The following is a 42,070-nucleotide window of genomic DNA, read 5'->3' on the forward strand; positions in this document are numbered from 1 at the left end:
TACGAGTACGACGCGCTGGAACCGCACATCTCCGAGCAGGTGCTGACGTGGCATCACGACACCCACCATCAGGGCTACGTCAACGGCTGGAACAGCGCCGAGGAGACGCTCGAACAGAACCGCGAGAGCGGCGAGTTCGGCTCCTCGCCTGGTGCGATCCGTAACGTCACCCACAACGGCTGTGGCCACATCCTCCACGACCTGTTCTGGCAGAACATGTCGCCGGAGGGTGGCGACGAGCCTTCGGGTGACCTCGCAGACCGCATCGAGGAGGACTTCGGCTCCTACGACGCCTGGAAGGGCGAGTTCGAGGCCGCCGCGGGCAACGCCAGCGGCTGGGCGCTGTTGGTCTACGACAGCTTCTCGAACCAACTGCGCAACGTCGTCGTCGACAAGCACGACCAGGGCGCGCTGTGGGGCAGCCATCCGGTGCTCGCCCTCGACGTCTGGGAACACTCGTACTACTACGACTACGGCCCGGACCGCGGCGAGTTCGTCGACGCGTTCTTCAACGTCGTCGACTGGGAGGAACCCTCCAGCCGCTACCAGCAGGCTCTCGAACTCTTCGAGTAAGTCGAGAACCGGTCGCCTCGGCGACCGAAATCCAGCGATTTTTTGAGAACTGCGCTACCGAGCGTCGCCGTCGGGAGCGTCGTCTGGGACGAACTCCGCGACCGAGTGGTCCTCGAAGGCCGTCTGTAACTCCCCGGAAAGCGTCGCGAAGTCGTAACCGCTCTCCCGGTGGTCGAAGCTCGCGATGACGCCGACGCGGCCGTCGTCATCGGCGAAGAACGTCCGGAACAGTTCGAACGAGGAGAACCCTCGTACCGTGTACTTGTAGTCGGCGTAATAGAGCGACTCGTAGGTGTCACGCGTGATGTAGCCGTAGCGTTCGTTGTCGATGAACCCGGCGACGTCACAGTTGTCGAGGCGGTCCTCGACGTCGTCTCGACTGTAGAGTTTCTGGTGTGTCCACTGGTCGAACACCCAGACATCGCGCAGTGCCCCTTCGCCGAACGACCGGAAAGTCGCGACGAGAGCCTCCGTCGCGTCGCACATACAACACCCTCAGAGCCACAAGTGATAACGGTTGTTGTGCGAACCTAAATTATTTATATAGATAGATTGCGGCGCGGGACGACACACGAACAGTAGGCCTTTCCCGAGGTCTGCCGTAGCGGGGCGTATGCCGAGGCCGAAAGACGACTTCGAGGAGCTATACCCGTGTGACTTCTACACCGCCGAGGAGCTGCTCGAGGAGGAGCTGATGTACAGCGTGTACGAGATCGCACGGTTACTGCAGGGGCTCGACGCCGACGCCGAACTCGACGTGAGTACCGAAGAGATCCTCCTCGACTGGGCGATCCCGTGGATCATGCGGAACGCCGACGACCTCGTCGTCGCCGAACCGCCGAGCGACGAGGAACCGGGCTACTACGGGCTGAAGTCCGACGACTGAGTCCGTCCGGAACCGAAGACGGGCGCTCAGTAGAGTCGCGCCGCCTGCGCCGCGAGTTCCATATCTCGGTAGGGGTTGTCGACGACGCTCGGACCGTGACCGGTGTGTAACTCTTGGAGCGTCTCGTCGGCCGCCGCGAGCACGCGTTCGATACTCTGAACGAGGAGATCGCGGTCACCCTCCTCCAGATCGGTGCGACCGAACCCGCCGTTCTCGAAGACGAGATCGCCCGCGAACAGCACTTCCCCGTCGGTCGAGAGGAAACAGAGATGGTCGTCCTTGTGACCGGGGGTGTGGAGCGCGCGGAAGGTGCGAGAACCCATCGCCAACTCCTCCTCGTCTGCGATCGAGTGGTCGACGAGCGGGTGGTCGGGGTCGAACCCCCAGACGTCGACGTCGAACGCCGCGCGGACGGTATCGACGTTGCCGACGTGGTCCGGATGCGTGTGGGTGAGCACGACCGCGTCGAGGACGTCGACGTCTTTCCGAAGGTGGGAGACGGCGTCGAAGTTGGCTCCGGTGTCGACGAGGACGGTCCGTTCGCCGGCGACGAGGAAGGCGTTGCTCGTGAACGCCTGAACGCCCCGTGCGATGTTGTGGATCATACCCATCGATACACGGTGGGCCTATTTCGCTCTTGTCCGAGTGGTCGGGCGAGGTCGCCGTCGCAAGCAGACAGAGTTTTGCGGCCATGGGCGGCTTGCCTTCGTATGGATGTCCGTCTACTCGAAGCTACGCCGAACCCGGAGGAACTCATCTGCCGGGGCGCCCGCAACGACTACATGAGCGATTTCAACCCCGACCTGTCGTTCGAGGAGACGATGGCATCGGTCGAGGGCGACACGCTCGAAGAGAAGAAGCGGACGCTCATCGATCATCTGATGACACACGGTCACTTCGGTCCGTTCGAGCATCCGAGCGTCACGTTCGCGGTGAAGGGCGTCTCTCGCGCCTGTATGGCGCAGCTCACGCGTCACCGACACGTCAGTTTCGACGTCCAGTCGATGCGCTACGTCTCCTTCAACGACGTCGACCCCGAACGCGTCGCCGAGGGGGAGATGGTCGTCACGCCGCCCTCCGCGACTGACCCCGACTGGGTCGGCCGCAACCAGAAGGGCGGCGCCGTCGACGAGGAGACCGTCGAGAAGCGCGAGGAGGTGTTCCGGCAGTCGGTGAAACGCTCCGTCGAGGACTATCAGGAACTGCTCGGCCTCGGGATGCCGCCGGAGGACGCCCGGTTCGTCCTCCCCATCGGCTCGAAGGTGAACATCGTCATGTCGATGAACGTCCGGATGCTGATGCACGTCGCCGACATGCGGGCGGCCGCCGACGCCCAGTGGGAGATCCGCGAGATGACGGAACAGCTGCTCGACCTCGCCGCGGAGTGGTGTCCGGTGACGTTCGACTACTACGACGAGGAGATGCGGAACCGGAAGAACCGACTGGCTCCCTGAGTCGGGTCTCACGGAGACTCGAGGCGGAAACCAAGGAGTTTACTCTCGGTCGACGTACCAGGTGGCGAGTTCGACGCAGGCGAGACCGAGCGCGACGCCGACGACGACGTCGGTCGCCCAATGGATGCCGAGGTACATCGTCGCGAGTGTGATACTCACCGCAAAGAGCGTCGCGACGGCGAGCCAGATGGGGTACTCCTCTCGCGTCTGCCACGCGAGGGCCGCCGCCGTGACGGACAGCGAGGTGTGCAGCGAGGGGAAGACGTTCGTGTTCGTGTTGACCTTGCTCGTCAGGATCTGTGTCTGCGGATACGTCGAGTAGAGCAGCGGATCGACGAGGTCCGGGATAAGGTTCCGCGGCCCGTACGAGATGAACAGCGCGTACAGTAGCAGACCGATCGAGTAGTTGAGCGCGTAGGCCAGCGCGGTCCGTTTCAGCGGTCTCAGATCTTGGAGCGCGAGATACGCCAGAAACGGGAAGATCAGGAGGAAGACGTAGCCGACGACGTAGACGAAGGAGAAGTACGCCGTGAGCCCCGGCATCGTCACTGACTGGATGTCGGCGACGGTCGCCCCCTCGAGCGAGTAGATGTACGAGGTGACGTTCAACCCGATGAGCCACGAGACCTCGGGGACGACGTCTCTGATGAACTTGTTGACGACGAGCACGCTGACGAGGAGCGCGAGATATGGCAGCGCCTCGCGGAGGCGAGACCGCTTCTCTCGCCAGAGCGTCCGGAGCCGGGTCGGTCCGATGACGACGGCGCTCGTCAGCCCCAGCAGGACCGAGACGCTGAGGAGGACCTGCACCAACAACACCGCGAGCGTCGACAGCGAATCCAGCTCAACCACTCAGCAGTCTCCCGTTCTTCGTGTACCGATAACCGATTTGCTCGAACTCGCTGCGGGCCGCCTCGACCTCGAGTTCGCCTTCGGAGCCGTGGAACGGGAGTTCCGGGTCCTGCCCCTTCCAGCGCAACCCTGCGGGGACGACGCCGTCGTTGCCGAGCGGCGACGACGCAGGCGACGCGTATCCGCGGAACACGTCGTCGACGAGGAAGGGTTTGTCGATGAGACGGGCGACCGCTCTCCGGAACCGCGGGTTGCTGAGCGGTGCCTGCCGGACGTTGTAGCCGACGTGGTAGAACCCGGAGGACTGCGAGACGTGCAGCGAGAGTTTGTCGTTCCGTCCGATGGCGGAGACGTCCTCGGGGAGGAGCGTCGACGCCGTCGCGTCCGCCTCCCCGCGCTGCAGGAGTTCGACCGCGGCGCCGCTCGACGGAACGAGCGCGAACTCCAGTCGGTCGAAAGTGGGGAGATGGAACCCCCCGGCCGGACTGGCGACGTCGTCGCGAGCGAGGAAGTGGTCCTCGTACGGTTCCAGCACGACCGACTGTTTGACGCTCGAGGAGACGAACCGGAACGGGCCGCTCCCGACGGGGTTCGGGTTGTTCCAGACGAGCGCCTTGGTGACGGCGCTGTCGGTGTTCAGACTCGAGGCCATCGCCCGCCCCGTCTGCTGCTCCCAGACGTGTTCGGGGAGCACGGGGACGGTGAAGACGCGTCTGGCGACCGGCTCGGCGACCGAGCCGAACTCGATGCGGACGTCCCGCTCGGAGGTCGCTTCGACGGACTCGACGAGCGACGTCAACCCGCGGAACCGCGGGGAGGGAACGGCCGTCGAGAGGTTGCCCATCGACGTGTCCTGCAGGAACTCGAAGGTGAAGGCCACGTCGTCGGCCGTCAGCGGCGTGTCGTCGTGCCACCGGAGGTCCTCGCGGAGTCGGAGACGACTGACGAGCCTGTCGCTCCCCTCGGTCGTCATCTCGAACGACTCCGCCAGCCACGGGACGATGTCGCCGTCGACGTATCGTCCCGGTGAGTCGTACATGAGCGACGTGATCCGCTCCGGACCCCGGAACTCGATGGCCAGCGGGTTCAGGTTCTCCGTCGGGCGAGCGTCCGTGAGCGTCGTCCGGAACGTCGTCGGTTCCGACGCCGTCTCGGTGTCGGTCGTCCGCGTCTCGTTCGCCGCCGACGTCGTCTGCGGAGTGGCGGTCTCGTCCGACGTGGCGTCCGTCGTCCCGACGCCCTCCTGTTCGGAGAGCGAGAGATACCACGGGAGCGAGTTGACCGGTAGGTCGTCGCGTCCCGCGTATCGATCGTCGCGAGTCGCTCGGATCGACTCGGGGAAACCGACGACGGAGAACGGCTGATTTCGGACCAGCGTTCGCTGGATTCTCTTCAGCTTCTTGGTCCGGGCGGCGCCAGTCTGTCTCGTCTGCCGTTCGAGCCGGTCGTCCAGTTCGAGGTTGGCGTAGCCGAACGGGTTCTGCCACCCGAGTTCGACGCCAAACATCGAGTGTGTGAGCGGCCGGAGGAAGTCGGGGTCACGGTAGCCCGGATGCTGGGCGACGTAGATGTCGAACGAGTGGTTGAGGAGGACGTCGCGGAGCAGTTCCTCGCGGCTCATGGGGACGACCTTGGCGTCGATCCCCACCTGCTGGAGGTTCGTCACGAGGAACCGCGCGATGCGGGTCGCACGAGGGTCGTCGTCGGCCGGGACCGTCTTGACCGACAGCGAGATCTGGTCGGGGGTGTCGCGTCCGGCCGTCGACTGGATCGACCGGAGACAGCCGCTCGTCGCACCGACGCCGAGCGTGGCGAGCACTGCACGGCGAGTCAGGCGAGGAGTGTCGTTGTCGTCTTCACGTGTCATTTGGAGATGAGTACCGTTGCAGGTTCGTATGTCGTACCGACGCTTCTCTTCCACATTATTACCTGGCGTCTAAAGAGTTGTTCATAGAGACTATAGCCCCACGAACAGTGGCCACGCGAGGAGACAGAGCCACGTCACGAGGCCGATCTTCGCCGAACTGTTCCACGTCGTCTCCGCTGTCGGGCGGGACGCACCTGCCGCGAGGAAGCCTACGGCGGCGAGTACCGTCAACCGATGCAGGACGACTGCGATCGGCAACACGTCGATACCGATCGACTGGTAGTCGAGGACGAAGCCGACCCCGAGTCCGAGGATCGCGATCCCCGCCCAGTCGAACGGTTCGCCCTCACGCGGGAGCGCCAGCGCGACCGCGGGGACGCCGACGGCGAGGACGAGATACAGCGTCCCGGCGACGAGCTTCACCGGGAGGACGCCGACGGCCGTCTCGGCGAACACGGCGGCGCTCCGGACGAAGAGCGGTAACGACAGCAGAGCGGCGAACAGGAGCGCGCTGCGCTGGCCCGTCTCGTCAGAGAGCACCGTCGTCACGTGATCGACCATCGACCGCCACGTGGCGCTGGCTCGCCCCACGACGGAACCGAACAGGAGGAGACCGACCGAGAGCACGCTGGCGGCCGAGAGCGGTCGTAACTCCGTGACCGAGAGCGGTCGCAGGTCGACGGTCGACACCCACCCGTCGGCGTCGGAGATGCCGCCGTTGGCGAACCGTTCACGGCCGACGTCGGCCGTGTAGGCGGCGCCGAAATATTCCGTTTCGAACTGCTGTTGGGCCACCGAGAGCGATCCGACGGTGTGTCGGAGTCGGAACCAGTCCCAGTGTTCGTGGTGCGCCTGGATCGCCGTCCACCGGTCGCCTCCGGTGCCGCCCTCGTAGAGTCGGAGGTGGTACCGAGAGCCGAAGTACGTCCCGTCGTGGAGCTGTGCCGTCTCGGCGGTCCACCCGCCCGCGGAACCGGGTGCTGCGACGTAGGTGTAGCGCGTCGCCCCCGTCGTCTCGTCCCACGTGACGTCCGTCCCTTCGACGACGACGGGTTCGGCCTCGTCACCGACGCCCTGCCACTCGTCGTCCGCCAACTCCCAATCGCTGCCGGAACGACGCAGTTGGGAGACGACGCGCGAGTTCTCCGCACGGACGACGGCGTTGATCGGGAGCGTGAGCGACTCGAACGACCGCTGTCGACTCGTGAACGGCCAGAGTCTCGCGTCGCTCTCTTCGGAGACGGTGACGAGCTTCACGTCGTCCGGCCCCTTACGGGGCACCTCCTCTGCGGCGTGCGGTGCGACGAGACCGGGGCTGACGACGAGGAGAGCGAGGAGGACGACGACGGTGATGGCCGTCGCCAGTCGGCGGCGGGAGCGGGGACGCGACCCGTGCATCTGTGCGGTGCGTTACTCGTTCGATCGAAATGAGTGTAGCGGTCGTCTCGTAGGCGGTATCGTCGATTTTTGTCGGAGAGAGCTAGAGGCTGCTTCGACGATCCGCTCACTCGGCCGCGCCGGTGACCCGGAAGACGGCCGCTCCCTCGTTTTCGTAGACGGGTTCGTACCCCTGTGCGTCGATGAGCGACCGGCGGAGCCTCCCGTCGGCGGTGAACTCCTCGCCGCGGACGGTGTACTCACCCTTCGGGACGTAGAGGTAGTCGGGGGAGACGTCATTCTCGTCGAGCGTCTCTGTGACGCAGTTCGCGTCCTCGCAGGCGGAGAGACCGGTGTACAGGTCCAACTGCCGGTCGTACTGCTCCGGCGAGGTCCACTCGACCCCCCACGGACCGACCAGGATGCCCCGGTCGGTGAAGAGCGGGAACCACTCCGCCGCGTCGCCGAGGACGACGAACTGTGCCCCGGATTCCGTGTTGGCGGCGACCCACTGCATCGCCTCGTGGTCCGCGCCATCCATGAACGCCGGTTGGGTCGAGCTCTGCTCGTACGCGGAGTTGAGCGCCCCGGCGGCGAACAGGCCGCCGACGGTCGCCGCGAGGACGACGACCGCCAGTGCGACCGCGGTCCCCGCCCGTCGACTCTCCGGGAGGGAAGCGTGTCGACGGAACCAGGGGACGACGACCTCGACGAGCAGGGCCGCGGCCATCATCGAGCCGGCGACGAACAGATACCGGTCTTTCCCGATGACGTACCCGCTCGCGAGGAGCCACGTCGGCAGGAAGTACCGACGACTCTTGAGGAACCACACCGCTCCCGCGAACGACAACAGGAAGAACGGCAGCAGCATGTCGATGTCCTTGTAGACGAAGATGTCGAGGAACCGCCCGAGCCCTCCCGCGAGGCCGCTGTGGGTGCCGGCGGCGGCGAAGAAGATGTCCGGCCCGTGGATCTGGACGACCTGGAACCACCACGGCGAGGCGACGAGGATGCCGCCGCCCGCGACGAACGCGCCGGCGACGAGCCCGACGATCGTCCGGTCGAAGAACAGGTAGACCAGCAGCCAACTCATCCCGAAGAACACCGTGTAGACGGGATGCGTCAGTATCGTGAGCCCGAACAGGACGGTGCCGACGGCGACCAGTTTCAGTTCACCCCGCTTGTGGACGCGGAGCCCCGTATAGACGCCGAGGAGGACGAACAGGAACGCTGGCGCTCGGACGAGGCCGCCGGCGGAGAGATGCCATTGAAGCACGTCGGGCGTCACGGCAAGCAGCATCGCCGCCAGTCCCGCCTGCCGTCGCGACGGGAGTAGTTCGCGGGCGACGAAGTAGTAGACGACGGGGTGGACCGCCGTCACCACCGCCGGAACCGCGAGACTGATCGTGATCGGGTCGAGTCCCAGATCGAGCAGCACCGCCGCGACGCCGAACATCAGCGGCGGGTAGGCGAAGGGGACGCCGTCCGCGGTGTAGAGGGGGATCGACTCGGGGAGTCCGTAGCCGTGAGCGATGATCTCCTCGGCGATCTGCAGATACAGCCCCGCCCCGTACGCCGGGTACGGATGTGTGACCAGGTACGTCAGCACGATCGCGACGCTGACACAGGGGACGAGCGCGGGCCAGACCCACTCCGGCACCGCGTCCGCCGTTCGTCGTACCGTCGATTCGCCGTACTGGGACGACCCACCGATGTTCGTCTGTGCACCGCCGTCGGAAGGTGAGCTACTGTTTGCCATCGTTGTCAGTTCTGATTCGTCTCTGTCGCATCAGATGCCGCCGTGTACTCGGATACGAGAGCCAGTCGTCGGGAGGGTAGCGACGAACGTGACCCCGACCGTACGAACCGACGGGTATCCATTACTCGTACTCACGTTCACCGGGGGGATTATTATAAGCCTGTTAAGCGCCGCGAACGACCCGAACAGTCGACGAGACCGGACCGTTCACGATAAACGGGATGTTTCGTCGAGAGACGGGGTGAGACGTCCGTTATGCAGGGGCTGAACGAACTGTTACGGTCCGAAACGTCCCGAAACCGAACGGAACGCCGAGTGGTTCCCCGCCGAAACCGTGCAGTGCGGAAACGGACGACACAGTATCCGTAACGGTCGCACACGACGATCAGACGGCGAGGGTACGTCGACGGCGACTGGGCCACGTCGACAGGGGTCGGTGGGAGGGGTTCGACGAGGCGTAACGCCGGACCGTGAGATCGCACACTGACCGACGAGGCGTGACGCAACCGTAAGAGGGACTCGACGGGTCGTCTTTACGAGGATTTTTCCGCGATGGGGGCGTATCCGGGTGTGATGACTGACAGCGTTGCGTCACCGACGACACGGGAGGACGAGCGATGAACCGGAACGACCAGCAGGCGTACGACCGGGGTACGTCGCTGTACTCCCCCGACGGTCGCATCTATCAGGTCGAGTACGCGCGTGAGGCGGTCAAGCGCGGGGCGCCGAGCGTCGGCGTCCGGACCGAGAACGGCGTCGTCCTCGCCGCCCAGAGCCGTGCCGGGTCGTCGCTGATGGTCCAAGAGAGCATCGAGAAGCTCCACAAGATCGACGACCACGTCGGCGCTGCGAGCGCCGGTCACGTCGCCGACGCCCGCAAGCTCGTCGACTTCGCCCGCCGCGAGGCGCAGACGAACCGACTGCGCTACGACGAACCCATCGGGATCGAGACGCTGACCAAGGAGGTAACCGATCTCATCCAGGAGAACACCCAGCGCGGCGGCACGCGTCCGTACGGGGCGGCGCTCCTCGTCGGCGGCATCGACAGCACCGGCCCGCGTCTGTTCGGGACCGACCCCTCCGGCACGCCCCACGAGTGGAAGGCGGTCGCCATCGGCGGCGGACGCGAGACGATCCAGGGCCACCTCGAAGAGGAGTACCGCGGAGATCTCGACCTCGACGCCGGCGTCGATCTCGCCGTCAACGCCCTGTTGAGCGAACTCGAGGACGTCGACGCCACCGGTCTCAGCGTCGCCGTCGTCTCCGAGGACGGCTATCACGACTACACCGTCGACGAGATCGATGCGCACCTCGACACGCAGACGGACGCGACCGAAGACGAGTAACGTGTCCAGGGAGGGCGCGACCGCGACGCTTCGGCGGATCACCACGTTTCCGGTGAAGTCGCTCGACCCCCAGAGCCTCGCGTCCGTCGACGTCGTCGAGAACGGCGGTCTCGCCGGCGACCGCGAGTTCGCTCTCGTCGACGCCGACGGCGAGTACGTCAACGGAAAGCGGACCGCCGCGATCCACCGCGTTCGCTCGTCCGTCGACCGCGAACGCGGGACGGTCACGTTGCGAGCGCCCGAGACGGAGTCGGTGACTGCCCCGATCGACGCCGACTCCGAGGCGCTCACCGACTGGCTCTCGCGCTACTTCGACGACCCCGTCTCGCTGCGCCGCGACCGAGCGGGCGGCTTCCCGGACGACACGCAGGCGTCGGGGCCGACGGTCGTCAGCACGGCGACGATCCGCGAACTCGCCTCGTGGTACGAGGGCGTCGACGTCGAGTCGATGCGTCGACGCCTCCGGGCGAACCTCGAAGTCGACGGCGTCCCCGCGTTCTGGGAGGACCGGCTCTTTTCCGACCGAGACCGGCGAGTCGCCTTCGAGGTCGGCGACGTCCGCTTGAAGGGCGTCAACCCCTGTCAGCGCTGTGTCGTCCCGAGTCGTGACCCCGAGACCGGCGAGGCGCACCCGGGGTTCCGCGAGACGTTCGTCGAGAAGCGCCGCGAGACGATGCCCGACTGGAGCGGCGGCGACTGGTTCGACCACCACTTCCGGGTGATGGTCAACACCGTCGTCCCCGAGTCGGAGTGGGGGAAGACGCTCTCGGTCGGCGACGAAGTTCGGGTACTGGAGACAGTGCCGAACGAGTAGCAAGTGGTAGTCGACGACTCGTCGGCAGAGAGACGAGCGTGCGGTCGGCGACAAGGCTGATTAGTGCGCCGCCGGTATCGACGAGTGATGGGCGAGTTCTTCCGCTTCTACCGCGAGTATGCGCAAACTGGCGTCCACGCGGCGAGTGCCGCTGCGCTCACTGCGTTCGGGTTACTCATGCAGTTCCACGAAGGGTTCGCAGTGTTGGCGTTTCTCGCGTACGTCGTCCCGTTGACGTACCGGTATCGGCAGGCCGGAGACGACCTGCCCGAGAGACCGGAGAGCGAACCGGAGCGTGACGAACGCACGTCGAACACCGAGCCAGCAACGGCAGCCTCCGACGACCACGAGGCCGAGGCAGACCACGGCGCTCCCACTGGCTCCGAGTCCGAGAGAGACGCCGAACCTACCTCCGGTGACGAATCCGAGAGAGACGTCGAGGCCGAGTCCGGCGGTCGGCCGCCGGCGACGTGGGACCACGCCGACGCTTCGGTGGACGCTAACCTGCTCGACGTCGTCGACGTCTCCGGGTCCGGAGAGACGACCGCGTACGCGGTCGGCGAGGAGGGCGTCGTCATCGAGAGAGCGCACGGCGAGTGGGAGACAGTTCTCGAAGACGGTCCCGGCGCGGCAGGGAACACGCTCCGCGGCGTCGACGCGACGGGTGACGGGCGAGCGGTCTGGTTCACTGGCGACGGCGGTGCACTCGGCCGCCTCGACGTCGAGACCGGACGGCACACGGACCACTCCGCACCGAACGACAACACCAGCACGTGGAGCGACGTCGCCGTCGCCGGCAGCGACGGCCGAGAGACGCTGTTGCTCGTCAACGGTTCCGGACAGCTACTCCGGGGACAGTACGACGGCGAGGAGACCCGGTGGCGGTCGCCGGTGAAACCCGGGAGCGGATCGAGTCTCTCCGCGGTCGAGGTCGTCGACACGGTCGACGCGAACGGGAGCGACGGGGGCCAGCGCCGGGCGTACGCCGCCGACACCAACGGAGGAGTGTTCCAGTCCACGGGGACGGACGACGAGTGGGAGGGAGTCGGTATCGACGACGCCGGGGCGCTGACGGACCTCGGGATCGGCGTCGACGCGTCGGAGGAGCTCGTCGTCACCGGCGACGACGGGACGCTCTACCGGTACGACGGGTCGGTGTGGACGCCTGCGGCGACGGTCGACGACTCTCTTCGGGGAGTCGCGATAGCCGACGACGTCGGCGTCGTCGTCGGCGACGGTGGCTGTCTCCTCGAACGAGACGAGGGGAACTGGGAGCGACGGGCGTCGGTCGCGACGGAGTCGCTCGCCGGAGTCTGTCTGGCGGCCGACTCGTTGCTCGCCGTGGGCGAGACGGGAACGGTACTCGAACGACGACGGTGAGCGCGTCGCCGAGCGATCCGGCCGTTACCACTCGGAGAACTTGTCGCGACGGTAGAGGTCGAGTTCGCTCACTGTCGAGCGGTCCTGCGTCGCACAGAAACGGATAGCGTCGGCGATCTCGTCGGGCTCCGTCACCTCGCCGGGGTCGAACCGTTCTTCGAAGGACTCGCCGTAGGTACTGCCGAACTCGGTACGCACTTCGGAGGGGTTGACGACGGAGATGCCGACGCCTTCGGTACCGACGTCGGCCTCGACGCTGTGGGCGAACCCGCGGACCCACCACTTGGTTGCGGCGTACACCGGGTTGAACGGTCGCGGATACTGACCGGCGAAACTGCCGACGAAGACGAGGTTCCCCTCGGTCTCAACGAGGTGCGGGAGCACCGCGCGGGTGACGAAGAAGACGCCGTCGACGTTGGTGTCGGTCATCGTCCGGTACTCCTCGGTGGTCATGTCCGCGACGTTCGACCCGCGGGCGAGTCCGGCGTTGTTGACGACGACGTCGAGGCGACCGAACGCGCCGAGCGTCCGCTCGACGGCGGCGTCGACGGCCAGTTCGTCGCGGACGTCGGTCGGCACGACGAGCGTCTCGATGTCGTGGGCGCGTTCGACGTCGTCTGCGAGTTCCGCCAGTCGTTCCTCGCGACGAGCGACGAGCACGACGTCCGCGCCCTCGCCGCCGAGCGCGTGGATCGTCGCCTCCCCGATGCCCGAACTCGCTCCCGTGACCAGTGCGACCTTCCCGTCGAGTTCGCCTGCCATGGGGTGACAGTCGGCCGCGACCCACGTGACCGTTTCCCCTGCCGAGACCCCTGTCTTTAGGTCGAGTGCTGTGAACACACCTCTCATGCACGTACTCCGAGGCGGGCGCGTCGTCGACGTAGACGGCGTCCGGGAGGCCGACGTCGGCATCGAAGACGGGCGCATCGTCGCCGTCGGCGACGTCGACGTCGACGAGGACGACACCGAGACCGACGTGTCGGGGAAGTTCGTCGCGCCGGGGCTGATCGACGCCCACGTCCACCTGATGATGGACGGTCGCCCCGACATGAGCACCATCGAGGGCGAGAGCGAGGCGACCGCCGCCTACCGGGTGGCGGCGAATCTCGAGGCCGCCCTCGACGCCGGCGTGACGACGGTCCGCGACCTCGGGGCGCGCGACTCGCTCGCCCTCGACGCGGCACGGGCGGTCGAGAGGGGCGTCGTCGAGGGACCGCGAGTGCTCGCCGCGGGGCAGAACGTCGTGATGACGGGCGGTCACGGCCACTGGTTCGGCCGCGAGGCCGACGGTGCGACGGCGGTACGGCGGGCGGCCCGCGAGCAGTTGAAACGCGGCGCGGACGTCGTCAAGTGTATGGCGACCGGCGGGGTGCTCACCGAGGGGGCGAACACCGGCCTCCCCGAACTGACGCCGGCGGAGCTCGAGGCGCTCGTCGACGCCGCGGCGTCGAAAGACGTCCCGACGGCGGCACACGCCCACGGGAAGGAGGGGATCGAGAACGCCGTCCGCGCCGGTATCACAAGCGTCGAACACGGGACGTTCATGGACCGCGAGACGGCCGAGTCGATGGCGGACCACGGGACGTACTGGGTGCCGACGACGGCCGCACTCACGGGTATCGTCGACAACGGTGTCGAGGCCGGTATCCCCGCGGAGGCCGTCGCCAAGGCCGAGGCGGCCGTCGACGCGCACGAACGGGCGTTCGAGCACGCACTCGACGCCGGCGTCCCCATCGCGATGGGGACCGACGCGGGGACGCCGTTCAACTTCTTCACCGACATCCCGCAGGAGTTAGACCTCCTCGTCGACCGTGGACTCACACCCGAACACGCGCTCGAAGCGGCGACCGTCGCCGCCGCCGATCTCCTCGGCCTCGACGACGTCGGGACGGTCGCCGAAGGTGCCCGTGCCGATCTCGTCGTGCTCACCGAGAACCCGCTCGAAGACGTCCGCGCGTGGCGCCACCTGACGACCGTCGTCGCCGACGGCGACGTCGTGCGCTGAGTGGCGCGCACCGAACGTCGCGTGCGGGATCACGCTCCGCAGTCGGTGTCGTCGCCGTCGTCGATCTCGTACTCGTCGAGCGCGGTCAACACCTCCTCGGCGACGCTCCGGACGACGACGACCTCACCGTCGGGAGCCTCCCAGTCGACTCGCTGTGCGCGGGTGAGCTCCATCCCGACCGCCCGACAGCCGTAGCCGAGTTCGGTGACGCAGACGACGAGTTCGTCGTCGACGGCGGGTGGGGCGGTCGCCGCGTGACGGTCGAGGCGGGTGGACAGCGGCAGCAGTCGACGCTGGAGACGGTCGTAGCGGGCGGCTCCGTCGGCGGCGAGCGTGCGCCGGACCTCGCAGACGACGGGACGGAGTTCGGCAGCCCAGCGCGTGGCCGCCTCGGGACCGTCGGTCCACTCGGGCGGCGCGAGACGCGTCCCGACGACGAGTATCGCCGTCGCGACGACGCCGAAGAGCGACGCCTGAAAGAGGAGCGTCAGTTCGACGCCGGTGGAGTGTGTCATCGTGTAACGTACGTCGGTGGAGAACAAAAACGCACGTGACGGGTTCGGCCGCGTTTCGAGAGGCTCGTCGCCGGCGACCGAGTGTCAAAAACTCTTTTGGCTCGCTCCGTGTTGGAGACGTCGATGGAGTTTCCGGGCGTCGTCATCGTGTTGCTCGTCGTTTGTCTCGCCGTCACGCCCGTGGCAGCGACCAGTGAGGGCCACGAGCCAGCCCCCGCCGTGGAGACGATCGACAGCGTCCAGGAGTCGTTCGACCGAAACGAGGTCCGGCTGACGGTCTACGAGAACCGGAGTGCACGGTGGACGTTCCACTACGAACGGACGCTCTCGAACGAGACCGAGCGGGAGAACTTCGAGGCGTTCGCCGAGGAGTTCAACAGCACGGAGACACAGCTGTACGACGGGTTCAGACGCGACTCGACGGCGCTGGTGGCCGACGGGGCGAACTTCACGGGTCGCGAGATGGAATCGACGTCGTTCTCGCGGCGCGCGGAGGTGACGTCGAGTCTCGGCAACGAGATCGGCGTCGTCGAGATGTCGTTCACGTGGACCGGATTCGGCTTCCAGGAGGGAGAGCGGGTCATTGTCGGTGACGTCTTCGAAGGCGGGCTGTATCTGGGCCAACAGCAGTCGCTGGTCGTCACGCCCGGTCCGAACCTCCGATTCGACTCGGTAGAGCCGGCGGGCACCCAGTCGAACAGCTCCTCGCTTCCGGACAGCGACTCGGTGACGTGGCAGGGAGAACGCGAGTTCACCGACGAACGGCCGCGAGTCGTGTTCGCCCCTGCCGGCAGCGACGCCGGCGGTGCCGGTGGGCAGACGGACGGCGGAGGCGACACTGGCGGAACCGCCGTCACGACGCCGCAGTCGTCGGGGTGGCTTCCCTGGCTAGCAGGCGGAGTTCTCCTCGTCGGTGTCGCCGCCGTCGCGTGGTATCTGCGCCATCAGTCGACGGACGAGAGTCCGGGCGTCACCGACGACGGAGAGGGAGGACCGACGACGGACGCCACCTCGCAGTCGCGACCCTCCGTCTCCGACGAGGAGCTGTTGACCGACGAGGACCGGGTGATCCGGATGCTCGACCGGAGCGGCGGACGGATGAAACAGGTCAACATCGTCGAGGAGACCGGATGGTCGAAGTCGAAGGTGAGCATGCTGCTCTCGGATATGGAGGAGGAGGGGCTCATCTCGAAACTCCGGGTCGGTCGCGAGAACGTCATCAGTCTCAAAGGTCACGAACCGGAGGCCGCCGGGTCGCCGTTCGACGACGAGTAGTACTTGACCGTTTCGTACTCTGACTTCCGACACGAAGACAGTACATGGGTACGAAAAGGTCAAACGATACCGACACACACAGCGGCCATAAAGCGCAACTGTTTTTACCTTACCCGCGATACGTTTGGGTGTAGAAAGACGTGCTCTGTTGGTGTAGTCCGGCCAATCATATCACCCTCTCACGGTGATGACCAGGGTTCGAATCCCTGACGGAGCATCCTTCCGTTTTCTTGAACCGCGAGCGACAGTGATCGGACTCGTTTGACTCGATGTGACGAAGGTTCGAAGCAGAGAACGAAGTGAGCGGCAGCGAGTGGGGTGACTGTGGTTCAAATTCCTTCCTTTGATGACCTGTGCGCCGCTGACGCGGCGCACTACGAAGCAATAGAGGATTAGAACTAGAGAGCGGAACGAGCGAAGCGAGTGGAGTGACCTTAGTTCGAATCCCTGACGGAGCATCCTTCCGTTTTCTTGAACCGCGAGCGACAGCGAGCGTGTTCGTCGTCGGGCCGACGAGAGCGCCGTCGACGGCACAAAGAGCTACGGTCGTGGCGTGGTATCTATCCACATGACCATCAGACGAGCGAGCGCAGACGACGTCGAAGCCATCCGAGCCGTCGCACGAGCGTCGTGGACGGCCGACTATCCGACGATACTGAGCCGGGAGACGGCCGAGTCGGGCGTCGACGAGTGGTACGAGCCGACGCAGTTGCGAGCGGAACTCGATCGACCGGCCACGTGCGTCTTCGTCGCCGAGCGGGGCGACGAGGTGGTCGGGTTCGTCCACGCGCTGTGGAACCGCGAGGAGGGAGTGGTGTTCCGCGTCTACGTCCACCCCGACCACCGAGAGACGGGGATCGGCAGCGACCTCGTCGACCGCGTCGGAAGCGAGATGGCGTCGCGCGATGCGGACCGACTGACGGCGATGGTGCTCGCGGACAACGAGGTCGGCCAGGGGTTCTACGAGAGTCTCGGCTTCGAGCGCGTCGACGAAGGAGAGACGACCATCGGCGGCGAGTCGTACGGCGAGTACAGCTACCGCCTCGAGATTCCGGACGGAGAGAGCGTCACTTCTGGTGCGTGAAGATGACGGGGCGGTCGTCGTGGACGGACACACAGAGGTCTAACGACTTACTCAGGTTGAGACTCGTCGCCTCCTCCTTACAGACGACCATGTCGTCGAACGGTTCCTCGCAGGCGGGACACGCCATCGCGACCGTGTTCTGGTAGGACTTGATCGCGGGGTTCTCCTCTCTGGGCGTCAGCGACGAGACGAGTTCGTCGAAGTTGTCCATGCGTCATCGACCCAGTGGCGATTATTAAACATTGTGACGTGTGTACAGACACCATGAGCGAACAGGGCTGTCCGAACTGCGGCGCGCCGTACAGACGAACCGCCTCGACGGACGAAGACCTCACCGGTGAGGTGTCGCTCCCGACCGAGACGTACGCGCAAGTCTGCTACCAGACGCGACTGACGAAGGAGAAGTACTTCGGCTTCACCCTCTACTTCCACCCCGAGACGCTGTACGCCCTCGAGAAACGAGAGGAGAACGCCGACGACGTCGACGGCGAGTGGCGTCGCGTCCGACTGTTCGCGACGGAGGCGACCGCCGCCGACGAACGCGAGAAACGCGAGCGGGTTCGGGACGTGGAACACCGAGTGCGCGAGGTGCCGTTGTCCGACGGACAACGGTGAGTCGGTAGGCGTGTCTGCATCGTAGAGTGTACAGAAGTAATTAAACAATACCGGCTACGGTCGGTCCCGGTCGTCGAGGTCGTCTCTCGTGTCGACGTCACGGTGGACACCCGAGTCGTCGACGGCGAGGCGGGTGACGGTGCTGTCGTCGAACAGTGCGCGGCCGCCTCGGTCGCCGTCGACGGCGGCGAGCGCGTCGAAGCGCCGGCGGTGGAACACCACGGGGTTGCCGCGCTGTTCCTCGTACGTCGGAACGACGGCGTCCGCGTCCGTCTCGCGGGCGGCGGCGACGAGTCGGTCGACCGTCTCGACGGTCACGTCGGGCATATCACCGAGCGCGAAGACGGCGTACTCGACGTCCACGGGGAGTGCATCGACGCCCACGGCGACCGACGTGGACTGACCGGCGTCGTACCGCGGGTTCGTCACCGTCTCGACCGGGAGTCCCGTCAGCGCCTCGCGCACGCGTTCGGCGTCGTGGCCGAGGACGACGACGACCGGATCGACGGCGGCCGCACACACCGTCTCCGTGGCACGACGCACCAGTGGGTCGTCGTCGACGCCGACGAGCAGTTTGTTGCCGCCGTCGAACCGAGAACCGACTCCCGCGGCGAGGACGACGGCCGCCACTCTCCCCTGACGTCCGTTTGCATTTGCCTCGTTCGTGTCGTCCGCGTCGACCATCGACGTTCGTGTTACCGTTACTCGTGTAATTACTTAAGTTCACGTGTCGGGCGTGAACCGTCGATCGGGACTCTGGTCATTCGTGCGTGATAATCCAACGCTGAATTTTATACACGTCGCCGACGCGACGGAGAGCCAGGCGAGGAACGCGGAGGTCGTTCTCGCGGTCGTGGGCGACTTCGCGGCGCGAGGCACGACCGTCAGTGGACAGATACAGGAGGTCGGCGCCGGCGTGAATCAGCAGACGACCGCCGTCGGCCACGTCTCCTCGGTCGCGGCGGCGGTCGGCGACATCTCTACGGGGATGTCCACACAGTTCGGGCAGTTCGATTTGAGTGACGAGACGACGGGAGGACGGCGGCGAGAGGGAGACGGGGACGAACGAGCGCGAGCCGACGGCGAGTTCGAGTTCGGTTATAGGGGGACGCCCTCGTCGAACCGCGGCAGGTAGTCGCGGCCACCCTTCTCGACCTGCAGCTCTCCCTCTTCGACGACGACCTCGCCACCGACGATGGTGTGCGTCGGGAGGCCCGTCAGCTCCTTTCCGTGGTACGTCGAGTACCGTGGTTCCATCGTGTGATAGAAGTCGTCGTCGACGACCGCGCTCTTCTGGAGGTCGACGACGACCATGTCGGCGTCGGAGCCCTCGACGAGCGCCCCTTTCCGTGGGTAGAGCCCCCAGCGCTTAGCGTTGTTCTCTGCACAGACCTCGACGAGTCGCTCCATGCTGATGCGGTTCTTGTTGACCCCCTCGCTCACCATCACGGGGAGGAAGTACTCGATCCCGTTGTTGTCGCCGGGGATGGCCTCCCAGACGTCACCGTGTTTACCTTTCTCCTTCTCCTTGAACTCGATCTTGTGCGGGCAGTGGTCCGTCCCGAGGTAGTCGACGACGCCCGTCCGAAGCCCCTCCCAGAGCCGTTTCTTGCTCGCCTCGCCGCGCAGCGGCGGTGAGATCTTCCCCCAGACGCCGAGCTCTTCGTCGTGTTTCGTGTGGCTGAGGAACGCCGGCAGCGTCTCGGCGTGGATGTTGACACCTTTGTCCTGGTAGCGTTCGCAGATGTCGACACCCTCGCCCGTGCTCATGTGGACGATGTAGGCGCGCGAGTCGGTGAACTCCGTCAACTGGGCGATCTGTTCGACCTGCATCGCCTCGCAGATGTTCGGTGCGCTCTCGCACCAGGCGAGCAGGTCGTTGCGGTCCTCCGCTTGGAGTTCCTTCCGGCGCTCGATGGCGAGATCCTCGTTCTCGGCGTGGAACATGACGACGCCGTTGGGGATCTCGGCCACCTGCTTCAGCACCTTGTACGTCCGGCCCGCGTCGGAGTGGTCGATTCCCAACTCCGGTGAGGCGTGCTTGTACCAGTTGAAGAACACCTTGTACGAGCGGATCCCCTCCTCGGCGAGTCCCTCGATCTCCTCGACGTGGTGGTCCTGGTGGACGATGGCGTGGTACGCGAAGTCGATGTAGGAGTTCGCCGCGCCGACCTCGCGGAAGAACTCCATGTCGGGGAGGTACGGGTCGCGCTGCAGCAGGAAGTTGACGACGGTGGTGACGCCGCCGTGGACCGCTCCGCGCGTCTCCGTCTCGAAGTCGTGGGCGAGTCCCTCGTGGTAGTCCTCGAACTCGTAGCGGGACAACCCCCAGTGAACGTGGGGGTCGATGAAGCCGGGGACGAGGTAGTTGCCTTCGGCGTCGATCTCCTCGTTGGCGTCCGGGAGGTTCGACCCGACGGCGACGATCTTCCCGTCACGAGCGGCGACGCCGCCGTGGATAGTGCCCGACGGCGTGACTACTTTAGCGTTGACTACGCGGAGGTCCGCGGTGGTTGCTGACATATCGTATGTCGAATCTTGGCACCGGAACTTATAGCTATGCCTTCGGGGGGTCAGCCGAGAGACAGTTGCCGGCGTCGTCGACGGTCGGGATACGGGTCAGCGGTCGGTCGACCCGCCCTGCTGCGCCAGAAGCGGTTCGAGTGCCCGTTTGAGCGGGTCCACGGAGTGGGGATAGACGACGAGCGGTTTCGCTCGACCGACGACGCGGATGCGGACGCGGTTGCGCTTACGGTACGTGAGAGCGAGGCTGGCGACGCCGACGACGGCGAACGCCAGACCGAACAGCGCGTCGAACTGCAGCGAGTAGAGACCGTAGCCGACGATGACGAGGCCGAGGATGGCGACGAACCAGTCGACGTCCTCGAACGTCACCTCCTCGATGTCGTCGGCTGCGACCCGGTACTGCTCGTCGGTGGCGACGACGAGCGCCGACGAGGTGACGCCGACCCACCCTCCACGGCGGAGGTCGGTCGTGAACTCGAAGCGGTCGTCGTCGGGCGACGTCCCTGTCATCGTCTCTCACATCCGAGAGGGAGGGTCGTCACTGTTTCGGTAAATCTGACGGAGCGACGTCCGCTCCTGCGCGTCTCGGCGCGCAGGACGCGGCAGTCGTGGAGTGAATCGACCCCACGGCACCCGCCAGCGCGTATCTCGTCGCGCGCAACGTGGAAGCCGTTGGGGTGAGGGCGACCCCACGGCACCTGCCAGCGCGTATCTCGGCGTGCACAACGCAGAAGCCGTGGGGGTGAGAACGATTCCACGGCACCTGCCGGCGCGCGGGAACAGTCGCTCGATGGGCGGCGATGAAGAGAAGAGAGCAATTCAGTCCGCGCGAGACGGTGGCACGTCTTCGTCTTTCCCGCCGAGGCGCTGCCAGAACGGGACGAAGTCCGAGTCGTCTTCGGTCATCTGTTCCCACTCGACCAGTCCGCGCTCCTCGCGGGAGCCTTCGATGGTGTTGTCGAGGAAGAAGGCGATGAGGCCGCCGACGGCCATCCCCGTCGACCCGATGACGAAGATGGTGTTGGCGACGACGGTCGTCCCGAGGATGCCGCCGAGGACGGCGACGCCGGCGAGTCCCTCCTGGAACGCCGAGGCCGACCCGACCTGCCCCATGTACGCCGGAATCGCCAACCCCGCGAACAGCGCGAAGCCGACGATGAACACGTTGCGGTTGGAGTCGAGGTCGATGAACTTCAGGTTCGACAGGCCGACGGCGGTGATCTGTCCGAACATGACGATGTAGAGCCCGCCGACGATGGGGGCCGGGATCGTCGCGAACAGTTGGCCGATGGGGCCGATGAAGCCGACGACGATCATGACGAGCGCGCCGATCTGGACGACGTATCGGGAGGCGACGCCCGTGATGCCGATCGCGCCGACGTTCTCCGTGTAGGAGGTTGACCCGTTGCCCGTCCCCATGACGCCCGCGAAGGTGTTGCCGAGACCCTCCATCCCGATACCGTGATCGATGCGACGGCTGGACGGCGCACCGCGCCCGGCCATCCGAGCGACCGAGTGGTAGTCACCGAACGACTCGATGGAGGAGGCGAGCATCCCGGCGATCATCCCGATGATGAACGCGGGGGTGAACTGCGGCATCCCCCACTGGAACGGGTAGATGGGCTGGACGACGCTGGCCGCCGCAACCGAACTGAAGTCGACGTAGCTCACGGTCCCGGGAGCGTAGAAGCCGGTGACGGACATGACCGCCGCGAACCCCCAGGCGACGACGATGCCGATGAGCACCGGAAACAGCCGGAACAGGCGGTGGTACTTGTCGAGGTACTGCGAGAACAGGATGATGGACACAAGCGTAATACCAAGAAGCCACCAGTTCTGTCCCGTCCCGTCCGCCCCGAAGTTCGGATTCGTGATCTGCGGAACGTTGAACAGTGCGAGGCCAATGAGCGCGATGACGGGCGCGATGACGATCGGACCCATGTAGCGCTTCAGTTTCCCCATGACGCCGAAGTAGCCGATGAGCACCTCGACGAGACCAGCGACGATGACGGCCCCCTGTAGTTCGAGGAGTGAGGCCCGCCAGAGCGGTTGGGCGGGGTTCGACGCCGCGACGACGCCGATGATGGCGAGCGCCGGTGCGAGCATCGAGAACGTCCCGCCCTGGACGATCGGGTAGCGGTTGCCGATGGTGGTCTGTGCGAGCGTCGCGATACCGGAGACGACGAAGAACGTCCCGATGAGACGACCAATCTCGCCGGGAGCGGCCTCGAACATCCCCATCGCCCCCGCCAGCGCCAGCGGGATGGCGACGGTCGCGCCGATCATCGTCAGATAGTGCTGGAAGCCGAGGAACACCGACTCGAGCAGCGGTGGTTTCTCGTCGATTCCGTACTCGATGAAGCTGGACTCCTCGGGCCCGCCGGGGTTCCCCTCGGGGCCGACAGTGTCGTCGCTCATCTGTTAACTCCTATTTGGTCTCCGTACATTCTCGAATTCTGTTGTGTGTCGGATGATGGCATGGGTCTACCAGGGAATGTGCTTGAAGCATTAGCATAAATCTACCGCAATTTTTACTCGAACCGTCAGCTGAAACGCAGCACGTGGGGTGCAAACGTTTTTCAGGGTGGTCGGAGTGCGGAGGGTATGGGTGCAGAACCGAGCTACGGCGTTCACGCCGAGCTGGACGTGATGGTAGAGATGCGAGACGGCGTCCGTCTCGCGACGGACGTCTATCGACCGACCGATCCGTCGACCGGCGAACCGGTCGAGGAGCCGCTCCCGGTCCTGTTGGACCGCACGCCGTACGGCAAACGCGGGCGGATGGAGCGACACGGGGAGTGGTTCGCGAAGCGCGGTTACGTCGTCGCGATCCAGGACTGCCGCGGCCGCTTCAACTCCGAGGGCGACTACTACATCTTCGTGAACGAGGCCGAGGACGGACACGACACCGTCGAGTGGCTGGCCGAACAGGAGTACTGCGACGGGCAGGTCGGTACCATCGGCACCTCCTACGGCGCGTGGGTCCAGAGCGCGCTCGCGACGCAGAACCCGCCGCATTTGGCAGCGATGTTCGTCAACCAGGGGGCGGCCAACGGCCGGAAGGCCACGTTCCGCCACAACGGGACGTTCGAACTCCGGTGGCTCTGCTGGGCGCTCACGCTCGGTGGCGGCTTCGCGAAGCGCGCACTCGACGACCCCGACGTACAGCAGCTGCTCGCCAACGTCGACGTTCGAGACGTGCTCGCCGACAGCCCCGTCCTCCCCGGACAGTCACCGCTGCGACACATCCCCGACTACGAGGAGTGGACGTTCGACATCATGACCAAGGGAGATGCGGACGACGAACTCTGGCAGTCGCCGGGCGTCAACTTCGAGGCGCACTACGACGAGAGCGCCGACGTCCCCACCGTCTACTCAGGCGCGTGGTACGACTCCTACACGAAGGCCACCTGCGACAACTTCGAGGCGTTCGCCTCGAGGAGCGAGAGCGACCAGTTCCTCCTCATGGGTCCGTGGACTCACGGTTGGAACACCTACCCGCTGCCCTCGTGGAACAAGTCCTACTCCGGCGAACTGGAGTTCGGCGACGACTGTCTGATGGACTACCAGCAGACCCGACTGGACTTCTTCGACCACTACCTGAAGGGGAGAGACAGCTGGAGCGACCAGCCGACCGTCCAGTACTTCGAGATGGGTCACGGCGACGGCCACGCCGCCCGCGACGGACGACTGTTCCACGGCGGCGAGTGGACCAGCGCCGACGAGTGGCCCCCCGCCGACACGGAGTCCACGAACTACTACGTCCACGGCGACGGGACGCTCTCGACCGAAGAGCCAGCAGCGGACGGCGGGTCGACGAGCTACGAGTTCGACCCGAAGGACCCGGTTCCGACGCTCGGCGGCAACTGCTCGTCGTACATCACCTACGAACCGCGCGAGGAGAACATCCTCGAGTACCCGCTCGCCAACCGGAATCTGCAGGACATCACCGGCCGCGGCGGCTACGACCAACGGACGCGACCGGACACCTTCGGCGCGGAGGCCCCGTACGGACCGCTCGAACAGCGCGACGACGTGCTCGTCTACCGGACGGAACCGCTGGAGGAGGATCTGGTCATCACCGGCCCTATTCGAGTCAGCGTGTTCGGGTCGACCGACGCCGCCGACACCGACTTCACGGCCAAACTGATCGACGAGTATCCGCCGTCGACGGAGTTCCCCAACGGGTTCGCGCTGAACCTCTGTGACTCCGTCTGTCGCGCGCGCTACCGCGGCTACCGCGACCACGAGGACTTCGTCGACCCCGGCGAGGTCTACGAGTACTACATGGAGCCGTACCCGACGGCGAACGTGTTCAAGGCGGGCCACCGCATCCGGCTGGACATCTCCTCGTCGAACTTCCCACGGTACGACGTCAACCACAACACCGGTGGACCGCTCTACGGCGACCGCGAGTACGTCGTCGCGACCAACACGGTCCACCACGACGCTGCCCACCCGACGCGTATCGAACTGCCCGTCCAGCGTCGCTGACGGTCGCCGCCGACGCGATCCGACGGATCGTCGCCGGCCGACTGTCGACGGTGGTTCTTGAGAGTTTGTTCCACGGCAACACTTATACAGGTGCTGTTCATTATCGACACGTACCAGTATGAGTCATCTTCCCACTCGGGCGGGGGTGTCCCGCCGACCGACGGGTCGGGAGGTGGTCGCCGGATGAAGCCGGCCACCTTCGAGTACCACCGCCCCACGACGGTCGCCGAGGCCACCGCACTGCTCGCAGAGCACCACGACGCCGAACTGATGGCGGGCAACCAGTCGCTCGGCATCATCATGGCGAACCGACTGGCGACGCCGAACCACCTCGTCGACATCAACGACCTCGACGAACTGGCGTACGTCGACGTCGACGACGACACCGTCTCGGTCGGCGCGCTCACTCGACACCGCGACATCGCGGCCTCGGCGGACCTACAGGCCGCCATGCCGATGTTCTCGGCGGCGGCCGAACAGATCGCCGGGCCGAGCGTCCGCAACCTCGGCACGCTCGGCGGCAGCATCGCCGAGGCCGACCCCGCGGGCAACTACCCCACCGTGTTGGCCGCGCTCGACGGTGAACTCCACATCACCTCCTCGGAGGGCGAGCGGACCGTCGACGCGGCCGACTACTTCATTGCCTACATGTTCACCGACCTCGCGGAGGACGAACTCATCACGGGCGTCTCCGTCTCGCGGGACCCGTTCCCGACCGACCGAACCGGAATGGCGTTCCTCGAGCAGAAACCCGCCACGCAGACGTGGCCGACTATCAGCGCCGGCACCGCGATCCGCGTCGACGACGCCGACGCCGACGACCCGGTGGTCGAGGAGGCGCGCGTCGCGCTCGCGAACGCCGCCGACGTCCCGCTCCGCGTCGAAGCCGCCGAGGAGGCGGTCGAGGGCGAACCGCTGAGCGAGGAGACGCTCGCGGCGGCGGCGGAGGCCGCGGTCGCCGAGGCTCGTCCGGGCGGCGAGCTGCACGCGGACGAGGAGTACAAACGAGAACTGGCCGGCGAGTACACGAAGCGCTCGCTCGAAACGTCCTACGACAACGCACAACACTAACAGATCATGATGGAATTCAACGGCGACTTCACCTCGGACCACGACCGCGAAACGCTCTGGAACTACTTCACCGACCCCGAGATCCTGGCGACCTGCGCGCCGGGCTGTGACCACATCGAGATGGTCACGCCCTCGGAGCTGAAGGCGACCATCGCCGTCGGCGTCGGCAGCGTCAAGCCCACGTTCGACGTCGACATGGTCGTCACGCAGACGATCGAACCGGAGCTGCTGCAGATGCAGGTCGAGGGCGACGCCAGCCGCAACTCGTTCGACACCGTCGCCGAGATGCGTCTCGCGGAGAACGCCGACGGGACGACGACCGCCGAGTGGGAGGCGCAGGCCAACGCCTCCGGCCTCATCGCCAGCATGGGCCAGCGCGCGCTCGGTAGCGTCGCCGGCCGCATCGTCGACAACTTCTTCAAGGATCTAGAGGAGATGGCCGACGAGGGCGTCCCGGCCGTCTCGAAACTCGAAGGCAAGCCCGACGCGGAAGCGTCACTCGAAGGCTGAGTCGCGCACTCACGGCAGTGTCGGTTCTCACTGTTCTTTTCATCGAGTCGGAGCGACCGCGTCTCGGTCGTCTCCGTACCGTGTTCCCGCTCTCGTTCTCGCTCTCACGACGAGCGAACGCGTCGCTCCGGTGCAAGAGCAGAAGACGACCGCCGGGCGACGTGTCGATTACTCGTCGTCGTCGCGCTCGCGGAGTTTCCGTCGGAGGCGGTCGGGCGTGACGGGGATCTCGTCGGCGACGATACCGAGCGGTTCGAGCGCCGCGTTGATCGAAGAGGCGATGGCAGCCGGGCCGTCGATCATCCCCCCTTCGCCGGTCCCCTTCGCGCCCGTGGCGGTGAACGGCGACGGCGTCTCCGAGTGGTGGAGTTCGACCGGTGGGATGTTCTTCACCGATGGGAGCCGGTAGTCGAAGAACGTGATAGCCTGTGGCTGGCCCGCCTCGTCGTAGCCGAACTCCTCTAACAGCGCCGCACCGATCCCCTGTGCGAGCCCGCCGTACGCCTGTCCCTCGACGATCTCGGGGTTGAGTTGCGTCCCGCAGTCGCGCAGCGAGTAGAACTTCAGGATCTCGACCTGTCCGGTGTCGGTGTCGACCTCGACGATCGGCGCGTTGGCGGCGAACGCCGCCGTCGGGTAGACCGGGAACTTGTTCCGGAGCGCCTCGTCGAACGCCGGTAACTCGGTGGCGGGATGTTGGTAGTCGTAGCTCACGCGCGTCTTCGGGTCGTTGAGACCGCCGTCGATCTCGGCGAGGTCGGCCAGCGACAGTCGGTCGCCCCCGTCGACCCGCTCGACGCCGCCGTCGCGGTAGGTGACGTCGTCGACGTCGACGCCCCACTCCTGGGCGGCGAGCTGCCGAAGGTTCTCCGTCAGTTTCTCGCCGACGCCCTGGGCCGCCCCCGACAGCATCACGGCCATCCGCGAGGCCGCAGAGCCGTACACCGTCGGTGCGGCGACGCTGTCGAGATAGCCTGTGTCGACGTCGCTCGGGAGGATCTCGAGTTCGTCGGCGAGCAGTTGGGCGACGATGGTCTGGTGACCCTGTCCGGAGGAGTCCGCGGCGAGCCACGCCTGAATCGTGCCGTCGGACTGGACCTCCACGCGGAGATGTTCGGGTAGTTCGGCGACCTCGTCACGGTCGCGGGTCTGTAGCGCTTCGCGGTCGCTGCGTTGTCGGTCGGTCCAGTCCGAGCCGCTGACGCCGGGTTCGATGAGGAGCGTGTAGTTCACGCCGCGGTACTTTCCCTCCTCGCGCTTGGCCTCGACGACCTCGGGGTCGAGCAGCCCGCCCTCACAGAGCTCCTTCTCCTCGACGATCTCCTGGATGCGGTCGAGCGCCTCCGGGTAGTCTCCGGAGTCGTAGACGTTGTGCGAGGCGATGGTGTACGGCATCTGGTCGGGTTGGACGAGATTGCGATGGCGGAGTTCAGTCGAGTCGATCCCGAGTTCGCGGGCCGCCTCGTCGATCACCATCTCCAGCGCGTAGAAATGGGGCGGGACACCGAACCCTCGGTACGCTGTCTGCGACGTCTTGTTCGTCAGGACGAGATCGTAGTCGTAGCGGACGTCGCGGATGTCGTACGCGCCGGAGACGACCGAGAGCGGTTTCAGCGCCTGGTTGACCGGATAGCGCGGGAACGCCCCGAAGTCGTCGACGAACCAGGTGTCGAGTCCGCGGATCGTCCCGTCGTCGTCGACGGCGAGTCTGACACGGTAGTTCCGGTCGGTACAGTGCATGTCGCCACCCTGTAGGTTCTCGACGCGGTCCTCGACGAACTTCACGGGCGTCCCATCGAGCTGCTGGCTCGCCATCGCCGACAGCGAGCAGTAGCGGTGGATGGCGATCTTCGTCCCGAAACTGCCGCCGATGTCGGCCGGGACGTTCAGTCGGACCTTCTCCGGCGGGTAGCCCAGCGTCTCGTAGACCGTGTCGTCGACGAGCGTGTGCAGTTGGATGTTGCAGTCGATGTCGAACTCGTCGTCGTCGGGGTCGTAGGTGGCGACGACGCCCGCGGTCTCCAGCGGCACGCCCGAGATACGGCCCCACGAGTACTCGCGCTCGACGACGTTGTCCGCGTCTTCGAAGGCGCCGTCGGGGTCGCCGAACTCCAGACACTCGCCGTCGGGGACGTTCGTTCCCACATCTTCGTGGACGACCACCTCGTCGTCGCAGGCGGCGACGGAGTCGACGACCGGCTCCAACTGTTCGTACTCGACGCGGACGAGGTCGACGACGTCCTCGGCGACGTAGCGGTCGGTGGCGACGACGGCGGCGACGGGTTCGCCGACGAAGCGCACCTTGTCGACCGCCAGCGACCACTCCTCGAACCCCTCCAGTCCGCAGGGCATCGGGTTGTAGCCCTCGACGAGGTCCTCCCCCGTCAGGACGAGCGCACAGTCGGGGTGTTCCTCTGCCTTGCTCGTGTCGATCGACTCGATACGGGCGTGCGGGTGGGTCGTCCGCAACAGCGCCATGTGGAGACAGCCATCGGGCGTGATGTCGTGGACGTACTCGGCCCGTCCGGTGAGGATGCGGTGGTCCTCGACGCGCTTGACGCTGCTGCCGGTGAACGTCTCGCGTCTGCTCTCGTCGCCCGCGCTCGCGCCGGGTTCCGACTGCGTCTCCGCGTGGGTGTCCGTCTGCGACATCAGTCGTCCCCCGTCCCGGCCGCCCCGGTCTCGCCTTCGCCGTCCATCTCGTCGGCCGCCCGTCGGACGGCGTCGTAGATGTTGTGGTAGCCGGTGCACCGACAGATGTTGTCGGCGAGTCCCGCGCGGATCTCCTCGTCGGTGGGGTCGGGGTTGTCCGCGAGCAGCTCCTTCGTCGCCATGACGAAGCCGCTCGTACAGAACCCACACTGGAGGGCGTGTTCCTCGTGGAACGCTTCTTGGACGGGGTGGAGCTCTCCGTCTTCGGCGAGCCCCTCGACCGTCTCGACCTCGCCGCCGTCGGCCTGTACGGCGTAGACGAGACAGCTCTTGACGTTTCGACCGTCGAGGGTGACGGTACACGCGCCGCAGACTCCGTGTTCACAGCCCACACGGACGCCGCGCAGGCGCTGGTAGTTTCGGAGGAAGTCCGAGAGCTTCAACCGGGGTTCGACCTCCGCGGAGACCTCCTCACCGTTCAACGTGAGCGATATCTGTTCGGTCGGCCGCTCCGACTGCTCTGATGCATCAGTGCTCATGGATAGGGATAGACTGAATGAGGGAAGTTACCATGATAAGTGTTTCCGCAAGTCGGGGCAGAGAGACGGGGTCGGACTCTCCCTCCGGTCGCCCGAGAGCTCAGTCGCGGGCGACCCGGTCGTGGATCGGCCCCGCACGGTCGGTCAGGCGACCCCCGTCGCGCCCGTTGTGGACGGCGAGCAGTTCCGAGACGGCGCTGAGCGCGATCTGTGAGGGGTGGTCGCCGCCGAGGTCCAACCCCACGGGCGTCGCGATGCGGTCGAGGTCGGCCCGTTCGAGGGGAGTTCCCTCCTCGGCGAACGCCTCGCGCATCTCTTCGAAGCGCTTCCGCGGCCCCATCAGCCCGACGTAGGGGACGGCCGTCTCCAGCAGCGAATCCAGGGCGAGGCGGTCGTCGACGAAGTTGTGCGACATCAGGAGCGCGTAGGTGTGTTCCGGTGCGTCGACGGCGCTGGCCAGATCCGGCGCGCGCGTCGGGAGCACCTCGTGGGCGTCGGGGAACCGGTCGACGTCGGCGTCGCCGCCGCGCCCGGTGACGACGCGAACCCGGAACCCTGCCTCGCGCCCGAACCGGACGACCGGGTCGACGTCCCGCTGGCGACCGAACACCAGCAGGTCCGGTGCGGGTTCGAGCACGTCGACGAAGACGTCGACCGCCCCCGCATCGGTCTCGACCGTGACAGTCGCCGCCCGCCCGGCCTCGCGGAGCGAGTCGACCTCGTCGGCGAGCACGTCGAGGACGTCGGCGGGGAGCCCCGTCCGGCCGCGAGCGACCCGGTCGGGTGAACCGTCCCCGCCGCCGGTCAGCGTCGTTCGGTCGCCGACGGCGACGGCCGGATCGGTCGAGGCGACGGCCGTCGCGAGCACGACCGTTCGCTTCGCTTCGAGTTCGTCGACCGCCGGGCGAAAGCTCTCATCGACCGGTTCGACGAGGATGTCGACGACGCCGTTACAGCCGAGTCCCATCCCCCAGACGCCCTCGGCGTCGTTCGTCAGGTCGAACCGTTCGGTTCGGGGCGCACCGCTGTCGACGACGGCGGCGGCGACGTCGGCGACGGAGTCCTCCAGACAGCCGGCGGTCACCGCGCCGGTGCTGTCGCCGCTCGCCGAGACGACGAGTTTCGCACCGGGGCGTCGGTAGGCCGACCCCTCGACGTTCGTCACCGTCGCGACGGCGGCCGGCCGCTCGGTCGAGGTCGAGGTCGAGAGCGACGCCCGGAGTGCGCGGTAGCTACCCAGCGGCGTCGTGTCCCACTCGTCGGACGTTGCGTCGGTCATGGCTGTAGGTGGGGGTTCATCGGATATCAGTCTTCGTCCGTGTCGGCCGCGGTGGCCGTCTCGGCGCCGTCGGTCGAGGCCGCGGGGTCGGCCTCGCCGACCAGTCGGTCGAGTTCCTGCCCGGAGTAACCGAGTTCGCGGAACACCTCGCGGGTGTGTTCGCCGAGTCGGGGCGGGGGGGACCGAAAGCCGCTCTCGGCGTGTCTGAACTTCAGCGGATGTTCGACGACCGGCAGCTCTCGACCGTCGGCCTCCATCGTCCCGACCATCTCGCGGGCCTCGGTCTGTTCGTTGTCGAGCGCGTCCGCGACCTCCTGGACCGGCCCGGCCGGGACGCCCGCCTCGACGAGCACCTCCATCCACTCGTCGGTCGTCCGCTCTCCGAGCGTCGACTCGATCTCCGCCTCCAACTCGTCCATCGCGTCGACGCGGTCGGCGTTCGTCTCGAACCGCTCGTCCTCGGGGAGGTCGGGGCGGTCGATGGCGTGACAGAACTCCTTCCAGAGCTTCTGGTTGAGACAGGCGACGTTGAGGTGGCTGTCCTTCGTGCGGAACGTCTGGTACGGCGCGAGCACGGGGTCTTTCGTCCCCATCCGGCCGGTTTCCTCGCCCGCGAACACCTTGCCGGCCTGCTTCGTCAGCCACGGGAGGGTGGCGTCGAGCATCCCGAGGTCCATGTACTCGCCCTCGCCGGTGCGTTCGCGGCGGTAGAGCGCCGAGACGATGCCGAAGGCGGCCCACATGCCAGTAATGAGGTCCGTCTGCGGCAGGCCGACCTTCACCGGCTGGCCGTCCGCTTCGCCGGTGACGCTCATGATGCCCGAGAGCCCCTGCACCAGCAGGTCGTAGCCGGGACGCTCGCGCCACGGGCCGGTCGCACCGAACGCCGAGATGTCACAGTAGACGATATCCTCGCAGGCCTCGGTGACGGCGTCGTAGTCGACGCCGAGACGCTCGGCCGTCCCGGGGCGGAAGTTCTGGACGAACACGTCTGCCTCGGCGACGAGGTCGAACAGCGCCTCCGTGCCCGCCTCGCTCTTGAGGTCGAGTTCGACGCTCCGCTTGTCGTAGTTCACCGTCCAGTAGTACGGCGACTCGCCGTCGAGAAACGGCGGACCGCTGTGCCGGATGTCGTCGCCGACGTCGGGTCGTTCCACCTTGATCACGTCCGCCCCCTGATTCGCCAGCATCAGCGAGCAGAAACCGCCGGTGACGAACGTCGAGAGGTCGACGACGCGCACCCCCTCCAGTATGTAGTCGCGTGAGTTCACACCCCTCAAAAGCCGACCGACCATGAAAAGCGTTACCCAACCCCGTGGTGTGCGCGGCGGTCAACGGACGCCGAGCGACACCGACCAGAGCACGGCGACGACGACGACGGTGAGCGTCATCACGGCGAACCCCGCGACGTAGGAGGCGGTCTCGCTCAGGAGGCGGCCGACGAGCCACGGGTAGACGAGCGCGCCGGCGTTGCCGACGGCGGTCATCCCGACGAGCGTCACGCCCGACTCCTCGCCGAGGTTGGCGAACGCGAGACTGAAAAGCGGCCCGAACGGGAGGCCGAACCCCGCACCCGTCGCGACGAGCGAGACGAGCAGCAGCGTCCGGTTCCCGCCCGCGAGCCCGGCGGTGACCCCCGCGAGCGTCGCCGCGAGCACGACGAGCGAGAGGAAGGCGGCCGTCGACTCGCCGAGACGACCCGCGAGCACGCCGCCACCGCCGCGACCGAGCACCGTCGCGAGCGAAAACCCGGTGAGGACGGCGAGCGCCGGCGCGCCCGCCACACCCGCGAGCACGTCGCTGTACCAGGTCGTCGCGACGATGAGGAAGCCGAAGGCGGCCATGTTGCCGAGCCCGAGCGTCAGTCCGACCGCCGACCGAAACGGTGCGAGGTAGCGGCCGAGCGGGAGACGCGGCCGGTCGCCGACGGGACGGACGCGGGCCGTCGCGACGCCGCCCGCGAGCGCCAGCGCCAGCGCGACGGCGGCCGGGGCGCTGGGGCCGACCAGCGCGACGGCGTCCGGCCCCAACGCCACCCCGGCGGCGAGACCGAGCGTGAACAGCGCGCCAAGCGCTCCCTGCGTGCTCGCGGTCGCCGGCCCCGTCGTGCGGAGACCGCCGTACGTCATGCAGGCGACGAAGGCGGCGCCCATCCCGACGCCGAGCAGGAGCCGCGAGAGGTAGACCACGGAGAGCGCGAGCTCCGCCCCGAGTCCGGCACCGACGCCGCCGAGGACGAACCCGCCGGCCGCGACCCGGTGGACCGGCCACGTCCGCGCGAGGCGGTCGGCCGGGAGGACGGCGACGAGTTGGCCGAGCAGGTAGACGGTCATCCCCAATCCCGCCGCGTCCGGGGACACCCCGCGGTCGATGAGCAGCGGGACGACCGCCCCGTACGCGCCGACGGCGATGCCGAGGCCGAACAACCCGGTGCCGAGCGCGGCGACCGCACCCCACGGCACCGTCTCGGCGGCGACCGCTCGACGCGCGGCGACGGTCGCGCTCATTCGAGGACCGGGTAGGGGACGACTCGGACCGAGTCGCCGGCCGCGAGCGGTTCCGTCGTCACGACGACGCCGTCGGCGCGGGTCGCCCGCGTCGACGACGAGAGCACGCTCGGGTCGAACGTGTCGGCGTACACGGAGAGCGGCGAGTCGGCGTGTCCCAGCGGCATCGCCTCGGGCGTTCCCGTCTCAGCGTTTCGGGCTAGCGTGACCGGGACGGCGTACTCGAACCCCGACGGACCGAGACCGACGTCGCGGGCGAGCGTCGCCGCGACCGTCGGCAGCGACACGTCGCCGGTGAAGAACGGGCGAGCGACGAGCGTCGCGACGGTGTGTGCGCCGACCGGTTTACCGGGTATGGCGAACGCTACGGCGTCGTGGTCCGCGAGGCGGGCGACGGCGATCGGTTTGCCCGGTCGGAGGCGCACCCGGTGGAACAGCACCTCGCCGAGTTCAGAGAGCGCCCGGACGACGTGGTCTTTGTGTCCGACGCTGGTGCCGCCCGTGGTGACGACGACGTCGTGACGTTCGGCAGTCTCGGTGACGAGCGACTCGACGCGGTCGTACTCGTCGGGCGCGCTCCCCTCGAAGGTCGCCTCGTGGCCCCAGGCGTCGACGAGTCCCTGCAGCATCGCCGAGTCGAGATCACGGCTGACGCCCTCGTGGATCTCGGTGCCGGTGGCGAGGACGCCCACCGAGAGCCGCTCGTACACCTCGACGTCGTCGCGACCGAGGTCGCCGAGCAGGATGGCGTCCTTCGGGCCGAGTCGATCGCCCACCGCGAACAGTTCGTCGCCCGCACGGAAGTTGCTCCCGCGCTCGTAGACGTAGGTGCCGGGCGAGACGTCGGGACCGGCGCGGAGTTCGCCGTTGGCGACGGTCGCGTCCTCGCGCTTGATCACGGCAGTGGCACCGCGGGGGACGGGCGCGCCGGTGGCGATCCGCGCGGCCTGTCCGGGTTCGAGGTCGCCCGGGTCGCCCTCGGGGAACACCTCGCCCTCGCGGAGTTCGAAGGGGTACGACTCGCGGGCGTCGAAGGCGAACCCGTCCATCGTCGCGTGACTGTGGGCGGGCGCGTCGACGTCGGCGACGACCGACTCGGCGAGGACGCGGCCCCCCACGTCGGCGAGAGCAACGCGTTCGGTGTCTCGAGTCGGCAAGAACGCTTCGCGGAGCGCGAGGACGCGGTCGACCGCCGCCGTCCGGTCGAGCATGTCGTCGTGGTCGTGCATACCGCTCGTAGCGCGGAGGAGGTGAAAACTGTTGGCCCGGTCGGTCGTGGTTCCAGTCTCCCCGAGTCAGGGGCGAAGTACCGCCATCCCGTGGTGATCGCCGCGCCGGATGCACTCGTGGAGCGCGGGAACCTCGTCGAGCGAGACGCGGTCGGTGACGACCGGGTCGACGCGGCCGTCGGCGAGCAGTCTAGCGGCGCGGACCACCTCGTCCTTCGTCGCGTAGCGCGACCCCAAGAACGAGGCCTCCTTGACGACGAACTCCTTCATCGGCGGGTCGAACCGCCGGTCGTGGTGGGTGGTCAGCGAGACGACCCGCCCGCCCATCGCGAGCGCCTCCCACGCCGCAGAGAGCGTCTCGAGGTCGCCGACGGTGTCGACGACGACGGAGGGTCCTGCTCCGTCTGAGCGGTCGCGAAGTCGGGCGGCGAGGTCGTCCTCACGGGCGTCGACCGGCGTCACCGCGTCCGGGGTCACCTCGTCGACGTGGGCGAGTCGATCCGAGTCGACGTCGGCCGCGAGGACGCGCGCGCCGCGCAGGGCGGCCAGTTGCGAGAGGTGGACGCCGACACGACCGGCCGCGCCGACGACGAGGACGGTGTCGGTGTCGTCGACGGCGGCGCGGTCACAAACGTGCAGCGGCGTCGCGAGGCCGTCGGCGGCGACCGCGCCCATCTCGAAACTCGCCTCGTCGGGGAGCGGCAGGAGGTTCGCTGCGGGGACGACCGTCCGCTCGGCGTACGCGCCGTCGCGGTGGACGCCGAGCCAGCCGCTGAAGTCGGTGCACCGAGCGGTGTCGCCTCGCCGGCAGGCGTCGCAGGCCCCGCAGGTGAGATAGAAGTAACAGAGCACCCGGTCGCCCGGTTCGACGGCGTCGACGCCGGGACCGACGGCCTCGACGACGCCCGCGAACTCGTGGCCGGGGACGCGCGGCGTGAGGGCGGGGTCGTCCGAGAGCCCACCCCGGATCGCGTTCTCGATCGTTCTCGTCACGCCGCAGGCGCGGACGTCGACGAGTGCCTCACCGGAGCCGGGCTCTGGGACGTCGATACGGTCGGTCGTCAGGTCGCCGTCCCACTCCTCGAGGACGACGGCGTCTGTCTGTGTCACGCCACGGCCTATGCGAAACGTTCGCATAAAACTCCCGGCAGAGCCGTGCCAACAGTTATGTGTTCGATGATTCATGATAGCTTGTCACATGACTCGTCCAGACACCGCGGTCCGCGGCGACTCCCCCGCGACCGACATCGTCGAGTACGACATCGAAGACAAACCACCCGCGGGCGAGGCGGTCCCGCTCGGGATACAGCATCTGCTCGCGATGTTTCTCTCGACGGCCGCGCTCCCTATCGTCATCGCGCGGGCCATCGGATTGGGGGCGGCCGACACGACGTTCATCCTCCAGATGGCGCTGCTGGTCGCGGGCGTCGCGACCATCGTGCAGGCGTACCCCATCGGTCCAGTCGGTGCGCGACTCCCCGTCGTGATGGGGACGAGCGCCATCTTCGTCGCGCCGCTCATCGACGTCGGCAGCCAGTTCGGCCTCGCGGCCATCTTCGGGGCGGTCATCGTCGCCGCGCCCATCGAGGTGCTCATCGGCTACTTCATCGACGACGTCCGCGGGCTCTTCCCGCCGCTCGTCACCGGCATCGTGGTGATGCTCGTCGGACTCACGCTGATCCCGGTCGCGATGGACTACTCCGCCGGCGGCCCCGGCGCGGCGACCTACGGTAACCTCGAGAACGTGGGACTCGCGGCGCTCGTCTTCGCCATCGCCATCGGGCTGAACCAGTTCTTCGACGGCTTCCTGAAGATGGTGAGCGTGCTCGTTGCAGTTGTTGTCGGCTACCTCGCGGCGATCCCGCTCGGGCTGCTCGACCTGAGCGGCGTCGCCAGCGCCGGATGGTTCTCGGTGCCGACGCCGCTGGCCTACGGCGTCGCCTTCGAACCGAGCGCCATCCTCGTCGTCGCCTTCGCGTACATCGTCACGGCCATAGAGACCATCGGCGACATCTCGGGGACGACCGAGTCGGTCGGCCGCGACCCCGAGGGGAGAGAGCTGAAGGGCGGTCTCGTCGCCGACGGCGTGATGAGCGCCGTCGCGGGCGTGTTCAACGCCTTCCCCAACACTTCCTTCTCGCAGAACGTCGGCCTCATCAGTTTCACCGGCGTCGCGAGTCGGTACGTCGTCGCACTCTGCGGCGCGATGCTCGTCGTCCTCGGCTTCGTCCCGAAGGTGGCTGCGGTCATCGCCGCGATGCCGAACCCGGTGCTCGGCGGGGCGGCGATCGTCCTCTTCGGGATGATCTTCTCGGTCGGGATCCGTATCGTCACCCGCGGCGTGACGCTCACGCAGCGGAACCTGACCATCATCGCGACGTCCATCGTGCTCGGCGTCGGCGTCGAGGTGCGTCCGGACGTGCTGTCGAGTCTGCCGGACGAGGTGCGACTGCTGGCCGGGTCGGGACTCATCGCGGGCGGCGTCACTGCGGTCGTGCTCAACGTGGTGCTGCCTGCCGACGAGGCCGACGTCCGGGACCGCGACTCCGACCCTACGGCCGTCTCGACGGACGGTGGTCAGGAGTAGACAGCGTAAAGAATCAAAAACCGAACCGCTGGTCTCCGACTACTCTTCTTTGAACGCGACGCAGCGACAGACGCTGGACTCGCCGCCCTCAAACCGCCACGGGAAGGTGCCGATCTGGACGCGCTCGTTCAGCAGTTCCTCGGGGACCTGTGCGTTCTCGACGTGGACGATCCCCTCCGGGAACAGTTCGGTGTGCATCAGCTGGTAGCCCTCCGGCGGGAAGATCTCGTCTAAGTCGTCGACGCCGAGTTTCTTCGCCGCCTCCTTTGCGAGTTCGGGACGCACGTCGCGGATCACCGTGTTCATCGGGTGGTCGGCGCTCCCGCAGTCGAGGACGAGGTAGTTGAGGTTCATGTCGCGACACCACTCGGCGAACTCCATGTTCGGACCGGGGTGTTTGCAGAAGAACGCGTGCGGGTCGGCCTCCTCGCGGTGGTAGGCGTACTTCTGGTAGCCGGTGTGGACGAAGAGGATGTCGCCCTCCTGGACGTCACAGACGTCCTCGATCATCTCGCTGGTGTAGACGTCGTAGTCGCCGACCTTGTCGGAGATGTCCGCGACGACGGCGTCGCCGACGAGCTCCTCCAGCGGCATCTCGGCGATGTCGCGGCCGTGAGCGACGAAGTGTTTCTCGCCGTCGAGGTGGGTCCCCGTGTGATTCATGAACTCGATCTTCTGTCCGTTGACCTTCTCGGTGTCGAGACTCTTCTCGTACCACACCTTCGGGTTGTCGTAGGTTGGCCAAGCGGGCGTGTCCTGTGACCACGGTTGGGTCAAGTCGTACATCTCGTAGCCGTCAAGCATACATCCGACAGTCCCAAGGCAGGGACTTAACCGTTCGCCCCGCGGTAGCGATCCCCAGAATTCGGTCCGAGCGGAGCGGTCGACGCCGAATCCCGTCGAAAACCGCCGCGAGCGCACCCCGACGCTACTGGTACGCGATGTTGAGTTCGAGTTCGTTCGTCGCACCCAGCAGCAACGACGGGAACTCCTCCTCGAAGCGCTCGCCGCGCATCCGGTTGATCGGTCCGGAGATGCTCAGCCCACCGATGACCTCGCCGTCGGCGTCGGTGACCGGCGCACCGACCGCTCTGAGCCCTTCGATCGTCCCCTGGTCGTTGATGCTGTACCCACGCTCGCGGATACGGTCGAGTTCGTCGAACAGGTCGTCGCGGTCCGTGATCGTCTGGTCCGTCAGCGACTCCAACCCGTGACGGGCGAGTATGTCCTCGACGCGCTCGTGCGGAAGGTTCGAGAGGATGGCTAGCCCCGCTGCGCTCGCGTGGACCGGGACGCGCTTCCCGGGGTAGGAGTCCGCCTTGACGGCGTGGTTGCCGGTCTTCCGGTAGACGTACACCGCCCGACCGTGCTCTTCGACCATGAACTGGGCGCGTTCGTCGGTCCGACGGGCGAGCTCGTCGACCTTCTCCATCGCCAACTGGTAGGCGGGGTCCCGAGTCCGCGTGAACTCCCCGAGGTCGAGGAACTGGAGACTGAGCACGTAGCCGTCGTCGGTGTCGACGACGTACCCGCGTCGTTCGAGCGTCTTGAGGTGGCGGTGGGCGGTGCTCTTCGAGAGGCCGAGCTCCCGGGCGACGGTCGATAGCCGGACACTACCGGACGATCGGAGCAGTTCGACCACGTCGAGCGCCTTCTCTACCGACGAGACGGTGTTCGTGTGTGAGTTCATTGATGACGTGTGTATCAGCCCATACATAATGAAAGTTCCGTATCGTGGGATGACCCTCTCGGAGAAGATTCAGTACGTACGGCAGGCCGGATTGTGGAATCCGGTCGCCAACTTGTCGGACGAGAACACGGTCGTCGTCCCGCCCAGCCGAACAAGCGCGTGGGGCGGAAATGGGAGGTGTGACTAATCAGACCGTCGATATCGTCCTCCTAGGGCCACGGTCTCGGCTATTCCCCAGACGAGAGGGAGTGAGAGTGTCACGAACGATAAGGTAGTTGTTCTCCTGTGTCGAACGCTTGTGAATCTGAGATTCGCGCACAGAGGTTGGTGAGAAGTCGTTCTACGTGACCCTAAGAAGGATAGATACAGGACGATCAAACAGATAGTCAGCTCAGGCGCGGCCGACCTCCACGGAGCCGGCTCTGAACGGTGTTCCGTATCACGGGAAATAGCTGACGGACGCCGAGCCCTGTCGGCGAGACTGGGTTACACACCTATCACTGTAACGGCAGTCGACGGCGTGGCCGTTCGAAGTTCGCTGTCGTTTGATGAAACGATACAACTGTTCAACTACGCTTTCGTGTGTGACGTCTATTGAGATATCTCCGTTCTTCTCGCGCTCTTTCCAGCCTTTGAACTCGTGGACGGAATCGGGTAAAACTCTGAAGTCGTTTCCTCAGTTCGTCGAGACGATCTCGACGACGTCACGATGAGTGAGGTCGTGGTCGGAGCCGATCTGTCGTTTCGCTCGACAGTCGACGCCGTGGAGGAGTCCGTCGCCGATGTCGGAGTGGAGGTGGTACGCGAAGTCTTCGGTCGTCGAGTTCTCGGGGAGGATGAAGCAGTCACGGAAGACCCCCTTCTCGTCTTTCGACCCGTTGGCGCTCCCGGGGAAGATGGCGATAGCTCCCATCACGTCGAACAGCGCCCGCTCAAGTGCGGCCTGCACGCCCGTCCCCTCGTACTGATTGACGAACTCGCGGATCTGCTCGAGGCCGGCCTGCTGGTCGTCGCTGATGTCGCCGACGATATCGAAGTCGGCGTCGCCGGGACGGTAGTCGACAACGCCCGCGTCGGCCGCCTTCTTTAGCGCCTTCTCGGCGTGGGCGCTCGCCGGGACGAACGTCAGATGGTCGTAGTCCGGGTCGGACGTGATCTCCTCGAAGTTCGCCTGCGCCTCGGGTGTGTCCATCTTGTTGGCGCCGATGACGATCGGTTTCGTCCGCTTGCGGATCTCGCGGGCGAGCGCCTCGCGGTCCTCGTCGCCCCACGTCTCAGGGTCGAGATCGAGACCGAGCGAGAGGACGATCTGCTTTATCTCGTCTTTGTTCGTCTTGAACGCGCTCATCTGCTCTGCGAGGTCGACCTCGATCTGTTTCTCCTCGCCGGAGTAACCACTGCGGTAGCGCTCGATCCCCTTCTCTAGGATGTCGAGATACCACATGTCGAGTTCATTCTCGAGGAAATCGATGTCGTCGCGAGGGTCGTGTCCCTCCGTCGCCTCACCCTCGATGTCGGTCTTCCCCGAGAAGTCGACGATGTGAACGAGGACGTCCGCCTCGTTGAGGTCTGTCAGGAACTGGTTGCCGAGCCCTTTCCCCTCGTGTGCACCGGGGATGAGTCCGGCGACGTCGACGAGTTTCACCGGGACGAACCGCATCCCGTCGTCGCAGTAGCCGACGTTCGGTGTGCACGACTCGTCGAACTCCGGGGCAGCACACTCGACGCGGACGTACGCCTCGCCGACGCTCGGATCGATAGTGGTGAACGGGTACGCCCCCTCGGGGACGTCGTTCATCGTCGCCGCGTTGAAGAAGCTCGACTTCCCCACGGAGGGTTTGCCGACAAGACCGATCTTGTAACTCATTACTCGCTCTGGACGAGCGACGCTGAAAAGCGATTCTACCCGAGAGCCGTATGAGAGAGAGACTCTCGCTTTCCTGGACCCCTGTCTCTCCGGCGACGACCGGTCGTCGACGGCCGCTCGCTTCGACGACTCTATGACGGTCGAAACACTCACTGAAACTATGAGCGGCGACACCTTCGGCGTCGGTATCGGGGTCACCGAGACCGATCTCCAGTTCCTCGTCCAGGTCCCCTCGGACATCGACTCGGAGTGGACCAACCCCGAGGAGTTCCAACGACTGGTCGAACAGACCGTCTGGGAACGACTCGACCAACAAGCCGTCCTCCAACAGATCGCGTCGACGACGCCTGCCGGCGAAACTGTCCGACTCGGGACGGTGACACTACAGCCGGACGGAACCGTCGTCGCCCACTCGCTCGAGACGCCGGACGCGTCCGAGTGAACGGTTCCCTGTTCCCACGCCGAACCCGTGGGGATTTCCCGGACGAACCCGAACGACGTCGTATGCAGCTGAGCGACGGGAGTCGACGAGACGACGAGAGCACCGTCGACGCCGATTCCTCCGTTCGGGCCATGCAGGACGCAGCGCTCGAACGTGCACTCCTCTCGTCGACCGACAGAAGCGACTACGTTGCCTTCGCGGGGGCACTCGAACGCGCCCGCCTCGACGGCGATCTGTCTCTCTCCGGCGTGACGGTGCTCGCCTGTCTCGTCGGTCTCCGGCTCGGCCAGCGGGAGACCACCCTACTCGACTTCGCGAGCGGTGACCGACCGACCGACGATCTCCTCGTCGAAGGTGCAGTCGTCGCGTCGGAACGGTTCGAACTCTCCTCGATGGAGGCGGCGTCGCTCGCGAACCGGTCGGTCGAGGACTTCGAGACCGAACTCGAACGTCGAGATCGGATCGAGTGACGGACCGACCCTCACTCGGGTGAGCTGCGCCCGCCTTCGCGCCGCCAGGCGCGATGGTGGGCCCTATCTGCTGATGCTGTGCCGTCGCTGCCGCGGTACTGTCGTTGCTTGTGTGATACTGACTGTTTCGTCGCGGACGCGGGGCTGTCGGTAGCGCGTCGCAGACGCGGTGCTGTCGCTGTCCGGTGCTGTCGCTCGTCGCTACAAATGAAATAAGCCCCCGAGCACCGAATGCTCGGGGGCTAAGATATGAGTGGAGGCGGCGAAGAAGTGTTTCCAGAGGGTCTCCCACTCCAGTACTTGCTTCCACGCTGGTGAGCTTAACTTCCGTGTTCGGGATGGGTACGGGTGGAACCTCACCGCTGTGGCCGCCTAAACGCCGACCTACGGAATCGAACCGTAGTC

40 protein-coding genes, 1 tRNA gene and 1 rRNA gene are annotated in these 42,070 nt (G+C 66.4%); 18 read left to right on the top strand and 24 right to left on the bottom strand.

The window, feature by feature from the left end; all coding sequences use genetic code 11:
• Positions 1-573: superoxide dismutase (gene sod / locus BSG17_RS23280; protein ID WP_139246782.1), on the top strand; the 573-nt coding region annotated here is incomplete at its 5' end.
• A gap of 54 nt (positions 574-627) precedes the next feature.
• Here sod and BSG17_RS23285 read toward each other — a convergent pair.
• Positions 628-1,059 (bottom strand): DUF7522 family protein, encoded by a 432-nt coding sequence (locus BSG17_RS23285; protein ID WP_089827779.1) that lies wholly within the window; start codon positions 1,057-1,059, stop codon positions 628-630.
• Between the two features lie 127 nt (positions 1,060-1,186).
• Between BSG17_RS23285 and BSG17_RS23290 the strand changes: the two genes are divergently transcribed.
• Positions 1,187-1,459 (top strand): DUF5827 family protein, encoded by a 273-nt coding sequence (locus BSG17_RS23290; RefSeq protein WP_089827780.1) that lies wholly within the window; start codon positions 1,187-1,189, stop codon positions 1,457-1,459.
• 26 nt (positions 1,460-1,485) lie between these two features.
• Here BSG17_RS23290 and BSG17_RS23295 read toward each other — a convergent pair whose 3' ends face one another.
• Positions 1,486-2,064 carry an MBL fold metallo-hydrolase gene (locus BSG17_RS23295; protein WP_089827815.1) on the bottom strand — a complete coding sequence of 193 codons (579 nt, stop codon included), beginning with the start codon at positions 2,062-2,064 and terminating at the stop codon, positions 1,486-1,488.
• A gap of 105 nt (positions 2,065-2,169) precedes the next feature.
• On the opposite strand from BSG17_RS23295, the gene thyX reads away from it, so the two are divergent.
• Positions 2,170-2,913 carry an FAD-dependent thymidylate synthase gene (gene thyX, locus BSG17_RS23300; protein ID WP_089827781.1) on the top strand — a complete coding sequence of 248 codons (744 nt, stop codon included), beginning with the start codon at positions 2,170-2,172 and terminating at the stop codon, positions 2,911-2,913.
• Between the two features lie 39 nt (positions 2,914-2,952).
• On the opposite strand, the gene BSG17_RS23305 is transcribed toward thyX, so the two are convergent.
• From BSG17_RS23305 to BSG17_RS23320, 4 genes are all read right to left on the bottom strand, one after another.
• Entirely contained in the window at positions 2,953-3,765 is an 813-nt protein-coding gene (locus BSG17_RS23305) for a phosphatase PAP2 family protein (protein WP_244531691.1), read from the bottom strand.
• Positions 3,758-5,632, bottom strand: coding sequence for an ABC transporter substrate-binding protein (locus tag BSG17_RS23310; protein ID WP_089827782.1), 1,875 nt, complete (start codon positions 5,630-5,632; stop codon positions 3,758-3,760). Before BSG17_RS23310 ends, BSG17_RS23305 begins: the two co-directional genes overlap by 8 nt.
• Before the next feature lie 90 nt (positions 5,633-5,722).
• Positions 5,723-7,030, bottom strand: coding sequence for a hypothetical protein (locus BSG17_RS23315; RefSeq protein WP_089827783.1), 1,308 nt, complete (start codon positions 7,028-7,030; stop codon positions 5,723-5,725).
• Between the two features lie 106 nt (positions 7,031-7,136).
• Entirely contained in the window at positions 7,137-8,768 is a 1,632-nt protein-coding gene (locus BSG17_RS23320; protein ID WP_089827784.1) for a glycosyltransferase family protein, read from the bottom strand.
• Positions 8,769-9,385: 617 nt separating this feature from the next.
• Between BSG17_RS23320 and psmA the strand changes: the two genes are divergently transcribed.
• The 3 genes from psmA to BSG17_RS23335 all read left to right on the top strand — a co-directional run bounded on the left by psmA (position 9,386) and on the right by BSG17_RS23335 (position 12,308).
• Positions 9,386-10,114: an archaeal proteasome endopeptidase complex subunit alpha gene (gene psmA / locus BSG17_RS23325; RefSeq protein ID WP_089827785.1), complete on the top strand. Its 729-nt coding sequence runs from the start codon at positions 9,386-9,388 to the stop codon at positions 10,112-10,114.
• Complete coding sequence (locus BSG17_RS23330) at positions 10,071-10,928, top strand: MOSC domain-containing protein (protein ID WP_089827786.1); 858 nt, start codon at positions 10,071-10,073, stop codon at positions 10,926-10,928. Before psmA ends, BSG17_RS23330 begins: the two co-directional genes overlap by 44 nt.
• A gap of 87 nt (positions 10,929-11,015) precedes the next feature.
• A complete protein-coding gene (locus BSG17_RS23335; protein ID WP_089827787.1) occupies positions 11,016-12,308 on the top strand; it encodes a hypothetical protein in 1,293 nt (430 codons plus the stop codon).
• A gap of 24 nt (positions 12,309-12,332) precedes the next feature.
• Here the strand turns inward: BSG17_RS23335 and BSG17_RS23340 are convergent, their stop codons facing one another.
• The gene (locus BSG17_RS23340; RefSeq protein WP_089827788.1) at positions 12,333-13,070 is read right to left on the bottom strand and encodes an SDR family oxidoreductase; all 738 of its coding nucleotides are present in this window, start codon (positions 13,068-13,070) and stop codon (positions 12,333-12,335) included.
• Positions 13,071-13,155: 85 nt separating this feature from the next.
• On the opposite strand from BSG17_RS23340, the gene BSG17_RS23345 reads away from it, so the two are divergent.
• On the top strand, positions 13,156-14,313 hold the full coding sequence (locus BSG17_RS23345) for a metal-dependent hydrolase family protein (protein WP_089827789.1): 1,158 nt from the start codon (positions 13,156-13,158) through the stop codon (positions 14,311-14,313).
• Between the two features lie 29 nt (positions 14,314-14,342).
• On the opposite strand, the gene BSG17_RS23350 is transcribed toward BSG17_RS23345, so the two are convergent.
• Positions 14,343-14,828 carry a hypothetical protein gene (locus tag BSG17_RS23350; protein WP_089827790.1) on the bottom strand — a complete coding sequence of 162 codons (486 nt, stop codon included), beginning with the start codon at positions 14,826-14,828 and terminating at the stop codon, positions 14,343-14,345.
• Positions 14,829-14,951: 123 nt separating this feature from the next.
• Here BSG17_RS23350 and BSG17_RS23355 point away from each other — a divergent pair, with 123 nt between their 5' ends.
• The 3 genes from BSG17_RS23355 (at position 14,952) to BSG17_RS23365 (ending at position 17,187) form a co-directional block, all read left to right on the top strand.
• Complete coding sequence (locus BSG17_RS23355; protein ID WP_089827791.1) at positions 14,952-16,103, top strand: helix-turn-helix transcriptional regulator; 1,152 nt, start codon at positions 14,952-14,954, stop codon at positions 16,101-16,103.
• A 142-nt stretch (positions 16,104-16,245) separates the two neighbouring features.
• Positions 16,246-16,320, top strand: a tRNA-Glu gene (locus BSG17_RS23360).
• A 351-nt stretch (positions 16,321-16,671) separates the two neighbouring features.
• Complete coding sequence (locus BSG17_RS23365) at positions 16,672-17,187, top strand: GNAT family N-acetyltransferase (protein WP_089827792.1); 516 nt, start codon at positions 16,672-16,674, stop codon at positions 17,185-17,187.
• Here the strand turns inward: BSG17_RS23365 and BSG17_RS23370 are convergent.
• Positions 17,171-17,398: a DUF7385 family protein gene (locus tag BSG17_RS23370; RefSeq protein WP_089827793.1), complete on the bottom strand. Its 228-nt coding sequence runs from the start codon at positions 17,396-17,398 to the stop codon at positions 17,171-17,173. The two genes, BSG17_RS23365 and BSG17_RS23370, sit on opposite strands and share 17 nt — an antisense overlap.
• Before the next feature lie 53 nt (positions 17,399-17,451).
• Here BSG17_RS23370 and BSG17_RS23375 point away from each other — a divergent pair, with 53 nt between their 5' ends.
• Entirely contained in the window at positions 17,452-17,802 is a 351-nt protein-coding gene (locus tag BSG17_RS23375) for a hypothetical protein (RefSeq protein ID WP_089827794.1), read from the top strand.
• Between the two features lie 54 nt (positions 17,803-17,856).
• On the opposite strand, the gene BSG17_RS23380 is transcribed toward BSG17_RS23375, so the two are convergent.
• Positions 17,857-18,486: a nucleotidyltransferase family protein gene (locus BSG17_RS23380; RefSeq protein ID WP_089827795.1), complete on the bottom strand. Its 630-nt coding sequence runs from the start codon at positions 18,484-18,486 to the stop codon at positions 17,857-17,859.
• A gap of 82 nt (positions 18,487-18,568) precedes the next feature.
• On the opposite strand from BSG17_RS23380, the gene BSG17_RS23385 reads away from it, so the two are divergent.
• Positions 18,569-18,937 (top strand): hypothetical protein, encoded by a 369-nt coding sequence (locus BSG17_RS23385; protein ID WP_089827796.1) that lies wholly within the window; start codon positions 18,569-18,571, stop codon positions 18,935-18,937.
• Here BSG17_RS23385 and BSG17_RS23390 read toward each other — a convergent pair.
• The 3 genes from BSG17_RS23390 to BSG17_RS23400 form a co-directional block, all read right to left on the bottom strand.
• Entirely contained in the window at positions 18,901-20,325 is a 1,425-nt protein-coding gene (locus BSG17_RS23390) for a dihydroorotase (protein WP_089827797.1), read from the bottom strand. The genes BSG17_RS23385 and BSG17_RS23390 overlap by 37 nt on opposite strands.
• 96 nt (positions 20,326-20,421) lie before the next feature.
• Complete coding sequence (locus BSG17_RS23395; RefSeq protein ID WP_089827798.1) at positions 20,422-20,838, bottom strand: hypothetical protein; 417 nt, start codon at positions 20,836-20,838, stop codon at positions 20,422-20,424.
• Positions 20,839-21,147: 309 nt separating this feature from the next.
• On the bottom strand, positions 21,148-22,746 hold the full coding sequence (locus BSG17_RS23400) for a uracil-xanthine permease family protein (protein WP_089827799.1): 1,599 nt from the start codon (positions 22,744-22,746) through the stop codon (positions 21,148-21,150).
• A 186-nt stretch (positions 22,747-22,932) separates the two neighbouring features.
• Here BSG17_RS23400 and BSG17_RS23405 point away from each other — a divergent pair, with 186 nt between their 5' ends.
• The 3 genes from BSG17_RS23405 to BSG17_RS23415 all read left to right on the top strand — a co-directional run bounded on the left by BSG17_RS23405 (position 22,933) and on the right by BSG17_RS23415 (position 26,403).
• Positions 22,933-24,822, top strand: a complete 1,890-nt coding sequence (locus BSG17_RS23405; RefSeq protein ID WP_089827800.1) for a CocE/NonD family hydrolase — start codon at positions 22,933-22,935, stop codon at positions 24,820-24,822.
• 183 nt (positions 24,823-25,005) lie between these two features.
• Positions 25,006-25,893 carry an FAD binding domain-containing protein gene (locus tag BSG17_RS23410; RefSeq protein ID WP_089827801.1) on the top strand — a complete coding sequence of 296 codons (888 nt, stop codon included), beginning with the start codon at positions 25,006-25,008 and terminating at the stop codon, positions 25,891-25,893.
• 6 nt (positions 25,894-25,899) lie between these two features.
• Entirely contained in the window at positions 25,900-26,403 is a 504-nt protein-coding gene (locus BSG17_RS23415; RefSeq protein WP_244531692.1) for an SRPBCC family protein, read from the top strand.
• 168 nt (positions 26,404-26,571) lie between these two features.
• Here the strand turns inward: BSG17_RS23415 and BSG17_RS23420 are convergent, their stop codons facing one another.
• From BSG17_RS23420 to BSG17_RS23450, 7 genes are all read right to left on the bottom strand, one after another.
• Positions 26,572-29,055, bottom strand: a complete 2,484-nt coding sequence (locus BSG17_RS23420) for a xanthine dehydrogenase family protein molybdopterin-binding subunit (RefSeq protein WP_089827802.1) — start codon at positions 29,053-29,055, stop codon at positions 26,572-26,574.
• Positions 29,055-29,594 carry a (2Fe-2S)-binding protein gene (locus BSG17_RS23425; protein ID WP_089827803.1) on the bottom strand — a complete coding sequence of 180 codons (540 nt, stop codon included), beginning with the start codon at positions 29,592-29,594 and terminating at the stop codon, positions 29,055-29,057. Before BSG17_RS23425 ends, BSG17_RS23420 begins: the two co-directional genes overlap by 1 nt.
• Positions 29,595-29,694: 100 nt before the next feature.
• The gene (locus BSG17_RS23430; RefSeq protein ID WP_089827804.1) at positions 29,695-30,873 is read right to left on the bottom strand and encodes an XdhC family protein; all 1,179 of its coding nucleotides are present in this window, start codon (positions 30,871-30,873) and stop codon (positions 29,695-29,697) included.
• Between the two features lie 26 nt (positions 30,874-30,899).
• On the bottom strand, positions 30,900-32,144 hold the full coding sequence (locus BSG17_RS23435) for a CaiB/BaiF CoA transferase family protein (RefSeq protein WP_244531693.1): 1,245 nt from the start codon (positions 32,142-32,144) through the stop codon (positions 30,900-30,902).
• A gap of 60 nt (positions 32,145-32,204) precedes the next feature.
• Positions 32,205-33,380, bottom strand: a complete 1,176-nt coding sequence (locus BSG17_RS23440) for an MFS transporter (protein ID WP_089827806.1) — start codon at positions 33,378-33,380, stop codon at positions 32,205-32,207.
• Positions 33,377-34,609 (bottom strand): molybdopterin molybdotransferase MoeA, encoded by a 1,233-nt coding sequence (locus BSG17_RS23445; protein WP_089827807.1) that lies wholly within the window; start codon positions 34,607-34,609, stop codon positions 33,377-33,379. Before BSG17_RS23445 ends, BSG17_RS23440 begins: the two co-directional genes overlap by 4 nt.
• 66 nt (positions 34,610-34,675) lie before the next feature.
• Positions 34,676-35,719 carry an alcohol dehydrogenase catalytic domain-containing protein gene (locus BSG17_RS23450; protein WP_089827818.1) on the bottom strand — a complete coding sequence of 348 codons (1,044 nt, stop codon included), beginning with the start codon at positions 35,717-35,719 and terminating at the stop codon, positions 34,676-34,678.
• Positions 35,720-35,807: 88 nt separating this feature from the next.
• Between BSG17_RS23450 and BSG17_RS23455 the strand changes: the two genes are divergently transcribed.
• Complete coding sequence (locus BSG17_RS23455) at positions 35,808-37,196, top strand: uracil-xanthine permease family protein (RefSeq protein WP_089827808.1); 1,389 nt, start codon at positions 35,808-35,810, stop codon at positions 37,194-37,196.
• A gap of 39 nt (positions 37,197-37,235) precedes the next feature.
• On the opposite strand, the gene BSG17_RS23460 is transcribed toward BSG17_RS23455, so the two are convergent.
• The 3 genes from BSG17_RS23460 to BSG17_RS23470 all read right to left on the bottom strand — a co-directional run bounded on the left by BSG17_RS23460 (position 37,236) and on the right by BSG17_RS23470 (position 40,753).
• A complete protein-coding gene (locus BSG17_RS23460) occupies positions 37,236-38,000 on the bottom strand; it encodes a cyclase family protein (protein WP_089827809.1) in 765 nt (254 codons plus the stop codon).
• A gap of 124 nt (positions 38,001-38,124) precedes the next feature.
• Positions 38,125-38,886: an IclR family transcriptional regulator gene (locus BSG17_RS23465; protein WP_089827810.1), complete on the bottom strand. Its 762-nt coding sequence runs from the start codon at positions 38,884-38,886 to the stop codon at positions 38,125-38,127.
• Between the two features lie 676 nt (positions 38,887-39,562).
• Positions 39,563-40,753, bottom strand: a complete 1,191-nt coding sequence (locus BSG17_RS23470; protein WP_089827811.1) for a redox-regulated ATPase YchF — start codon at positions 40,751-40,753, stop codon at positions 39,563-39,565.
• 160 nt (positions 40,754-40,913) lie between these two features.
• Here BSG17_RS23470 and BSG17_RS23475 point away from each other — a divergent pair, with 160 nt between their 5' ends.
• Together BSG17_RS23475 and BSG17_RS23480 are read left to right on the top strand one after the other, a co-directional pair.
• Positions 40,914-41,195: a DUF8124 family protein gene (locus tag BSG17_RS23475; protein WP_170864938.1), complete on the top strand. Its 282-nt coding sequence runs from the start codon at positions 40,914-40,916 to the stop codon at positions 41,193-41,195.
• 62 nt (positions 41,196-41,257) lie between these two features.
• On the top strand, positions 41,258-41,665 hold the full coding sequence (locus tag BSG17_RS23480) for a hypothetical protein (RefSeq protein ID WP_089827813.1): 408 nt from the start codon (positions 41,258-41,260) through the stop codon (positions 41,663-41,665).
• Positions 41,666-41,919: 254 nt separating this feature from the next.
• Here BSG17_RS23480 and rrf read toward each other — a convergent pair.
• A 5S ribosomal RNA gene (gene rrf, locus BSG17_RS23485) occupies positions 41,920-42,041 on the bottom strand.
• Positions 42,042-42,070 lie beyond the last annotated feature (29 nt).

This window comes from Halogranum amylolyticum (genome assembly GCF_900110465.1).
GTDB lineage: Archaea > Halobacteriota > Halobacteria > Halobacteriales > Haloferacaceae > Halogranum > Halogranum amylolyticum.

Bases quoted from the DNA above. Each gene is read 5' to 3' on its own strand.
- BSG17_RS23365 (WP_089827792.1), top strand. From the start codon at position 16,672: ATGACCATCAGACGAGCGAGCGCAGACGACGTCGAAGCCATCCGAGCC.
- BSG17_RS23430 (WP_089827804.1), bottom strand. From the start codon at position 30,873: ATGACCGACGCAACGTCCGACGAGTGGGACACGACGCCGCTGGGTAGC.
- BSG17_RS23480 (WP_089827813.1), top strand. From the start codon at position 41,258: ATGCAGCTGAGCGACGGGAGTCGACGAGACGACGAGAGCACCGTCGAC.
- BSG17_RS23350 (WP_089827790.1), bottom strand. From the start codon at position 14,828: ATGACACACTCCACCGGCGTCGAACTGACGCTCCTCTTTCAGGCGTCG.
- thyX (WP_089827781.1), top strand. From the start codon at position 2,170: ATGGATGTCCGTCTACTCGAAGCTACGCCGAACCCGGAGGAACTCATC.
- BSG17_RS23405 (WP_089827800.1), top strand. From the start codon at position 22,933: ATGGGTGCAGAACCGAGCTACGGCGTTCACGCCGAGCTGGACGTGATG.
- BSG17_RS23415 (WP_244531692.1), top strand. From the start codon at position 25,900: ATGATGGAATTCAACGGCGACTTCACCTCGGACCACGACCGCGAAACG.
- BSG17_RS23390 (WP_089827797.1), bottom strand. From the start codon at position 20,325: ATGTCAGCAACCACCGCGGACCTCCGCGTAGTCAACGCTAAAGTAGTC.
- BSG17_RS23425 (WP_089827803.1), bottom strand. From the start codon at position 29,594: ATGAGCACTGATGCATCAGAGCAGTCGGAGCGGCCGACCGAACAGATA.
- BSG17_RS23335 (WP_089827787.1), top strand. From the start codon at position 11,016: ATGGGCGAGTTCTTCCGCTTCTACCGCGAGTATGCGCAAACTGGCGTC.
- BSG17_RS23475 (WP_170864938.1), top strand. From the start codon at position 40,914: ATGAGCGGCGACACCTTCGGCGTCGGTATCGGGGTCACCGAGACCGAT.
- BSG17_RS23370 (WP_089827793.1), bottom strand. From the start codon at position 17,398: ATGGACAACTTCGACGAACTCGTCTCGTCGCTGACGCCCAGAGAGGAG.
- BSG17_RS23455 (WP_089827808.1), top strand. From the start codon at position 35,808: ATGACTCGTCCAGACACCGCGGTCCGCGGCGACTCCCCCGCGACCGAC.
- psmA (WP_089827785.1), top strand. From the start codon at position 9,386: ATGAACCGGAACGACCAGCAGGCGTACGACCGGGGTACGTCGCTGTAC.
- BSG17_RS23465 (WP_089827810.1), bottom strand. From the start codon at position 38,886: ATGAACTCACACACGAACACCGTCTCGTCGGTAGAGAAGGCGCTCGAC.
- BSG17_RS23420 (WP_089827802.1), bottom strand. From the start codon at position 29,055: ATGTCGCAGACGGACACCCACGCGGAGACGCAGTCGGAACCCGGCGCG.
- BSG17_RS23400 (WP_089827799.1), bottom strand. From the start codon at position 22,746: ATGAGCGACGACACTGTCGGCCCCGAGGGGAACCCCGGCGGGCCCGAG.
- BSG17_RS23355 (WP_089827791.1), top strand. From the start codon at position 14,952: ATGGAGTTTCCGGGCGTCGTCATCGTGTTGCTCGTCGTTTGTCTCGCC.
- BSG17_RS23290 (WP_089827780.1), top strand. From the start codon at position 1,187: ATGCCGAGGCCGAAAGACGACTTCGAGGAGCTATACCCGTGTGACTTC.
- BSG17_RS23470 (WP_089827811.1), bottom strand. From the start codon at position 40,753: ATGAGTTACAAGATCGGTCTTGTCGGCAAACCCTCCGTGGGGAAGTCG.
- BSG17_RS23395 (WP_089827798.1), bottom strand. From the start codon at position 20,838: ATGACAGGGACGTCGCCCGACGACGACCGCTTCGAGTTCACGACCGAC.
- BSG17_RS23310 (WP_089827782.1), bottom strand. From the start codon at position 5,632: ATGACACGTGAAGACGACAACGACACTCCTCGCCTGACTCGCCGTGCA.
- BSG17_RS23330 (WP_089827786.1), top strand. From the start codon at position 10,071: ATGCGCACCTCGACACGCAGACGGACGCGACCGAAGACGAGTAACGTG.
- BSG17_RS23315 (WP_089827783.1), bottom strand. From the start codon at position 7,030: ATGCACGGGTCGCGTCCCCGCTCCCGCCGCCGACTGGCGACGGCCATC.
- BSG17_RS23460 (WP_089827809.1), bottom strand. From the start codon at position 38,000: ATGCTTGACGGCTACGAGATGTACGACTTGACCCAACCGTGGTCACAG.
- BSG17_RS23285 (WP_089827779.1), bottom strand. From the start codon at position 1,059: ATGTGCGACGCGACGGAGGCTCTCGTCGCGACTTTCCGGTCGTTCGGC.
- BSG17_RS23320 (WP_089827784.1), bottom strand. From the start codon at position 8,768: ATGGCAAACAGTAGCTCACCTTCCGACGGCGGTGCACAGACGAACATC.
- BSG17_RS23380 (WP_089827795.1), bottom strand. From the start codon at position 18,486: ATGGTCGACGCGGACGACACGAACGAGGCAAATGCAAACGGACGTCAG.
- BSG17_RS23340 (WP_089827788.1), bottom strand. From the start codon at position 13,070: ATGGCAGGCGAACTCGACGGGAAGGTCGCACTGGTCACGGGAGCGAGT.
- BSG17_RS23345 (WP_089827789.1), top strand. From the start codon at position 13,156: ATGCACGTACTCCGAGGCGGGCGCGTCGTCGACGTAGACGGCGTCCGG.
- BSG17_RS23375 (WP_089827794.1), top strand. From the start codon at position 17,452: ATGAGCGAACAGGGCTGTCCGAACTGCGGCGCGCCGTACAGACGAACC.
- BSG17_RS23440 (WP_089827806.1), bottom strand. From the start codon at position 33,380: ATGAGCGCGACCGTCGCCGCGCGTCGAGCGGTCGCCGCCGAGACGGTG.
- BSG17_RS23410 (WP_089827801.1), top strand. From the start codon at position 25,006: ATGAAGCCGGCCACCTTCGAGTACCACCGCCCCACGACGGTCGCCGAG.
- BSG17_RS23445 (WP_089827807.1), bottom strand. From the start codon at position 34,609: ATGCACGACCACGACGACATGCTCGACCGGACGGCGGCGGTCGACCGC.
- BSG17_RS23295 (WP_089827815.1), bottom strand. From the start codon at position 2,064: ATGATCCACAACATCGCACGGGGCGTTCAGGCGTTCACGAGCAACGCC.